The 57,671-nt window shown below is 34.8% G+C and carries 52 protein-coding genes, 1 pseudogene, 1 riboswitch and 3 other annotated features (1 of these 57 cut by a window edge); of the genes and pseudogenes, 41 read left to right on the top strand and 12 right to left on the bottom strand.

Annotated features, from left to right (window positions below; translation table 11 throughout):
* Positions 1-176, bottom strand: the beginning of a protein-coding gene (locus AC1DMU_RS14650; RefSeq protein WP_088062983.1) for a putative polysaccharide biosynthesis protein. 1,459 nt of this gene lie to the left of the window's left edge; 176 of the gene's 1,635 nt are visible here — the first part of the coding sequence; its start codon is at positions 174-176; the stop codon falls past the left edge of the window.
* A gap of 221 nt (positions 177-397) precedes the next feature.
* Positions 398-620, top strand: a binding site (T-box leader).
* A 303-nt stretch (positions 621-923) separates the two neighbouring features.
* On the opposite strand from AC1DMU_RS14650, the gene AC1DMU_RS14645 reads away from it, so the two are divergent.
* Positions 924-2,261: a sodium-dependent transporter gene (locus AC1DMU_RS14645; RefSeq protein WP_060489936.1), complete on the top strand. Its 1,338-nt coding sequence runs from the start codon at positions 924-926 to the stop codon at positions 2,259-2,261.
* A gap of 39 nt (positions 2,262-2,300) precedes the next feature.
* On the opposite strand, the gene AC1DMU_RS14640 is transcribed toward AC1DMU_RS14645, so the two are convergent.
* Positions 2,301-3,005 carry a polysaccharide deacetylase family protein gene (locus AC1DMU_RS14640; RefSeq protein ID WP_088062984.1) on the bottom strand — a complete coding sequence of 235 codons (705 nt, stop codon included), beginning with the start codon at positions 3,003-3,005 and terminating at the stop codon, positions 2,301-2,303.
* 326 nt (positions 3,006-3,331) lie between these two features.
* Here AC1DMU_RS14640 and AC1DMU_RS14635 point away from each other — a divergent pair, with 326 nt between their 5' ends.
* From AC1DMU_RS14635 to AC1DMU_RS14615, 5 genes are all read left to right on the top strand, one after another.
* Positions 3,332-3,595, top strand: coding sequence for a CD3324 family protein (locus AC1DMU_RS14635; RefSeq protein WP_088062985.1), 264 nt, complete (start codon positions 3,332-3,334; stop codon positions 3,593-3,595).
* Between the two features lie 165 nt (positions 3,596-3,760).
* Positions 3,761-4,447 carry a DUF421 domain-containing protein gene (locus AC1DMU_RS14630; RefSeq protein WP_088062986.1) on the top strand — a complete coding sequence of 229 codons (687 nt, stop codon included), beginning with the start codon at positions 3,761-3,763 and terminating at the stop codon, positions 4,445-4,447.
* A 110-nt stretch (positions 4,448-4,557) separates the two neighbouring features.
* Complete coding sequence (locus AC1DMU_RS14625; RefSeq protein ID WP_087980155.1) at positions 4,558-5,199, top strand: FusB/FusC family EF-G-binding protein; 642 nt, start codon at positions 4,558-4,560, stop codon at positions 5,197-5,199.
* Positions 5,200-5,363: 164 nt separating this feature from the next.
* A complete protein-coding gene (locus tag AC1DMU_RS14620; protein ID WP_215559026.1) occupies positions 5,364-6,260 on the top strand; it encodes an RCC1 domain-containing protein in 897 nt (298 codons plus the stop codon).
* A 203-nt stretch (positions 6,261-6,463) separates the two neighbouring features.
* Positions 6,464-6,664: a hypothetical protein gene (locus AC1DMU_RS14615; protein WP_088062987.1), complete on the top strand. Its 201-nt coding sequence runs from the start codon at positions 6,464-6,466 to the stop codon at positions 6,662-6,664.
* A 163-nt stretch (positions 6,665-6,827) separates the two neighbouring features.
* On the opposite strand, the gene msrA is transcribed toward AC1DMU_RS14615, so the two are convergent.
* Positions 6,828-7,364, bottom strand: coding sequence for a peptide-methionine (S)-S-oxide reductase MsrA (gene msrA, locus AC1DMU_RS14610; protein ID WP_001291868.1), 537 nt, complete (start codon positions 7,362-7,364; stop codon positions 6,828-6,830).
* 247 nt (positions 7,365-7,611) lie between these two features.
* Here msrA and AC1DMU_RS14605 point away from each other — a divergent pair, with 247 nt between their 5' ends.
* From AC1DMU_RS14605 to AC1DMU_RS14590, 4 genes are read left to right on the top strand one after another with little or no spacing between them, the layout of a single operon-like run.
* Positions 7,612-9,240 (top strand): multicopper oxidase family protein, encoded by a 1,629-nt coding sequence (locus AC1DMU_RS14605; protein ID WP_088062988.1) that lies wholly within the window; start codon positions 7,612-7,614, stop codon positions 9,238-9,240.
* Between the two features lie 16 nt (positions 9,241-9,256).
* Positions 9,257-10,501 (top strand): copper resistance CopC/CopD family protein, encoded by a 1,245-nt coding sequence (locus AC1DMU_RS14600; RefSeq protein ID WP_088062989.1) that lies wholly within the window; start codon positions 9,257-9,259, stop codon positions 10,499-10,501.
* Positions 10,502-10,528: 27 nt separating this feature from the next.
* Positions 10,529-12,019, top strand: a complete 1,491-nt coding sequence (locus AC1DMU_RS14595; protein ID WP_087983038.1) for a sensor histidine kinase — start codon at positions 10,529-10,531, stop codon at positions 12,017-12,019.
* Between the two features lie 15 nt (positions 12,020-12,034).
* Positions 12,035-12,724 (top strand): response regulator transcription factor, encoded by a 690-nt coding sequence (locus AC1DMU_RS14590; RefSeq protein WP_075310075.1) that lies wholly within the window; start codon positions 12,035-12,037, stop codon positions 12,722-12,724.
* A 49-nt stretch (positions 12,725-12,773) separates the two neighbouring features.
* On the opposite strand, the gene AC1DMU_RS14585 is transcribed toward AC1DMU_RS14590, so the two are convergent.
* The gene (locus tag AC1DMU_RS14585) at positions 12,774-13,532 is read right to left on the bottom strand and encodes an SDR family oxidoreductase (protein ID WP_088062990.1); all 759 of its coding nucleotides are present in this window, start codon (positions 13,530-13,532) and stop codon (positions 12,774-12,776) included.
* Between the two features lie 260 nt (positions 13,533-13,792).
* Positions 13,793-14,038, top strand: a binding site (T-box leader).
* 67 nt (positions 14,039-14,105) lie between these two features.
* Positions 14,106-14,345, top strand: a binding site (T-box leader).
* A gap of 151 nt (positions 14,346-14,496) precedes the next feature.
* Here AC1DMU_RS14585 and ilvE point away from each other — a divergent pair.
* From ilvE to ilvA, 6 genes are read left to right on the top strand one after another with little or no spacing between them, the layout of a single operon-like run.
* Positions 14,497-15,396 (top strand): branched-chain-amino-acid transaminase, encoded by a 900-nt coding sequence (ilvE, locus tag AC1DMU_RS14580; RefSeq protein WP_000528141.1) that lies wholly within the window; start codon positions 14,497-14,499, stop codon positions 15,394-15,396.
* Positions 15,397-15,419: 23 nt separating this feature from the next.
* The gene (ilvB, locus tag AC1DMU_RS14575; RefSeq protein WP_087983032.1) at positions 15,420-17,132 is read left to right on the top strand and encodes an acetolactate synthase large subunit; all 1,713 of its coding nucleotides are present in this window, start codon (positions 15,420-15,422) and stop codon (positions 17,130-17,132) included.
* A complete protein-coding gene (locus tag AC1DMU_RS14570; protein ID WP_000019914.1) occupies positions 17,129-17,359 on the top strand; it encodes an ACT domain-containing protein in 231 nt (76 codons plus the stop codon). Before ilvB ends, AC1DMU_RS14570 begins: the two co-directional genes overlap by 4 nt.
* A gap of 14 nt (positions 17,360-17,373) precedes the next feature.
* Positions 17,374-18,381 (top strand): ketol-acid reductoisomerase, encoded by a 1,008-nt coding sequence (gene ilvC / locus AC1DMU_RS14565; protein WP_088062991.1) that lies wholly within the window; start codon positions 17,374-17,376, stop codon positions 18,379-18,381.
* Positions 18,382-18,427: 46 nt separating this feature from the next.
* Positions 18,428-20,101 (top strand): dihydroxy-acid dehydratase, encoded by a 1,674-nt coding sequence (gene ilvD / locus AC1DMU_RS14560; protein WP_476941523.1) that lies wholly within the window; start codon positions 18,428-18,430, stop codon positions 20,099-20,101.
* Between the two features lie 31 nt (positions 20,102-20,132).
* On the top strand, positions 20,133-21,395 hold the full coding sequence (gene ilvA, locus AC1DMU_RS14555) for a threonine ammonia-lyase IlvA (RefSeq protein WP_046959078.1): 1,263 nt from the start codon (positions 20,133-20,135) through the stop codon (positions 21,393-21,395).
* A 79-nt stretch (positions 21,396-21,474) separates the two neighbouring features.
* Here the strand turns inward: ilvA and AC1DMU_RS14550 are convergent, their stop codons facing one another.
* Together AC1DMU_RS14550 and AC1DMU_RS14545 are read right to left on the bottom strand one after the other, a co-directional pair.
* Complete coding sequence (locus AC1DMU_RS14550; RefSeq protein ID WP_088062992.1) at positions 21,475-21,702, bottom strand: hypothetical protein; 228 nt, start codon at positions 21,700-21,702, stop codon at positions 21,475-21,477.
* 52 nt (positions 21,703-21,754) lie between these two features.
* The gene (locus AC1DMU_RS14545; protein ID WP_088062993.1) at positions 21,755-22,858 is read right to left on the bottom strand and encodes a CapA family protein; all 1,104 of its coding nucleotides are present in this window, start codon (positions 22,856-22,858) and stop codon (positions 21,755-21,757) included.
* A gap of 211 nt (positions 22,859-23,069) precedes the next feature.
* On the opposite strand from AC1DMU_RS14545, the gene AC1DMU_RS14540 reads away from it, so the two are divergent.
* The 3 genes from AC1DMU_RS14540 to AC1DMU_RS14530 all read left to right on the top strand — a co-directional run bounded on the left by AC1DMU_RS14540 (position 23,070) and on the right by AC1DMU_RS14530 (position 26,038).
* Positions 23,070-23,786 (top strand): DUF554 domain-containing protein, encoded by a 717-nt coding sequence (locus AC1DMU_RS14540; protein ID WP_046955070.1) that lies wholly within the window; start codon positions 23,070-23,072, stop codon positions 23,784-23,786.
* Between the two features lie 18 nt (positions 23,787-23,804).
* On the top strand, positions 23,805-24,656 hold the full coding sequence (locus tag AC1DMU_RS14535; protein ID WP_098133632.1) for a GNAT family N-acetyltransferase: 852 nt from the start codon (positions 23,805-23,807) through the stop codon (positions 24,654-24,656).
* Positions 24,657-24,823: 167 nt separating this feature from the next.
* On the top strand, positions 24,824-26,038 hold the full coding sequence (locus tag AC1DMU_RS14530; protein ID WP_060489966.1) for a multidrug efflux MFS transporter: 1,215 nt from the start codon (positions 24,824-24,826) through the stop codon (positions 26,036-26,038).
* A 53-nt stretch (positions 26,039-26,091) separates the two neighbouring features.
* On the opposite strand, the gene AC1DMU_RS14525 is transcribed toward AC1DMU_RS14530, so the two are convergent.
* Entirely contained in the window at positions 26,092-26,853 is a 762-nt protein-coding gene (locus tag AC1DMU_RS14525; protein WP_048543275.1) for a DODA-type extradiol aromatic ring-opening family dioxygenase, read from the bottom strand.
* Between the two features lie 204 nt (positions 26,854-27,057).
* Here AC1DMU_RS14525 and AC1DMU_RS14520 point away from each other — a divergent pair, with 204 nt between their 5' ends.
* The 12 genes and pseudogenes from AC1DMU_RS14520 to AC1DMU_RS14465 form a co-directional block, all read left to right on the top strand.
* On the top strand, positions 27,058-27,981 hold the full coding sequence (locus tag AC1DMU_RS14520; protein ID WP_088062995.1) for an alpha/beta hydrolase: 924 nt from the start codon (positions 27,058-27,060) through the stop codon (positions 27,979-27,981).
* A gap of 55 nt (positions 27,982-28,036) precedes the next feature.
* A complete protein-coding gene (locus AC1DMU_RS14515; protein WP_088062996.1) occupies positions 28,037-28,642 on the top strand; it encodes a pentapeptide repeat-containing protein in 606 nt (201 codons plus the stop codon).
* An 81-nt stretch (positions 28,643-28,723) separates the two neighbouring features.
* On the top strand, positions 28,724-29,368 hold the full coding sequence (locus tag AC1DMU_RS14510) for a LytTR family DNA-binding domain-containing protein (RefSeq protein ID WP_000389701.1): 645 nt from the start codon (positions 28,724-28,726) through the stop codon (positions 29,366-29,368).
* Positions 29,369-29,495: 127 nt separating this feature from the next.
* Positions 29,496-31,010 carry an acetyl-CoA hydrolase/transferase family protein gene (locus tag AC1DMU_RS14505; protein ID WP_088062997.1) on the top strand — a complete coding sequence of 505 codons (1,515 nt, stop codon included), beginning with the start codon at positions 29,496-29,498 and terminating at the stop codon, positions 31,008-31,010.
* Positions 31,011-31,221: 211 nt separating this feature from the next.
* On the top strand, positions 31,222-31,665 hold the full coding sequence (locus AC1DMU_RS14500) for a GNAT family N-acetyltransferase (protein ID WP_088062998.1): 444 nt from the start codon (positions 31,222-31,224) through the stop codon (positions 31,663-31,665).
* A 27-nt stretch (positions 31,666-31,692) separates the two neighbouring features.
* Complete coding sequence (locus AC1DMU_RS14495) at positions 31,693-32,052, top strand: YunG family protein (RefSeq protein WP_088062999.1); 360 nt, start codon at positions 31,693-31,695, stop codon at positions 32,050-32,052.
* A 53-nt stretch (positions 32,053-32,105) separates the two neighbouring features.
* Positions 32,106-33,431, top strand: a complete 1,326-nt coding sequence (locus tag AC1DMU_RS14490) for a bifunctional S-methyl-5'-thioadenosine deaminase/S-adenosylhomocysteine deaminase (protein ID WP_141542720.1) — start codon at positions 32,106-32,108, stop codon at positions 33,429-33,431.
* A 154-nt stretch (positions 33,432-33,585) separates the two neighbouring features.
* Positions 33,586-35,214, top strand: coding sequence for a peptide ABC transporter substrate-binding protein (locus AC1DMU_RS14485; RefSeq protein WP_088063001.1), 1,629 nt, complete (start codon positions 33,586-33,588; stop codon positions 35,212-35,214).
* Positions 35,215-35,642: 428 nt separating this feature from the next.
* Positions 35,643-35,852, top strand: a complete 210-nt coding sequence (locus AC1DMU_RS14480; protein WP_087983012.1) for a hypothetical protein — start codon at positions 35,643-35,645, stop codon at positions 35,850-35,852.
* A gap of 59 nt (positions 35,853-35,911) precedes the next feature.
* Complete coding sequence (locus AC1DMU_RS14475) at positions 35,912-36,292, top strand: BA_1872 family lipoprotein (protein WP_088063002.1); 381 nt, start codon at positions 35,912-35,914, stop codon at positions 36,290-36,292.
* A 308-nt stretch (positions 36,293-36,600) separates the two neighbouring features.
* Positions 36,601-38,646 (top strand): class I SAM-dependent methyltransferase, encoded by a 2,046-nt coding sequence (locus tag AC1DMU_RS14470; protein WP_088063003.1) that lies wholly within the window; start codon positions 36,601-36,603, stop codon positions 38,644-38,646.
* Positions 38,647-38,725: 79 nt separating this feature from the next.
* Positions 38,726-39,130: pseudogene (locus tag AC1DMU_RS14465) on the top strand (SPASM domain-containing protein); the annotation flags it as partial.
* A gap of 160 nt (positions 39,131-39,290) precedes the next feature.
* On the opposite strand, the gene AC1DMU_RS14460 reads toward AC1DMU_RS14465, so the two are convergent.
* Entirely contained in the window at positions 39,291-39,821 is a 531-nt protein-coding gene (locus AC1DMU_RS14460) for a GNAT family N-acetyltransferase (protein ID WP_087983009.1), read from the bottom strand.
* Between the two features lie 142 nt (positions 39,822-39,963).
* Between AC1DMU_RS14460 and AC1DMU_RS14455 the strand changes: the two genes are divergently transcribed.
* The 3 genes from AC1DMU_RS14455 to AC1DMU_RS14445 all read left to right on the top strand — a co-directional run bounded on the left by AC1DMU_RS14455 (position 39,964) and on the right by AC1DMU_RS14445 (position 42,743).
* Positions 39,964-40,662 (top strand): response regulator transcription factor, encoded by a 699-nt coding sequence (locus tag AC1DMU_RS14455; protein ID WP_088063004.1) that lies wholly within the window; start codon positions 39,964-39,966, stop codon positions 40,660-40,662.
* The gene (locus tag AC1DMU_RS14450; RefSeq protein WP_141542721.1) at positions 40,652-41,719 is read left to right on the top strand and encodes a sensor histidine kinase; all 1,068 of its coding nucleotides are present in this window, start codon (positions 40,652-40,654) and stop codon (positions 41,717-41,719) included. Before AC1DMU_RS14455 ends, AC1DMU_RS14450 begins: the two co-directional genes overlap by 11 nt.
* An 82-nt stretch (positions 41,720-41,801) precedes the next feature.
* Positions 41,802-42,743, top strand: a complete 942-nt coding sequence (locus AC1DMU_RS14445; protein ID WP_088063006.1) for a M23 family metallopeptidase — start codon at positions 41,802-41,804, stop codon at positions 42,741-42,743.
* Here AC1DMU_RS14445 and AC1DMU_RS14440 read toward each other — a convergent pair.
* Entirely contained in the window at positions 42,700-43,995 is a 1,296-nt protein-coding gene (locus AC1DMU_RS14440) for an Nramp family divalent metal transporter (protein ID WP_001030662.1), read from the bottom strand. The two genes, AC1DMU_RS14445 and AC1DMU_RS14440, sit on opposite strands and share 44 nt — an antisense overlap.
* 491 nt (positions 43,996-44,486) lie before the next feature.
* On the opposite strand from AC1DMU_RS14440, the gene trhO reads away from it, so the two are divergent.
* Entirely contained in the window at positions 44,487-45,446 is a 960-nt protein-coding gene (gene trhO / locus AC1DMU_RS14435; protein WP_000246241.1) for an oxygen-dependent tRNA uridine(34) hydroxylase TrhO, read from the top strand.
* Positions 45,447-45,654: 208 nt separating this feature from the next.
* Here trhO and AC1DMU_RS14430 read toward each other — a convergent pair whose 3' ends face one another.
* Entirely contained in the window at positions 45,655-47,130 is a 1,476-nt protein-coding gene (locus AC1DMU_RS14430) for a hypothetical protein (RefSeq protein WP_088063008.1), read from the bottom strand.
* Between the two features lie 175 nt (positions 47,131-47,305).
* Here AC1DMU_RS14430 and panE point away from each other — a divergent pair, with 175 nt between their 5' ends.
* Positions 47,306-48,250 (top strand): 2-dehydropantoate 2-reductase, encoded by a 945-nt coding sequence (gene panE / locus AC1DMU_RS14425; protein WP_088063009.1) that lies wholly within the window; start codon positions 47,306-47,308, stop codon positions 48,248-48,250.
* Positions 48,251-48,304: 54 nt separating this feature from the next.
* Here the strand turns inward: panE and AC1DMU_RS14420 are convergent, their stop codons facing one another.
* The gene (locus tag AC1DMU_RS14420; RefSeq protein WP_000031869.1) at positions 48,305-48,433 is read right to left on the bottom strand and encodes a hypothetical protein; all 129 of its coding nucleotides are present in this window, start codon (positions 48,431-48,433) and stop codon (positions 48,305-48,307) included.
* 139 nt (positions 48,434-48,572) lie between these two features.
* A riboswitch (cyclic di-AMP (ydaO/yuaA leader) is annotated at positions 48,573-48,719 on the top strand.
* Positions 48,720-48,863: 144 nt separating this feature from the next.
* Between AC1DMU_RS14420 and AC1DMU_RS14415 the strand changes: the two genes are divergently transcribed.
* From AC1DMU_RS14415 to nheC, 4 genes are all read left to right on the top strand, one after another.
* Positions 48,864-50,690 carry an APC family permease gene (locus tag AC1DMU_RS14415; RefSeq protein ID WP_088082839.1) on the top strand — a complete coding sequence of 609 codons (1,827 nt, stop codon included), beginning with the start codon at positions 48,864-48,866 and terminating at the stop codon, positions 50,688-50,690.
* Positions 50,691-51,283: 593 nt separating this feature from the next.
* Positions 51,284-52,444: a non-hemolytic enterotoxin NHE subunit A gene (nheA, locus tag AC1DMU_RS14410; protein WP_046959101.1), complete on the top strand. Its 1,161-nt coding sequence runs from the start codon at positions 51,284-51,286 to the stop codon at positions 52,442-52,444.
* A 31-nt stretch (positions 52,445-52,475) separates the two neighbouring features.
* Positions 52,476-53,684, top strand: coding sequence for a non-hemolytic enterotoxin NHE subunit B (nheB, locus tag AC1DMU_RS14405; protein WP_087982994.1), 1,209 nt, complete (start codon positions 52,476-52,478; stop codon positions 53,682-53,684).
* A gap of 107 nt (positions 53,685-53,791) precedes the next feature.
* Positions 53,792-54,871, top strand: a complete 1,080-nt coding sequence (gene nheC, locus AC1DMU_RS14400) for a non-hemolytic enterotoxin NHE subunit C (RefSeq protein WP_061673168.1) — start codon at positions 53,792-53,794, stop codon at positions 54,869-54,871.
* A gap of 501 nt (positions 54,872-55,372) precedes the next feature.
* On the opposite strand, the gene AC1DMU_RS14395 is transcribed toward nheC, so the two are convergent.
* On the bottom strand, positions 55,373-55,900 hold the full coding sequence (locus AC1DMU_RS14395; RefSeq protein WP_088063012.1) for a hypothetical protein: 528 nt from the start codon (positions 55,898-55,900) through the stop codon (positions 55,373-55,375).
* Positions 55,901-57,149: 1,249 nt separating this feature from the next.
* Between AC1DMU_RS14395 and AC1DMU_RS14390 the strand changes: the two genes are divergently transcribed.
* On the top strand, positions 57,150-57,284 hold the full coding sequence (locus AC1DMU_RS14390; protein ID WP_255288423.1) for a hypothetical protein: 135 nt from the start codon (positions 57,150-57,152) through the stop codon (positions 57,282-57,284).
* Positions 57,285-57,671: the final 387 nt, after the last annotated feature.

Here is a 57,671-nt window from a genome sequence, read left to right as displayed (position 1 = left end):
GCTGTTGAGAAGCTTAATAAAATACCGTACCAAGAGTATGCATATCCATATAAAGCGACCCCTTGTGTTCCGACTAATAGTTGAAAAGGGAAGAAGTATATAAAACCTAATATACGTGAAATCATTGTTGCACCACTTAATAAAGCAGTACCTTTTAAAACTTTTGAAGTAGACAAAATTCTTTCCTCCTACTCGTGCTGTCTTGCATTTATCGTATACTACTATAAACCTGTTAGAGAAGTTAATATAGTATGGAACATAAATATTCTAATATTATTCATTTAAAAGTCATATTTTACATTTTTTAAATAGAACGTAATACATAAAAATTCAAAATATAAGTTGACACTATTTTTAATGTGTGATAAAAATGATAGTAATCAATTCGGAAAATAATATTTGGGCAATGAAAGGGTATAGTAGTGAATATCTCCCTATTTCAGAGAGCTGATGGTTGGTGTGAATCAGTATATAGATTATTCATGAAGTTCGTCCTGGAGCATCTTTCATAAATCTCACATTGTGAGGAAATGAAAGACGGTAGTTTATACCGTTATCAAATAAAGTGGTGAAGATTGTTTCACAACTAGGGTGGTACCGCGATATTTATCGTCCCTACGTATTTACGTAGGGACGTTTTTTATTTAGGTCCTAACTTTGTTGTGGCTTCATAACTAGGGTGGTACCGCGATAATTTATCGTCCCTACGTATTTGCGTAGGGACGTTTTTTATTTAGGTCCTAACTTTGTTGTATCTTCATAACTAGGGTGGTACCGCGATATTTTTGTCGTCCCTACGTATTTACGTAGGGGCGTTTTTTTTATTATTAGGGAGGAAGTGAACGTATTAGAAAAGAGTATTGATAGAACAATATAAATACTGAACTGAAACAAAGAAAAAGAGACAGAGAGGAGATTAACAAATGAATTCACAGCAATGGACATCGAAATTAGGTTTCGTATTAGCTGCAGCAGGTTCAGCAATTGGTCTTGGGGCGATTTGGAAATTCCCATATATGGCCGGCATCGGAGGAGGCGGGGCGTTCTTCCTTATTTTCATCGGTTTCACATTATTAATTGGTTTACCGCTATTATTAGCTGAATTCGTTATCGGAAGAAGTACACAAAAAGAGGCTGTTGATGCATATAGAGAAATTGCACCCAAAACATTATGGCCATGGTTAGGGAAATTAGGGATTATAACTTGTTTCATATTACTTTCTTTCTACAGTGTTGTAGGGGGATGGATTTTATTATACTTATGGAATGCAATTACAGGTAGACTATGGGAAGGAAATGGCGCATACGAAGCTACGTTTGGTGAAATCATTTCCAATCCTTATTTAGCAGTAGGAGCACAGTTATTATTCATTCTTATTACTATTTTTATCGTAAGTAAAGGCGTACAAAACGGTGTTGAAAAAGTAAATAAATATTTCATGCCAGCGCTATTCGTTTTATTCTTTGTATTAATTGTTCGTGCCCTTACATTAGACGGCGCGGGAGAAGGAGTTCGTTTCTTCTTACAACCTGATTTCTCACATGTAACATCAGAAGTTATTTTATATGCGATGGGTCAATCGTTCTTCTCATTATCGGTCGGTGTAGCAGTAATGGTAACATATAGTTCATACTTACCGAAGGAAGAAAGTTTACCGCGTTCAGCATTTTCTATCGTAGCTTTAACATTAGTAATTACATTACTTGCAGGACTTGCAATTTTCCCAGTTGTATTTGCATTTGGATTAGAACCATCTCAAGGACCAGGATTATTATTTATCGTATTACCTGCTATTTTCAGTAAAATGGCGTTCGGAAAAGTATTCTTCGTTATTTTCTTATTGCTGTTCTTCTTCGCAACGATTACATCTGCTATTTCTATGCTAGAAATTAGTGTTGCGTCGTTAACATCAAAAGGTAAAGGCAAACGTGAAAAAACGGCCTTAATCGTAGGTTTATTAATCTTCGTTGTTGGAGTACCATCAGCATTATCATTTGGTATATTAAGTGATCTGAAAATTTTCGGAAAGACAATCTTTGATTTAGCGGACTATGCAGTGAGTAACGTACTAATGCCACTTGGTGTTTTATTAGTTTCCATCTTTGTTCCTTTAAAAATGAAGAAAGATGTATTAATGAAAGAGCTTGGTGTAAGTAAAAATAAAGGCTATAAACTGTTCGTATTATGGTTATTCTTACTTCGCTTTATCGCACCAATTGCGATTATTATCGTATTCTTAAATGTACTTGGCATTATTTAAAAAGAAAGGTAGCGTATCGCTCTATGATACGCTACCTTTTTACTTTGCTCTTTTTTGCAGTTCGTTTACTGTTACGAACTGATAGCCCTTCTTAGATAATGAGTCTAAAATACCTTCAATGGTCTGTAAATTTTCATTAGACTCATCGTACATAGAGTGTAATAAAATGATAGAACCTGGTTGTACATTTTTATTAACATATTCAATTTTATCAGCAGCAGATTTATAAAAAGTATCAGGTTCAAGGTCCCATGTGATTGTTTCGATATTATTTTTATTTAAATAATAGGGCAGACCAATTAGCTTTTTTCCGTTAGGTGGTCTAAAATCAATTTCGCCTGTATATCCTGTTTGGCGGATTAATGAATTCGTTTTTTCTATTTCTTCTTTAATAAAAGAAGGTGTTTTAAAAACCATTCTGTTATGAGAATATGTATGGTTTCCAACTTGGTGTCCAGATTGTACGATAGATTCTCCTAACGATAGGTTTTTTTCTAATTCATTTCCGATTAAAAAGAAAGTAGCTTTTGCATTGTATGTATCTAGTAGCGGTAATATTTGTTTTACATTGTTCGTAGGACCATCATCAAAAGTTAAAGCAATCACTTTTTCATTTGTTTCTACTCGGTTTGTTAAATTTCCAAACAATTGAAAACTTCTTGCGTTCATCAATTTGTATGTTCCAAATAATGCTACAGTAATAATGAATAATGTAACGATTGTAATAATTATTTTCTTTTTCATAAAGCAACCTCACTATATTTTTGAATTGGACTAAAAAGTATTATATCAAACTAAGTAATTTCATGCTTTAAAAAGGATGTAGATGCAAGGGGGAGGAATTTATCATATAATAAAATGCAAAAGGTATATTAGGAGGTGTTTATATGGCGATTACAATTCAATTGCCGGACACTGCAGCGTCTCATGCAAAGCCAAGTATGGAAATGGCGATACTTTGCGTGAGGTAGACAAGTAATATACAATCGCCTAAATGAGCTCGTATCATTTTTTATATTTGGCTTTGCACCTTATTGAAATGAACCATAAAAAATAAGGGGCGAGCAGAAATGAAATACGTTAAAGCTGCGACAGTTTTACCAAAAAGTTTAATTACTGAAATTCAAAAGTATATACAAGGTGAAACAATTTACATTCCAAAACAAGAAACGAAACATTATAAATGGGGTACACGATCTGGAGGAAGAAAACAATTAGATGAAAGAAATAAAGCTATTAAAGAAGCGTTTAAAAGCGGAATTTCCATTCATCAACTTGCGGAGGAGCATTTTCTTTCCGGAGAAACGATTAAAAAGATCGTGTATTCTAAATAAAAATAAAAGAGTCTAGTTCAATTATTAAATTGAACTAGACTCTTTTTTTGTTTTGTATCTATTGGATATATTGCGTATGAATGGACAAAATAATAGAAAAATGTGTCGTTTTTTTACTAAATAGAATATAGAACATTTGAGTGAAAAGCAGAAAGGTGAGCATTTATGAATCATATTGGACAAATAACGATAGAGCTTTTAATTGGTTTCTTTGTTCTATTAATTGCTACAAAAATACTAGGGAAAACACAAATATCTCAGCTAACCCCCTTTGATTTTATTTCAGCTATCGTCCTTGGTGAGCTCGTTGGAAATTCAATATATGATCCTAAAATTAAAGTGTGGTCTATTTTATATTCAGTATTTGTTTGGGTAATTTTAATTTATTCAATAGAAGTGATAACACAAAAAATAAGAGGAACAAGAAGGTTTTTTGAAGGGTATCCTTCAATTATTATCCGTAATGGAAAAATTGACCGAGAACAATTAAGTTCAAATCATTTAGATATTAATCAATTACAACAAATGCTTAGGCAGCAAAAAGATATTTTTTCAATTCGAGAAGTTGAATATATGATTTTGGAACCTAACGGAAACATAAGCGTTCTGAAAAAGAGCAAATATGAATCTCCTACTATAAATGATTTAAGTTTAAAACATAAGCCTGTATACTTACCAATTTCATTAATTAGTGATGGAAAAGTAGTGAAAGATAATTTGAGGGAAGCTGGTTTTGATGAAGGATGGCTGTATAAGCAAATAAAGCAAAGAGGGATTACTAAATTTGAGGATGTATTATATGCTGAATGGAAAACAGACGATGGTTTCTTTTGTCAGGAAATGGAGCGGTAAAATATAATCGATGTATGTAATATTCGTTTCTAAGTTATCTTTTACATATCAAAAAGCTGAATCATTGTATACAATAAGACTAGATCAACAATTTGTATGGAGTGATAAAGATGGAAGCTTTTATTAGAAGTGATCAATATAATTTTATAAAATCACAAGCTTATATTTTAGCAAATGGGCACGCAACTGCAAATGATAGAGGTGTAATTCAAGCGTTAAAATCACTAGCGATTGAAAAGATAATACATGTATTTGAGAATTTAACGGATGAACAGAAAGAGTTAATTGATACCGTATTAACAGTTCAAAATAGAGAAGATGCAGAATCGTTTTTACTGAAAATAAATCCGTATGTCATTCCGTTTCAGGAAGTTACAGCGCAAACATTAAAAAAATTATTTCCTAAAGCGAAAAAATTAAAACTTCCTGATATGGAAGAACTGAACATGAAAGAATTATCTTATTTAAGCTGGATTGATAAAGGGTCAAGCAGGAAATTTATAATAGCGAAAAATGATAAAAATAAGTTTGTTGGTCTGCAAGGAACGTTCCAGAGCTTAAATAAAAAGAGCATTTGTTCATTATGTCATGGACATGAAGAAGTTGGGATGTTTTTAGTTGAAATTAAAGGTGATGTACAAGGAACCTTTGTGAAAAAGGGAAACTATATTTGCAAAGATGGTGTAGCTTGTAATCAGAATATGAAATCACTTGATAAATTGAACGATTTTATTGAACGATTGAAGAAATAAAGAAGGGACCTCTAGTATTTAAACTGGAGGTTTTTATTTTTTGAAGAAGTAATAATAGGCTTCTTTTGTAGCTGTAAATTTATAAAAAAAGTCGGGTCATTTATAATGAAATTAGATAAAAATATCTATTTGGATACAGTTGCTTATATGCAAGGAGGTAAAACATGAATTACATTTTACCGAAAGAAGAAATGTTAAAAGTGAAACGGTGGCCTAAAGATACGATAGCGGCAGGTCGTGGTCATACAGTTGCTCTTAAATCGGATGGCACAGTTGTGGCAGTGGGGCGAAATAAAGAAGGAGAATGCAATGTAAGCGGTTGGTGTGATATTGAAGCAGTCGCAGCGGGCAATGTTCATATGGCGACGAACACGGGTAATGCTCATACAATCGCTCTTAAAAGTGATAATACTGTGGAAGCGGTGGGGTGGAATAAGCATGATCAATGTGATGTAAACGACTGGCATAATATTGTATCGGTTGCGGCGGGGTGGCGTTGTACCATTGGCCTTAAACCGGATGGCACAGTAGTAGCAGTGGGGCGAAATAAAGAAGGAGAATGTAATATAAGTAGCTGGAGAGATATTGTGGTGGTCACGGCGGGTGACTGGCATACAGTTGGTCTTAAAATGGACGGAACAGTGACGACTGTGGGGAATAATCGATATGGCCAATGCAATGTAAGTGGATGGCGTGGTATGGTGGAGTTGGCGGCAGGTTATCTTCATACTGTTGGTTTGAAATCGGATGGCAAAGTGATGGCAGTGGGTAATAATAAACTTGGTCAATGCGATGTAGGCAGCTGGAAAGATATTATGGCAATAGCGGCTGGTACGAATCATACAATCGGACTTAAATCAGACGGTACCGTGGTGGCAGTCGGCTGGAATGAGTATGGTCAATGTAATGTAAGCGATTGGCGTGATATTGTAGCGATAGCGGCGGGTTGTGCGCATACGGTCGGTCTGAAATTAGATGGCACGGTGGTAGCAGTAGGTGATAATACATACGGTCAATGCGATGTAGGTAGCTGGCGTAACATCCGATTGCCTAGCAAATAGTTAATTCACAACAAATCACTAGTAATATTATTCTATTTTAGGAGTAATTATGGAATAGGATATGTAGATAAGAACCCCTTTTTAAAAGAGGTTCTTATTCTTTTCCATAAAATGAGTGTCTAAATGGAATTTTTGAACAAACTTTATTTCAAAGCTACAGTAGAAAGTATAAATTACAAATAAAGCATAGGAGAGCTGAAGAAATGCTTAAAAAGTTTTTGCTTTCTTTACCGGATGTTTTACTTGTATGCATTGTTATCTACATAACATACACAACTACTTTTAGTTTTGTACAGATGTTAGTAATTTCAATTGCAATCGGAATCGTCGGTGGTCTTGTTATAAAAATTTGTAAGGATGTATTCACGTATATAAGGTGGACAATTAAACAGAGGAAATCTTGAATATGTTGTATTGCTATTAGGAGGAGAGGAAATGAATAAGAAAAAGAGTAGAGTGAAAAATGAAATCGCACTTTGGACATTAACAGCGGTTGTTCTCATTATTGCATGGTACTTTTTTCAAAGATAAAAATGCATCGTACTTAAAAGGTACGATGCATTTTTATTATTTTTTTTGCCAATTTTCTTTTATAAAGTCTTCACGGCCAGATTCTTTTTGCTCAGTAGCATATTTCTCCGGATTTTTTTTATAAAAATGTTGATGGTATTCTTCAGCCTCATAAAAAGGTGCAGCCGGGCGAATTTCAGTTACGATTGGCTCTTTAAACATACCGCTTTCTGCAAGAGCTTGTTTTGATTTTTCAGCAAGCTCTTTTTGCGTTTCATTATGATAAAAAATAGCAGTGCGATAAGAGGGACCACGGTCAAAGAATTGTCCGCCATCATCAGTTGGATCGATTTGTGGCCAATATAAATCTAGTAATTTTTCATATGGAAAAATAGAAGGATCGAATGTAATTTGTACAACTTCTAAATGACCAGATGTACCAGCTTTTACTTGTTCATATGTTGGGTTTTCTACATGACCACCTGCATAGCCAGAAAGTACTTTATGAATACCAGGAAGTTCATCAAATGGCTTTACCATGCACCAAAAGCAACCGCCTGCGAAGGTTGCGAGTTCGTATGTTTTTTCGGACATTGTTGTAATCCTCCTAAATATATATGTTTTATATAGTATTATACAATCTTTTTTATTACGCAATAAAAAAGATTTAGAAGTAAAGGGAAATTGAAATATATTTCTTTATAAAGTCTTTAAAATTCCTTCAAAGTTTCTTTTTTTCTGAGTGTTATGATGTGAATCGAAGTGAAGATGTGAGGTGATAGACAATGAATCCACGTATGAAAATTAATAGTTTACAACAAAAAATGAAAGAGAGACTAATATGAAAAAGGAATTTATACAAAGCGATTTAAGAAATATATTGATTGCGGCATGCTTATTATTAGGGTTAGTTATTTTTGGATATTTTTTAATAAATAATTACCCAGGTACAAATGAAAAAAAGAAGTTAACAGATGCAACATCTACTTCAGAATCAATTACATCTATTGCTAATTCAGATGCCAAAAAAAGGGTTACAAAAACTTTTAATATTACGGCGAAAGTAGCAAGTTTAGATTTGGGAGATGGGAAAAAGGTAGATGCATGGACCTTTGATGGAACATCACCGGGTACTCAAATTCGAGTTAAACAAGGTGAACGTATTGTTGTAAATTTGAAAAATGAATTGCCAGAACCAGTTACAATCCATTGGCACGGATTAGATGTTCCTGCGGCGGTAGACGGTGTTCCAGGTGTTACGCAAAATGCTATAAAACCAGGTGATACATATACATACGCATTTAATGCTGATCAGGTGGGGACATATTGGTATCATTCACATCAAAAAAGTGCAATACAAACGGAGCGGGGACTATTTGGAACCATCGTTATTGAACCGAATAAACCAGCTGTAAAATATGAAAAGGATTATACAGTGGCGATCCATGAATGGAAAACAGGAGCCATAAAAACCCGTAAGCATAATGGCGAACAAGATAAAGATTGGGATAGCTACCCTAGCAATCATATTCGAAATGAAAAGGCGCAAACTTTAGAAGGCCCGTTAATGATGCCAAGTAATGATCAACTCAAAGATTTATCTGATGGAGATGATTACGATGTATTTACATTAAATGATACAAGTGAGGGACTACGATTGGATGCAAAACCAGGTGAAACAGTACGCCTTCGCTTAATTAATGCTGGGAATAATACGCATTTAATGACATTAGTTGGGGCGCCATTTCAAATTATCGCATTAGATGGTCGTGATATAAAAGGTGGGGACGAGCTAGATAAAGCAATTCTTCCGATGGGAGCTGCACAACGTTATGACCTTGTTTTTAAAATGCCGGAAACAACGAGTGTAAAACTTATTAATGTGGATCCATCTAAGAAAATGAATCGAATGTTAACGGCGACTATTGGGAACGGTTCTTTGCCGAAAAAACCTATTGATATAAAGAGTTATCCATGGTTTGATTTTACGAAATATGGAGAAAAAGAAGTTGGCAAGTTTACGATAGATTCAAAGTTTACAAAGGTCTATGATATGGATTTGGCAGAAGGTGTGAAAGATGTAAATGGACAAGAAAAATGGGTGTATACGATTAATGGAAAGACATCACCTGACATTCCACCCATTAAAGTAGAGAAAGGAGATAAAGTTAAGATTCGCTTTAAAAATAAGGGAGAAGAAATTCATCCAATGCATTTGCATGGACATACATTCCAAGTTATTTCTAAAAATGGTAAACCAATGGAGGGAAGTCCGATTTACTTAGATACAGTTAATGTTTTTCCGGGAGAAGAATATGAAATTGCTTTAGAGGCAAATAATAGTGGACTATGGATGGTTCATTGTCATCATCTCGTTCATGCGGAAAAAGGAATGCATACGATGATGAATTATGAGGGGGTAACTACTCCATTTTCTACCGGAGATCACTCAGGTAATCATCCAGAATAATAATACGGAGGTTTTCATGCTTTATAGAATGATAGTATTTATTTTAACAAGTGTAAGTATATTTTTATTTTCTCATAGTAGTGTATTTGCTCATACAAGTGTTGTAGGAGCCACCCCTAAAGAGGGGGAGGTTCTTACAGTACAACCGGAACAGATTATTCTTGAATTTAGTGAACCAGTTACAGGAAATGTAGTCAATATTGAACTGCTAGATCCAAGTGCAAAGAGAGTGCAAGTATCAAAGGTTGAAATATTAGATAACCCAACAAAAATAAAAGTGAAATTACCAAACTTAAATAATGGTACTTACACAGTAAGGTGGTCTATGATTTCTGCAGACGGACATCCGAGTGGGGGCAGCTATCCCTTTTCAATTGGAGAAGAAGTACAAACTAATGTAGTGGTAGAGGGAAATGCGAGTGGGAGTGGCTCAGTATTTTCAGATGTTATGATAGTAACACTACGCTATATTGTAGAGGGAATGATTTTAATTGGAGCAGGAGTAAAGTGGCTCGATATGTTTGTTAAACGTTATAGATTACCGTCCATATTGCAAAGAATGAAGAATATGAAAAAGATTTTCTTCTCTATACTTGTAGTAGGATTAATAGCTGAATTAATAGTATATAAGTCAGTTATTCCGAAGGGAAGTTTACTTATTCATTCGCCATTTTCAGTTATTATTATGATTCAACTGCTATTATTAGTTCTTATGTCTTTGCAACATATGGGGAACGAATGGTATGCGCTAGTTTGGGGATTTCTTGTTGCGAGTTTTTCTTTCACAGGTCATGTATGGATTACTAATCCAAATTGGGCAGCAGTTATAATTAGAATGGTCCATGTTATGAGTATTGCAGTGTGGCTAGGAGCACTTATTTATTTAGTTCTTGTTATAGCGTGGACAACATTATACAAAATTACATTTGATCAAAAGCGTTTCCGTAAACATTTTAGTAGTATTGCTGGTATTTCATTTATTCTAGCATTTCTTTCTGGGGAATTAATTGTGTTTCTACAGACAAGGAATTGGGTACTTTTTAATTTTAATTCAATATGGACGAACCTTTTAAATATAAAGATTCTTACTGTATGTATAATTACAATTGTAGCATGGAGACAAACGAAAACATGGGGTATCGATATTGGAACAGTTAATCGCCGTTTATTGCTCTTAGAAATGGTTCTAGCTATACTCGTATTATTAGCTGGTATTTGGATGAGTCAAGTTTCGTTTCCGGTGAATTCTGTAACAAGCTAAAATTATAATGTTCATAGGAGTTCTGTAATGTCAATCCGTATTAGATTGCTGTTGTCGTATGTTGCGATGGTAATTATTCCAATCGTTTTTTGCGGTATAGCAGTTATGTTAATTAGTGTTACTTTATTTGGTGATATTCGTATTGCAAAAGCAATCATTGGTCTTAATCAAAATAGTCATTCTCTCATTGATAAAGAGCAGGAGGGAGCTATTCGTACAAAAGAAGATGAAGATGATATTTTCAGTAGGTTGAAAATTCTTTCATCGTATGCTCCAGATAAATTGGAGGATATACATTTTTTAAAGGAAACTGATAAAGAATTAAACGATAATCAAGCAGGATTACTAATTCGAAAAAATGATGAGCTTACATATTCATCCCCATATTTTAAAATCTCTTCTTTTGATAAATACCTACCCGCATTTGAAACGGAAGGACAAAGAAAGGGAATGGATGTGAAAATAGAGGGTAATTCTTTTTACTATAAGCAATTTGATTACTACGATGAAGAGAAGGATAAGGTCAGTATTTTTGTATTTGAGTATGTAAATCCTTTAGAAGAAATGATTAGAGAATTTTTCCCGTATTTCGTATTCTCTTTAATACTTGGGTTAATTATTACGAATGGAATATTAACATATTTTATATCACGGAGTATTATTAAACCATTGCATTCATTAAAGCAGGCAACGGAAAGAATTCAAAAGGGTGATTTAGATTTTCAAGTAAAGCCACTTGCGAAAGATGAAATAGGTGAATTAAGTTTATCGTTTGAAGAGATGCGTGGCAGATTGAAGGAATCGGTCGAGTTGCAAATGCAATATGAAAAGAATCGTAAAGAATTGCTTTCAAATATTTCTCATGATTTACGGACGCCAATAACGGCTATTAAAGGTTATGTACAAGGAATTAAAGAAGGTATCGCTCGAACTCCAGAACAATTAGATAAATATTTAACGATTATTTATCATAAAGTGTTTGATATGGATCAATTAATTGACGAGCTTTTTCTCTTTTCAAAACTTGATTTGAAAGAGGAACCATTTCAATTTGAAGAGGTTGAAATTAACCAATACTTATCTGATTGCATAGAAGAACTACAGCTTGAATTGCAAGATAAGGGAATTACAGTGAGATGGGATGCTCAAAAGGATACTTCTATTTTGGTAAAAGGTGATCGTGAAAAATTACGTCGTGTTATTACAAATATCATTTGGAATAGTGTGAAGTATATGGATAAAGAAGAAGGATATATAGGAATTCGCATGACCGAATCTATTGATTATGTAACGATTTACATAAAAGATAATGGGGTAGGAATAGAAGAGAAGGCGTTGCCTCATATATTTGAAAGGTTTTATCGTGCAGATCATTCTAGAAATTCTAAAACAGGTGGAAGCGGACTTGGTTTGTCAATTGCACATCAGATTATCACACAACATGGTGGTGATATTTGGGTAGAAAGCAAAAAAGGTAAAGGAACGACGCTGGCATTTACATTACAAAAAATCAATTAGAAAAAGGAGAGCATCTTGAAAAGAATTTTAATTATTGAAGATGAAGCTATTATAGCAGAGTTAGAAAAGGATTATTTAGAGGTTGCTGGGTATACAGTAGATATTGATTACTCTGGCGAAAAAGGGTTACAAAGAGTTCTGCTGGAGGATTATGACTTGTTAATTTTAGACATAATGTTACCGGGAATAGATGGATATGAAATTTGTAAACAAGTTCGATTGGAAAAGGACATACCAATACTTATGGTGTCCGCAAAACAAGAGGAAATCGATAAAATTAAAGGGTTAGGTTTTGGAGCAGATGATTATATTATAAAACCGTTTAGCCCGAGTGAAATGGTGGCACGTGTAAATGCTCATCTAGCTCGTTATGATCGTTTAACAGGAAAACGAGAACAAATAAAAGATGAAATTCGTATTCGAGGATTACTTATTGATAAATCGGCCCGACGTGTATTTGTAAATGGAACTGAAATCATGTTAACAGGAAAAGAATTTGATTTATTAACTTGTATGGCAGAACATCCAAATCAAGTATTTAGTAAAGATCGTCTCTTTGAAACTGTATGGGGGATGGATGTAATTGGTGATGCAGCAACGGTTGCTGTCCATGTGAAAAATATTCGTCACAAAATTGAACTCGATCCATTTGATAAATCATATATCGAAACAATTTGGGGAGTAGGGTATCGTTTTACACAGTGAAAAAGGCCAGCAAAAATGCTGGCTTTTTTTGCGTAAGTAGATTAAGAAATTACAAACAAGATCCTCCGCTCACATCAATTAATTGTCCAGTAACCCAGCGGCTGTCTGGAGAAGCGAGAAATGCCGCGGTATCGGCAATATCTTCTACTTCACCTAAGCGATTAAAAGCGGAAATGGTAGTGGCATACTGTTTCATCATTGGATCGCTCAAGAGTTCTGCATTCATATCGGTTTTAATAAATCCAGGAAGTATTGCATTCACTGTTATTCCTTGTGCTCCGAGCTGTTTTGCTAGCGTGAAAGTCATCGTATTAATAGCGCCTTTCGTCATACTATATGCAACGAAATCAGGTAAAGAAATACGAGTGGCAGCGGATGAAATATTAATAATTCGGCTATTGTCACGTAAACGAGATAGAGCTTGTTGGATGATAAAGAATGGTGCTTTTGCATTAACAGAAACCATTCTATCAAAAAATTGTTCAGTCGTTTCTTCAATAAAAGCACCAGGACCAATTCCAGCGTTGTTTATTAAAATATCAAATTTAGTACTACCAGTTCTTTTTTGTAATTCGCTATCTAAAGAACTATAAAGGGTTTCTACACCATGTAAAGATTCAAGGTTTGCACCGATAGAAAAAGCTGATCCGCCATTTGATTGAATTTCATAAACAGTTTCTTCAGCATCTTCTATTCGATTTCCGTAATGAATAGCAACTAATGCACCGTCGTTCGCTAAACGTTTTGCAATAGCACGTCCAATTCCTCGGCTTGCTCCTGTAACTAATGCCACTTTTCCTTTTAACATAGTTTTCTCATCTCCTCAAAAAAATTTTTATGTTATTAAGTTGTTTTTCTTTATGTAGTAATGCGAACATACTTAAGTAATATATGAGTATGTGTAAGAAGTTCATTCCGATTTTGTTTTGAGAAAAAATAAATAGACTTCTCTTGAATTGATTGAATTTTATTTTTTTTCGGAAAAACATGTTGACAATGAAAAGAACAACGTCCTATAATACGTTTAACAAATAAAAGTTAATTAAGAATCTTTAAACTTTATATGTTACATATGCAAAGAAGAGGAAAGTAGATGGTTATGATCGTTTCAGAGAGCTGCTCCTAGGCTGTGAGAGTAGTAACAATCGAATCATTGAATATCACCTCGGAGCATCGCTTGCGAAAGGGAAACTGAGTAGAGGGCGACGGCATCGTCTCCGGTAAAAGGACGGGGGTCTAATTGGACCTACAAAGCTTATATTTCGCGAGAAGTATAAGGAAGCTGAGTGGTACCGCGAAACTCTCGCCTCAGCAATCAAAGCTACTAAATTGTAGTAGTTGATTGCTGAGGCGAGAGTTTTTATTTTAAAAAATAGAATACGAAAATGCGTAGAAGAGGAGAGTAAATGAAGAAAATTGTTTCAGAGAGCTGCCCAGAAGCTGTGAGGGTGGTAACAATTTCATCATTGAAAATCACCTCGGAGTACTACTTTTGAAAACTAGTAAAAAGTAGCGGAGTTGTTTCCGATAGAAAAACAAAAGTCTAATTGGACTTGCAGAGCTTATATTTCGTGAGAAGTGTAAGGAAGCTGAGTGGTACCACGATTCCCTCGTCTCAGCAATGGATTGCTACAAGTATGTATGTAATCGATTGTTGAGACGAGTATATTTTTAAGGTTTATATACTGAATATTCTGTTAAAATAACTCATCTCAGCAATCGATATAGAAATAGATTGCAAAAATAGAGAGAAAAAAGAGGAGCGATGTGAGATGGGAAACCAGTATATTTATATGAATGGGGAATTTGTAGAAAAAGAAAAGGCAGTTGTTTCAGTATATGATCACGGTTTTTTATACGGAGATGGTGTATTTGAAGGGATTCGTAGTTACGGTGGAAATGTATTTTGTTTAAAAGAACATGTAAAACGATTATACGAATCGGCAAAATCTATTCTACTTACAATCCCACTGACAGTTAACGAAATGGAAGAAGCAGTTTTACAAACATTGCAAAAAAATGAATATGCTGATGCCTACATTCGATTAATTGTTTCAAGAGGAAAAGGTGACTTAGGGCTCGATCCTAGAAGTTGTGTGAAACCGAGCGTTATTATCATTGCAGAACAATTAAAGTTATTCCCACAGGAATTTTACGATAATGGACTAAGCGTTGTATCTGTTGCATCGAGACGTAATACGCCAGATGCATTAGATCCACGTATTAAGTCAATGAACTATTTAAATAACGTACTTGTGAAAATTGAAGCGGCACAAGCAGGAGTGTTAGAGGCCCTTATGTTAAATCAACAAGGATATGTTTGTGAAGGATCCGGAGACAATGTTTTCGTTGTGAAAGATGGAAAAGTGTTAACACCTCCTTCTTACTTAGGGGCGCTAGAAGGTATTACGAGAAATAGTGTTATCGAGCTATGTGAACGACTTAATATTCCATGTGAGGAAAGGCCATTTACTCGCCATGACGTATATGTAGCAGATGAAGTGTTTTTAACAGGAACGGCAGCAGAATTAATTCCAGTTGTAAAAGTTGATTCAAGAGAGATTGGAGATGGAAAACCAGGAAGTGTAACGAAACAATTGACAGAGGAATTTAAAAAGTTAACGAGAGAAAGAGGAGTACGTGTTCCAGGACTGGCGGAGAGCTTACTGTAGGTAGGGGAGAGGAGTTAATTAAAATGGAACAACATACAACACGTGAGAAATTACAGTGTGAAGATGTGACAGGTGCCGGACATGTTATTCAATGCTTGAAAAAAATAGGTGTAACGACTGTTTTCGGTTATCCAGGCGGAGCGATTTTGCCAGTGTACGACGCGTTATATGGAAGTGGTTTGAAGCACGTTTTAACTCGTCATGAACAAGCTGCCATTCATGCGGCAGAAGGATATGCGAGAGCTTCTGGAAAGGTCGGGGTAGTCTTTGCTACCTCTGGCCCAGGGGCGACAAATTTAGTTACGGGTTTAGCAGATGCTTATATGGATTCGATTCCTTTAGTTGTCATTACAGGGCAAGTTGCAAAACCTCTCATCGGAAAAGATGGATTTCAAGAAGCAGATGTTGTCGGGATTACAGTACCTGTTACGAAGCATAATTACCAAGTTCGTGATGTGAATCATTTATCACGCATTGTACAAGAAGCTTTTTACATCGCCGAAAGCGGGCGACCAGGACCAGTATTAATTGATATTCCAAAAGATGTTCAAAATGAAAATGTAACAAGTTTTTATAATGAAGTAATTGAGATTCCAGGGTACAAATTAGAGCCTATGCCAGACGGTAGGAAGCTTAGAGAGGTAGCTAAAGCAATTTCCGAAGCAAAACGTCCCCTTCTTTATATTGGAGGAGGGATCATTCATTCGGGTGGTTCTGATGAACTTATTCAGTTTGCGAGGGAAAATCGTATTCCTGTCGTTTCCACTTTAATGGGACTTGGTGCATATCCGCCGGGAGATTCGTTATTTTTAGGAATGCTCGGCATGCATGGAACGTACGCTGCAAATATGGCAGTAACAGAATGTGATTTATTACTTGCGTTAGGTGTTCGCTTTGATGATCGTGTAACAGGAAAATTAGAACTCTTTTCTCCGCATTCAAAAAAGGTACATATTGATATAGATCCTTCGGAGTTCCATAAAAATGTAACTGTGGAATATCCGATTGTTGGAGATGTGAAAAAAGCGTTACATATGTTGTTACATATGCCAATTCGTACACAAACAAATGAATGGCTTACGAAAATAGAGGAATGGAAAGCGGAATATCCTCTTTCCTACAATCAAAAAGAATGTGAGTTAAAACCACAGCATGTTATTAGTCTAGTAAGTGAATTAACGAATGGTGAAGCGATTGTTACGACAGAAGTAGGACAGCATCAAATGTGGGCTGCTCATTTTTATAAAGCGAAAAACCCACGGACGTTTCTAACATCTGGCGGACTAGGAACGATGGGATTTGGTTTCCCAGCGGCAGTTGGTGCTCAGCTTGCGAAAGAAGAAGAACTCGTCATTTGTATTGCGGGCGATGCTTCTTTTCAAATGAACATTCAAGAATTACAAACAATTGCTGAAAATAATATTCCTGTAAAAGTATTTATTATAAATAATAAATTTTTAGGGATGGTAAGGCAATGGCAAGAGATGTTTTATGAAAATCGTTTATCAGAGTCAAAAATCGGATCACCAGATTTTGTGAAAGTGGCAGAAGCTTATGGAGTGAAGGGATTAAGGGCGACAAATTCAACAGAGGCGAAACAAGTGATGTTAGAAGCATTTGCTCATGATGGTCCTGTCGTAGTTGATTTTTGTGTAGAAGAAGGTGAAAACGTATTTCCGATGGTTCCGCCAAACAAAGGGAATAACGAAATGATTATGAAGAGGTGGGAAGAATGAGTCATACTTTTTCACTCGTTATTCATAACGAGCCAAGCGTCTTATTACGTATAAGTGGGATTTTTGCTCGGCGTGGTTATTATATTTCTTCTTTACATTTAAACGAAAGAGATACTAGTGGCGTTTCTGAAATGAAACTCACAGCAGTTTGTACTGAAAATGAAGCGACATTACTTGTCGGTCAGTTGAAAAAATTAATTGATGTACTGCAAGTAAATAAATTATAAGGAGTGTATGGAATATGAAAACGTATTATGAGAAAGATGCAAAATTAGAGTTATTACAAGGGAAAACAGTTGTGGTAATTGGTTATGGATCTCAAGGTCATGCGCAGGCGCAAAATTTACGTGATTCTGGTGTGGAAGTTGTAGTCGGTGTTCGACCTGGTAAGTCTTTTGAAGTAGCAAAAGCAGATGGGTTTGAAGTAATGTCTGTTTCAGAAGCGGTTCGAACCGCGCAAGTTGTACAAATGCTATTACCGGATGAACAGCAAGCACATGTGTATAGAGCAGAAGTAGAAGAGAATCTCCGTGAAGGACAAATGTTACTTTTCTCACATGGATTTAATATTCACTTCGGACAAATTAATCCGCCAAGTTACGTAGATGTAGCAATGGTCGCGCCAAAAAGTCCAGGTCATCTCGTTCGCCGTGTATTTCAAGAAGGAAATGGTGTTCCGGCATTAGTCGCTGTACATCAAGATGCAACAGGCACGGCATTAAGTGTAGCGCTTGCGTATGCAAAAGGTGTAGGTTGTACACGTGCAGGTGTAATTGAAACGACATTCCAAGAAGAAACAGAAACAGATTTGTTTGGTGAGCAAGCGGTACTTTGCGGCGGGGTAACTGCACTTGTGAAAGCTGGTTTTGAAACGTTAACAGAAGGCGGATATCGTCCTGAAATTGCATACTTTGAATGTTTGCATGAATTAAAGTTAATTGTTGATTTAATGTACGAAGGTGGTTTAACGAACATGCGCCATTCTATTTCAGATACGGCTGAGTTTGGAGATTATGTAACAGGATCGAGAATTGTTACAGATGAAACGAAGAAAGAAATGAAACGTGTTCTTACAGAAATTCAGCAAGGTGAATTCGCGAAGAAATGGATTTTAGAAAATCAAGCTGGGCGTCCAACGTATAATGCCATGAAAAAAGCAGAGAAAAATCATCAGTTAGAAAAAGTGGGGGCAGAGCTTCGTGAAATGATGAGCTGGATTCATGCACCGAAAGAATTAGTAAAGAAATAGAGAAAGAGATTGTAAGTGAAAAATACGTAAGAGGGGATTTGACAAGATGAGAAGTGACATGATTAAAAAAGGTTTTGATAAAGCACCGCACCGTAGTTTATTAAAAGCAACTGGTTTGAAAGATGAAGATTTTGATAAACCGTTTATAGCTATCTGTAATTCTTTTATTGAAATTATTCCAGGTCATAAGCACTTAAATGAGTTTGGAAAACTTGTTAAAGAAGTAGTGCGTGCAGCAGGTATGGTTCCATTTGAATTTAATACAATTGGAGTAGATGACGGTATTGCGATGGGGCATATCGGTATGCGTTATTCGCTTCCGAGTCGTGAAATCATTGCAGATTCAGTAGAAACGGTTGTAAATGCACATTGGTTTGATGGCATGATTTGTATTCCAAACTGTGACAAAATTACCCCCGGTATGATGATGGCTGCACTTCGTATTAACATTCCAACTGTTTTTGTTTCAGGTGGACCGATGGCAGCTGGGAAGACTTCTAAAGGGGAGGTTGTCGATTTAAGTTCTGTTTTCGAAGGAGTAGGAGCTTATCAATCTGGGAAAATTTCAGAAGAAGAATTAAAGGATATTGAAGATCATGGCTGTCCATCTTGTGGTTCTTGTTCTGGTATGTTTACAGCGAACTCTATGAACTGTTTATGTGAAGTATTAGGTTTAGCTCTTCCTGGTAACGGAAGTATTTTAGCTATTGATCCAAGACGTGAAGAATTAATTAAACAAGCAGCAGAGAAATTAAAGATTTTAATTGAAAGAGATATTAAACCGAGAGACATTGTAACGGAAGAAGCAATTGATGATGCGTTCGCGCTTGATATGGCGATGGGCGGTTCAACAAATACAGTGTTGCACACATTGGCGCTCGCACAAGAAGCGGGTTTAGATTACGATATGAACCGCATTGATGCCGTTTCAAGACGTGTACCACATTTATGTAAAGTAAGTCCTGCCTCCAATTGGCATATGGAGGATATTGATCGAGCAGGCGGAATTAGTGCAATTTTGAAAGAGATGAGCCGAAAAGAAGGGGTGCTTCATTTAGACCGTATTACTGCTACTGGGCAAACATTAAGAGAAAACATTGCTCATGCAGAGATTAAAGATAGGGAAGTTATTCATTCTCTCGAAAACCCTCATAGTGAAGAAGGGGGATTACGTATATTAAAAGGAAACCTTGCGAAAGATGGGGCAGTTATTAAAAGTGGGGCAACAGAAGTAAAACGATTTGAAGGACCTTGCGTTATTTTTAATTCACAAGATGAGGCACTTGCGGGCATTATGCTTGGAAAGGTTAAGAAAGGCGATGTAGTTGTTATTCGCTATGAAGGACCAAGAGGCGGTCCTGGTATGCCGGAAATGTTAGCACCAACGTCAGCGATTGCTGGTATGGGATTAGGTGCAGATGTTGCGCTATTAACGGATGGACGTTTTTCTGGAGCTTCACGTGGTATTTCGGTAGGGCATATTTCGCCAGAAGCAGCTGCGGGGGGAACGATTGCACTTCTCAAGCAAGGGGATATCGTTTGTATCGATGTTGAGGAAAGATTGTTAGAAGTAAGAGTTAGTGATGAAGAATTAGATAAGCGTAAAAAAGAATGGAAACGACCAGAACCGAAAGTGAAAACTGGCTGGCTTGGACGTTATGCGCAGATGGTAACATCGGCAAATACAGGTGCAGTTCTAAAAATCCCGGATTTTGATTGAGCCAATTTAAAAGAGATAAGGATGATATATAATGGTGCAGAAGGTAAAGGAGAGAGTGAAAATTGAAGATATCTTAATGGCACATAATTGCATGAAAGATATCGTTATTAAAACACCGTTACAACGTGATACAGTTCTATCTGAGAAATATGATTGTGACGTTTATGTAAAACGAGAAGACTTACAATTGATTCGCTCTTTCAAAATTCGTGGTGCGTACAATTTAATTCAAAGTTTATCAAAAGAACAATTACAAAACGGTGTTGTTTGTGCAAGTGCTGGTAATCATGCGCAAGGAGTTGCTTATACGTGTAATTTATTGAAGATTCCGTCGAAAATCTTCATGCCAACAACGACACCTAAACAAAAAGTATCGCAAGTACAATTTTTCGGTAGTGATTTTGCAGAAATTGTATTAGTTGGTGATACATTTGATAGCTCTTTCCAAGAAGCACAGCGCTATTGTGAAGAAAATAGAATGACGTTTGTTCATCCGTTTGATGATCCGCATGTAGTTGCTGGTCAAGGAACAGTGGCAGTTGAAATTATGCATGATATGGAGAAACCAGTGGATTATATCTTTACAGCAATTGGAGGCGGTGGGTTAGCATCAGGTGTTGGTACATATGTAAAAGGTGTTAGTCCTGCTACAAAGGTCATTGGCGTAGAGCCAATGGGAGCTGCATCTATGAAAGAGGCTTTTCTTCAAAACGAAAATGTCGCGTTAGAGAAAATAGATAGTTTTGTTGATGGGGCAGCTGTCAAAAAGGTAGGAAAGTTAACATTTGAAACTTGTAAAGATGTAATTGATGATATTGTTTTAGTACCAGAAGGAAAGGTTTGTACGACGATTTTAGAACTGTATAAGAAAAATGCAATTGTAGCTGAACCGGCTGGTGCACTATCTATTGCAGCGCTTGATTTATATAGAGATGAAATAAAAGGTAAAACAGTTGTATGTACGCTAAGTGGTGGAAATAATGATATTGATAGAATGCAAGAAATGAAAGAACGTTCGCTCATTTACGAAGGGTTAAAGCATTATTTTATCATTGAATTCCCGCAGCGTTCAGGTGCGCTAAGAGAGTTTCTTGATAAGGGATTAGGGCCAGAAGATGATATTACTCGTTTTGAATACATTAAGAAACATAATAAAGAAAATGGCCCAGCACTAGTCGGAGTAGAGTTGAAACATAAAGAAGATTATGAGCAATTAATTACTCGTTTTAAAGAAAATAATATTCAATTTATGGAGCTTAATAAAAATCCTATTTTGTTTGATTTGCTTATTTAATAGAAGGAAAGAGTTAGCATCCAAATAAAAAAGATAGATGCAAACAGCGGAAATGCTGCTTGTATCTATCTTTTTATAATTACACTATATACTTTCCATATTCAAGTAGGATAAAGCTAGTTAACCAAAAGAGTATCGCAATGCGAATGATTACATACATAATAAATTCAAAGGTAGTAAGTTTTCGTTCACGTTTTATTTTTTTTAGAAGTTTAACAGAAAAAAATGAACATAAAAGTAGAACGGCTATAGATATTTTATAAATATTCTCTAACAAACTTACATTTTCTAATAAGTCTTTCAGCATGTTCATCACCTATTCTGTAAAGTATGTTACAGAGAAATAAATCTTGCGCTGTCTAGTTTCGTTTGTTTTTTATGTTCCCTGTATCATCAATTTCTACATCAGTTGAAATCGTTTGTAAATACTGTAGAGCTTTTTTCTTTTCTTCCTCATTTACAGGGGAAACTTGGTTGTTGCGAATGATGTAAGGATTGAATGACATTTGGACATCCTTTCCTTTAAAAGTTAAAGTTAATACGCCAGTTTCGGCGCTTTTCCCGCTTACATAACTTGGGAATAAAAAGTTACCTAATGAATAAGCGATAGGAACGTTATTATAATACTCAAATCCTTGTAACCAATGCGGGTGACTCCCGACAATCGCGTCAGCTCCTGCTTCAACCATTTTAGGTACATATTGTTTTTGGTATTCTACCGGACGATTTGATTTTTCAACGCCCCAATGCATATAGATGATTAAATAGTCTGCATCTTTCTTTTGCTCTTTAATTGTTTTTGTTACAAGATTTAAATCATATCCGTTCGCAACGCCAGGTTTATTGTCACCAGCTACCCAATTCGTATCAGGCATAAATCGAACGAAGGAAAGAAATTTGAACTTTTTCCCTTTTACAGTCATTTCTCGTGCAGTATATGCATCCTTTGCATTCTTTCCGGCTCCAATGTAAGGGAACTTTAATTTTTCAACGTGAGAAATCGTGTCTAATAATCCATCTTGCCCATAATCAAGTGTATGGTTATTCCCAATATTTACGATGTCATATCCCGTGTTTTTAATAGCTTTTAGTGTAGATGGATCACTTTTAATCCAAAACAGTTGTCCAGGAGCTTTCTTTTCTCTCGTTGTAAATGCTGACTCTAAATTAACGAAAGAAATATCAGCTTTTGTTATTTCTTCTTTTACATGTTGGAATGGATAATCAGCCCCGTTTTTTTCGATTACAGGACGTAATTGCCAATCTAACATTGTATCACCAGAGAAGGTGAGTGTGATTTCCTTGTCTTCTATTTTCTTTTCACTTGTTGAAGCTGTTTTACTAGATTTGTTTTGCAAATCGGGTTTGTCTTTCGCTTTTGAAATAAAAGAGTAGTTAACTAATAAAACAATTGGTGTAATGCAAAAGGCTATTAACAGAAATCGTTTTAGTAAAGTTTTCATAAATACCTTCCCTTTTGAGTTTATACCGCAATTTGTGGGCAATAAAACTCGCGCTAGTTAAAGTTTCACTTTATGTATAACTACAAATGCAGTTTATGTAGTGAAAACATTTGTTAATATTCTCAATATTAAGTTAACATATAGATAACCTGTAAATCAATGTATAAACCAAAATATAGAAATAAAGAATTCGAAGGGTGAAGAACGAGAGATGGTTATATTAGGAGCAGTTGTAAATGGGATTTGTATTATATTTGGTACTTTACTAGGAAAATTATTTAGTAGAATTCCAGAAAGTATGAAGGGAACAATTATGCATGCAATCGGTTTAGCAGTTACTGTGCTTGGACTTCAAATGGCATTGAAAAGTGAAAATTTTCTTGTTGTCATTTTAAGTTTAGTTATTGGTACCGTCATCGGGGAATGGCTACAACTAGAGGAAAAGTTAAAGCTGTTAGGAGATTGGCTAGAAAATAAAGTTGGATCGAAAGGGAAAGGGAGCATATCAGAAGGGTTTGTAACAGCTACTTTAATTTTTGCAATTGGTGCGATGGGCATACTTGGTGCACTCGACAGTGGGATTCGCGGAAATCATGATATTTTATTTACAAAGGCGATTATCGATGGGTTTATTTCTATTATATTAACGACAACTTTAGGAATTGGCGTAGTATTTTCGGCGATTCCAGTTATTTTATATGAAGGAGGGATTGCGGTTTTTGCAACACAAATTAATAGTTTGGTCCCGAAAGAATTAATGAATCAATTTATAGTGGAAATGACAGCTACAGGTGGTATTATGATAGCCGCTATTGGATTGAACTTACTTGGTATTATTAAAATTAAAGTGGCAAATTTACTGCCAGGTATATTGGTAGTTGGAATAATTGTTTCACTTATTTACGGTTACGGTTTAATAGTAAAGTAGTAGGGGATGGATATATATATGGAGGAATTTCAATATACAAAACGTGTGCATAACATATTGAAGATTGCAGCAGAAGAGGCGGAAAATAATATTATTCAATCAATTCATCTGTTTATCGGAATGAGTAAAGAAGGCACTGGAGTTTGTAGCGAGTTGTATATGTATTTGTTTCGTAACTTGGGTACGGATTTTTTAGAAAAATTTTCAATACGAAAACAATACGATTCACCGTATCAAGAGTATAAAAAAATAGGACAATATAAGGTATCTTATAAGGTGCTAGAAATTTTACAAATAGCGAAGAAACGTATGGAACGTTTCCAGCAAGTAATAATAAATGAAGGGCATGTTATATATGCGCTATTCCGCACGGATACGTTTATTGGAAATGCACAAATACAAAAAGATATATTACGTATTATAGCTGAGCCAAGAGATTTAGCGGTCGATCTAAAATATTTTGTTCCTACTTATAATCATTTAATTTGTACTGTTAGAAAGGCTAGCCCTTCTGATTTTGAAAAATTAGCAAGTTTTGTTAATGAGGAATTTGGTGAACGTTGGTTACATTCAATAGAGTATGGATTTCGTACATATAAAGAAAATTTACCTATTTATATAGCAGAACAAGAAGAAGTGATAGTGGGTTTCGCTTGTTATGATGTAGTGAGAGGAAAGAAGGGATTGTTTGGTCCAATGGGCACAGCGAAACAAAATCGCGTGAAAGGTGTAGGTAAGGAATTGTTACATCGTTGTTTACATAGTATGAAGCAAGAAGGATATGAATACGCAATTATTGGACAAGCAGGTCCGATTGAGTTTTATGAGCGAAATTGTGATGCGTGTTTAATACCGTTAGAGAATAAGTAACCAACTCCATATATGGGAGTTGGTTTTTTTATGAAAATAATGTAGAGATGTAGTGATTTTTACTAGAAAATAGCGGGTTTTGTAGTAAATCTTACAAATAAAGCAAATTACTAAACTTTTTACAAGAAAGGGTGTAGAATGGGTATCTAAAGAAAGAAGGTGTGAAAATGGCCAACTGGAAACGAAATTTAATGATTTGTTGGCTAGGTTGTTTTACCACTGCAGCCGGTATGAGTTTAGTAATTCCTTTTTTATCTTTTTATATTGAGGAATTAGGGGTGACTGGCACTTCTAGCATTGCACAGTGGTCAGGACTTGCATTTGGTATAACATTTTTAATGGGTGCGATCGTATCACCAATATGGGGAAAGCTTGGTGATATACATGGACGGAAATTGATGTTGATTCGTGCGAGCCTTGGTATGGCGATTATTATGACGCTTATGGGGTTTGTAACGGATGTGTATCAACTAGTCGCACTAAGGTTTTTGATGGGAGCAGTATCTGGTTTCCTTTCAACGGCGATGACATTTATTGCAGCAGAAACTCCGAAAGAGCATTCAGGTTGGGCAATTTCCACAATTTCAACTGGGGGCGTGAGCGGTTCTTTACTTGGCCCGTTACTTGGAGGATACTTGTCTGAGTTAATTGGAATGCGCCATGTTTTTCTTGTTACAGGAGCTTTTTTATTCCTTTCTTTTCTCATCGTTTTTTTCTTCCTACATGAAGAGAATCACTCCGCTCAAGCAAAAAAAGCACAACCGAAAAAAGTATGGACGATGGTTCCAGCAAAGCATTTAATTATTAGTTTATTTGTAACAACATTTATTATTCAACTTGCGAACATGTCAATTCAACCTATTATTACATTGTATGTAAAGAATTTAGAAGGCCCAGGAACGGCTCATATTGAAATGATTGCAGGCGCAGTCATGTCTGCGACAGGTTTAGCTATTATTATGGCAGCTCCTAAGTTAGGGAGATTATCAGATCGTATTGGACCTCAAAAAACGTTAGTTGTGGCGTTGTTTGCGGCAGGAATTATTTTTATTCCGCAAGCATTTGTAACCTCGGCTTGGCAACTATTAATTCTTCGCTTTTTATTAGGTATTGCACAAGCAGGACTATTACCTTCCGTACAAACTCTACTAAAACAACATACACCAACCCATGTAACGGGAAGAATATTTGGGTATAATCAATCGTTTCAGTTTTTAGGAAATATGATTGGACCAGTACTTGGTGGACAAATTGCAGCACATGCGGGCTTCCAATATGTTTTCTTTTCTACTTCATCACTATTATTTATTGCGTGCATTTGGGTTTATTTTCACAATAAGAACGAAGAGGTATCAGAGAAACGACATTTGGAAGTTAGTTAACTAAGTGAATGAAAAAGAAAAAGGATGAAGCGACGATTGCTTCATCCTTTTCTTTAAAATTGAAGACAAAGATAACTTAATGTACCAAGCTCGTAACTGCGGTGAATGACTTCACCGTTATTTTCACCGCTTCCCATAGCGATAAATAAAGGAACAAAATGCTCTGCTCTTGGTACTGCTAATTGTGCATGAGGGGCATTGTTCTCCCAATTAAATAATGCATCTTTATCAGTAGTCTGCATATGTTTAATAATCCAATCATCAAATTCAATTGCCCATTGTTCGGGTGTAGTTTGATTCCATTTTAAAGCTCGTAAGTTATGAACGGTAACACCGCTCCCGATTACTAAAATATCTTCTTGTCCAAGTCCTTTTAGTGCTTCGCCAATCTTAAATTGCTCTTTTGCAGCAAGGAATGGATTGACTGATATTTGGACAACAGGAATATTTGCTTCTGGATACATGCGATGCAGAAGAGTCCATGAGCCATGATCTAAACCTCTCGTCATATTATGATGGACTGGAATACCTTTGTTTTTAAATTTTGTTTCTAACATAGATGCAATGTTAGAAGAGCCTTTCGCACGATATTTGATTTCGTATAACTCAGGAGGAAAACCTCCAAAATCATAAATTGTTTCATATTCGTTATCTGATGAAGAAATCGTTAATACTTCGCTTTCCCAGTGAGCGGTGAAAATAACAATTGCTTTCGGTTTGTATGTTTCGCCAAGAGTTTTTAAAAACCTTGTATAGTCTGTATCTTGAATAGCAAGCATCGGTGATCCGTGTGCTAAAAATAATGATGGCATCATAATAGAAACCTCCCCAAAATATAATAATTACTTTATGTAAGTAACTATATAATTTTATTTTCTGTTCGTCAATATATTAGTTTAAGAGCTAATTGGAAAAGTGGGTCATTTGTCATAATGAAGGCAATTGCATATAATACATAATAAGAATAATGAATGGATATTCATTTTTTGATATACATAATAGAGTTGGGGGCTGACGAAATGAACGTACAAGAAAGTTTCGTTACGGCATTGGATGGATCGGAAATTTATTTACGTAAGTGGCTACCAGAAAGAGATCCGCGAGGGATTATTCAAATTGCACATGGTATGACAGAACATGCAGGTGTTTATACAGACTTTATTGCTGCGTTATTAAAAGCAGGGTATGGTGTTTATGCACATGATCATAAAGGTCATGGGAAAACAGTGAAAAGAGAAGAAGATTATGGTCATTTTAAACCAAATGTAGGTTGGAATGAGGCTGTGTCTGATGTTATTTTTGTATCAGAAACGATAAGAAAAGAGCAGACATGCCCGTTATTTTTACTTGGCCATAGCATGGGTTCTTTTTTATCAAGACGTGCTGTACAACTGAAAGGTGAATTATATGATGGATTCCTTATTTCAGGAACTGGTGGAAATCCAGGGTTATTAGGAAGTATCGGTCATAAAGTAGCGACAATTGAGATGAAATTACGCGGAGAAAAAACGAAAAGTCCTATGTTAAACTTTTTATCATTCGGAAATTTCAATTCGCACTTTAAACCAAATCGTACGAAATTTGATTGGTTATCTTCAGATAATAATCAAGTTGATAAATATATTGCGGATCCGTTATGTGGATTCATTTGTACGACGAGTTTTTATCGTGAATTGTTTTCTGGTGTATTAGAAGTAAATAAGCTAGAAGAGTTCAAAAAAACACCGAAAAACCTTCCAATACATATTTTTTCAGGAGATCGTGATCCTGTTGGGGATATGGGGAAAGGTGTAAAAGAAGTATATGAAAACTATAAAAAATGTGATGTGAAAGATGTAACACTGCGTTTATATGAAAATGGAAGACATGAAATGTTCCATGAAGTAAATCGAGATGAAGTATTTCAAGATTTGATTTCTTGGTTAGATAAGCATATTGTATGAGAAGGAACCTCACTTTTTTGAAGTGAGGTTTCTTTAAGGAGATGGAGGAGTAGTTATGTGTGAATTTGTAAATAAAGAATATGTAGAAATAGATTTTCAAGATGTTTTGATTAAAGAAGAGAAATTGAAAAATTGTACGTTCATAAAATGCCGTTTTAGAGGGATAGATGCATCGGAAGTTTCTACTGAAAATTGTAATTTCATAGAATGTGATTTTACCGGTGCTCTTTTTAACGCTTCTATCCATAAAGGAACTACATTTGCGAATTGTAAGTTTGTTGGTGCGAATTTATTCGTATCGAAGTTTGAAGAATGTAAAATGACCGGCTCTGATTTTGAAGAAGCGAATTTAGACGGAATAACTATCATATCGGGTGATTGGTCATATACGAATTTAAGGTTCGCGAACTTAAGTAAACAAATGTTAAAGGGAATACGTTTAATTGAAGCGGACCTATATGAATGTAATTTAGAAAAAGCAGATTTACGTGACGCGGATTTAACCGGTGCACAATTAGGTAAGGCGAAACTTAGTGGTGCAAATTTAAAAGGGGCGATAGTTGATAGAATTGATTTTACAAGTTTTGATTTGAAAAATGTAAAATTAGATATAACACAGGCAGTTGCAGTAGCAAGATGTTATGGGGCTAAGGTGAACTAAATAGTTTGTAAAACCGTTCAAAATGCTGAACGGTTTTTTAAATCATAATAGTAGTATAATAGTAAATGAGGTGTTCATACTATGGAAGATAAAACGTTAGGTATACTACTAGATGTAGTTGGGGAATTATTTTCAGATGAAATATCAATTGCCGTTTCGAATACGAAAGAATATATTTACTATCGGCCAAGTAAACGAATTGATTTAAAGATTAGCGCCGGGGATCCTATTAAGGAAGGGACGATTGCTCATAAAGCAATGGTAACGAAGCAAAAAGCCTCTGAGTTTATTAACCGAGATGTTTTCGGTATTCCTTATCATGGAATGGCCGTACCATTTTCAAATAATGGAAAGATTGAAGGTTGCGTGACGGCGATTTATCCCGCTTTAACGGATGGAAAGTCAGTCGTTACTTTAAAAACAACAGACGGATGGGTTCCAGTTCCTTTTTCAAAGGTCATGTATTTAGAAGCTAAAGATAAAAAGACGTATGTGAATTCAGAAGAGTTAACAGGAACACATAAGTACTCGCTACAAGAATTCGAATACTTGTTGCCGAAAGATTCCTTTATTAGATGCCACCGTTCCTTTATTGTAAATGTTAATCATATTAAAGCGATTTACCCTGATACGCATTCTACTTTTGTACTTTCTATGGATAACGGGGAGAGGGTACCAGTGAGTCAGTCATACGCTAGCTATTTTCGTAAGCTTCTAGGATTCTAAATTTTTCTGCTTTAGAACCTAGATTCGCTGTTTTGTCTGAATTTTCGGCATTGTGTAAGAAAATCCCTATTTTGATGGTGTTAATGTGTAAAATAATTATGAATATTCATTGGGAGAGGGATTACATATGGAGAATAATTTAGATAGAATTAGGGATCAACGATTAAAAGATCGAGTAGTTACACCTGAAGAAGCAGCTTCATGGATTGAAAGTGGAATGACTTTAGGATTAAGTGGATTTACACGTGCTGGTGATGTAAAAGCAGTCCCATTTGCACTTGTAAACCGAGTTAAGAATGATAAATCTTTTAAAGTAAATGTTTATACAGGGGCTTCCTTAGGTTCGGATGTAGATAAATTATTTGCTGAGGCAGGAATTTTAGGGAAAAGATTGCCTTTCCAAGCAGATGCAACTATGCGAAAAGGAATTAATAACGGAGACTTTTTATTTGTGGATCAGCACTTATCTCATACAGCAGAGTTACTTCGTGCTGACGTTATGGATATAGATTTCGCTATCTTGGAAGCGGTTGCGATTACTGAAGATGGAATGATTATTCCAACCACTTCAATTGGAAATTCCTTAGCATTCTCCTTAAATGCTAAGTCTATTATTATTGAAATGAATATGGCTCAATCTACGCAATTAGAGGGGCTACATGATTTATATGAACCAGGTAAACAAGGGGAAAGACTCCCTATTCCGCTCGTAAAAACGGATGATCGAATTGGAACAATCGGTATCCCAATTGATGCTGAAAAAGTGAAGGGAATTGTGTTTACGAATCAACTGGATTCGCCATCGACAATTGTTCCTCCAGATGAAGAAACTGTTATTATGGCACAGCATTTAATAGAGTTCCTTCGAGAAGAGGTTAAAGTAGGCCGATTAACAAATCGTTTAGCACCGTTACAATCTGGAATTGGTTCAGTTGCTAATGCAGTATTGCACGGCATGCTAGATTCGGAGTTTGAAGATTTAGAAGTATATTCTGAAGTTTTACAAGATGCGGTCTTTGATCTAATGGATGCTGGGAAAGTCAATTTTGCTTCCTGCTGCTCCATCACGCTTTCTGAAGAGAAAATGCAACAAGTATTTTCTAACTTTGAAAAATATCGTGACAAATTAATGATGCGCCCGCAAGAGATTTCTAATCATCCTGAAATCATTCGTCGCCTTGGATTAATCTCGATTAATACTGCTTTAGAATTAGATATATACGGAAATGTTAATTCTACTCATGTTTTAGGTACAAAAATGATGAATGGTATTGGTGGTTCGGGTGATTTTGCGAGAAATGCACGCCTAGCTATTTTTGTTACTAAATCGATTGCAAAAGGTGGCAACATATCAAGCATCGTTCCTTTCGTTTCTCATGTAGACCATACTGAACATGATGTAGATGTTATCGTCACTGAACAGGGGTATGCTGACTTAAGAGGGCTTGCGCCAAGAGAAAGAGTGGAACTAATTATTGAGAATTGCGTACATCCAATGTATCGTGAACAGCTACGAGCTTATTACGAGGAAGCAAGAACAAGAGGTGGACAAACTCCTCATATTTTAGAAAAAGCTTTTTCTTGGCATACAAACTATGCTAAAAATGGAACAATGCTTGAAGCGGTAGTAGAAACTGTTTAGAAGTGCAAAAATGATTCTTAATATAATATGCCATAAAGGTTAAAAGAAAAAGAACGCCAATTTTCAGGAATGGCGTTTTTTTCTTTTAAAAAATTGTTACCTATTATGAGGAATTATAAAAGTAATCTCTTATTTACGGAAATAAGAGGTTTTTTTAATTACTTTTCGAATCATTTTAATAGTTATATATCAAAGGTGAGGAGAAAGAATCATGAAGATAAGAAATGCGTTATTAAGTGAAGCAAATGAATTAAGTGAACTTGCACTACATTCAAAAGCAACGTGGAACTATAGCGAAGCATTCATACTTGCTTGTAAGGAAGAGTTAACAATTACTGATGAGTACATAAAAAATAATTTTGTATATGTTTTAGAAAACGATAATACGAAGATTGGTTTTTTCTCATTTTTACGTAATGATAACGCTCTTGATTTCTTGTACATTCATCCTCGTTACAAAGGAAAAGGGTACGGGAAAATACTTTGGGAGTATGTATTAGAAAAAGCAAATGAGCTAGGAATAAAAAGTTTTACAATTGATAGTGATCCGAATGCAAAAGGGTTTTACTTGAAGATGGGAGCAAAGTTAATAGGAGAGACACCATCAACGGTTTTTGAGGATCGTTTACTGCCTCTTTTGCAACATGATGTGTAAAACAATTAATAGTAGGAGAAGATTAGAATGGATGATGTAAAGATAAAGAGGATATATGAAGCACTAGTAAAATCATGGTCGATTGAAACAAGTTTAAAGTGGACTATTGAGAATCCGGCAAAGGGACAGTGTGGTATAACGGCTTTAGTCGTTCAAGATATATACGGAGGAAAAATCAAAAAGACAAAAGTAGGGGAGGTGTGGCATTTTTATAACTGTATAGTTGGACAAAGGTTTGATTTTACAGGGACTCAGTTCAATGGAAGATTGAATTATTTGGATGTGGAATCAAATCGAGAAGAAGCATTTGCAGATACAAATGAAAAACAATATAGCATTTTGAAGGAAAAGATAATGAAAGAATTCAAATTATCTTTTGACTCTTAATCTTTAATAAGTTACTATAATGGTGGTAACTTATTAAAGGGAACTTCATAGAGTTGAAAGGGGAAATACTTTTGAAAACAACTTATGTAAACGCTACAATCGTAACGATGAATGAACAAAATGAAGTGATAGAAAATGGATATATCATTGTAGAAAATGATCAAATTATAGATGTAAAGAGCGGAGAATTCGCTAATGATTTTGAAGTAGATGAAGTAATTGATATGAAAGGAAAGTGGGTTTTACCAGGGCTTGTAAATACACATACACATGTTGTAATGAGTCTCTTAAGAGGTATTGGCGATGATATGTTATTACAGCCATGGCTTGAGACGAGAATTTGGCCACTTGAAAGTCAGTTTACGCCAGAGCTTGCGGTCGCTAGCACGGAATTAGGATTACTTGAAATGGTGAAAAGTGGTACAACATCATTCTCTGATATGTTTAATCCAATTGGAGTAGATCAAGATGCAATTATGGAAACGGTATCAAAGAGTGGAATTCGAGCTGCAGTTTCAAGAACTTTATTTAGCTTCGGAACGAAAGAGGATGAAAAGAAAGCAATTGAAGAAGCTGAAAAATATGTGAAGCGTTACTATAATGAAAGTGGTATGTTAACCACGATGGTTGCACCGCATAGTCCATATACATGTTCCACAGAACTGTTAGAAGAATGCGCACGAATTGCAGTAGAAAATCAAACGATGGTTCATATTCATCTTTCGGAAACAGAGCGTGAAGTACGTGATATTGAAGCACAGTACGGAAAACGTCCAGTAGAATATGCAGCAAGTTGCGGGTTGTTTAAACGCCCAACAGTTATTGCACACGGTGTAGTATTAAATGAAAATGAACGTGCATTTTTAGCAGAACATGATGTTCGAGTAGCTCATAACCCGAATAGTAATTTAAAACTAGGATCTGGTATAGCGAATGTAAAAGCAATGTTAGAAGCAGGAATGAAAGTAGGAATTGCAACAGATAGTGTGGCATCTAACAACAATTTAGATATGTTTGAAGAAATGCGTATAGCAACATTATTACAAAAAGGCATTCATCAAGATGCAACAGCACTACCAGTTGAAACAGCTCTTACACTTGCGACTAAAGGAGCTGCTGAAGTAATCGGCATGAAACAAACAGGATCACTTGAGGTCGGAAAGTGTGCCGATTTTATCACAATTGATCCATCTAATAAGCCGCATTTACAACCAGCAGATGAAGTGTTATCGCACCTTGTATATGCTGCTAGTGGAAAAGATGTAAGTGATGTAATTATTAACGGAAAACGTGTCGTTTGGAATGGCGAATGTAAAACGTTAGATGAAGAGCGTATTATATTTGAAGCGAGTCGTTATAAACGAGGTTTGCAAAGATAGGTAATTATATGTAGTTGAAAAAGCTATCCTTTTTTAAAAGGATAGCTTTTTTCTTGGACGAATAAATATTCAAAAGAATGTCGCATCTTTCTGTTAGTATTTCTGCTATAATATATTACGCTTTATAATATATTATACTTAAGGAGAACAACTCATGAAGCTAAAAAAGAGCCATTTAATGGTAATGGCACTTGTTACATCTTTATTATTAACAGCTTGTAATAATAAAGCGAATAAAAGTGACACAGAGGCAAAAAAACAAGTATTACATGTAACGGTATCGGAAGAAATCCCTTCTCTTGATACTGCGAAAACGATGGATGGTACATCAGCACATGTTATGCAAAACATATTTGAAGGGTTGTATGTATTAGATGATCAAGATCAGCCTATTCCAGCAGTAGCAAAATCGTTTAAAAGAAGTGAAGATGGTAAAAAATATACATTTGATTTGCGTAAAGATGCAAAATGGTCAAATGGAGACAGTGTGACAGCAAATGATTTTATGTTTGCGTGGAAACGTGCAATTAAACCTGAAACAGCGTCTCAATATGCGTACATGCTCTTTCATGTGAAAAATGCGAAAGAGATAAATAAGGGAACAATGCCTCTTGATGAACTTGGGGTTAAAGTTATAAATGATTATAAGTTAGAAGTGGAACTCGAACAGCCAATTCCGTATTTTTTACAGTTGTTAGCACTGCCGATTTACTTGCCACAGCATGAGTCATTTTTGAAAGAACAAGGAAAGAATTATGCATTGGAACCTAGTAATCTCATATATAACGGCCCATTTGTATTAGAGAAATGGAAGCATGAACAAGAGTTTCAATTAAAGAAGAATGCTACATATTGGGATGAAAAGAAAGTGAAATTAGACGAGATAAACTTTCAAATTGTAAAGGATACAATGACCGCTGTTAATTTATACGAAGCTGGTAATTTGGATCGAGTGCCTATTAATTCTCAATTTGTAGACAAGTATAAAGGAAGTAAGGAATTACATATGTCGAGCGAACCTGCAATTGCTATGCTACGTTTTAATGAAAAAAATAGTGCGTTAGCAAATAAGAAAGTGCGTCAAGCTATTTCATTCGCGTTAAATAAAGAGGATTTCGTTGCTCATTTTATTAATAACGGAGCAAAACCTGCAAGTGTACTTGTACCAGTTGGTCATGTAAATGAAGAGACTGGTAAAGATTTTAGAAAAGAAAATGGAGATCTTTCTCCATATGATTTGCAAAATGCGAAAAAGATTTGGGAAGAAGCGAAAAAAGAGCTTGGAGTAGAACAAGTAAATCTCGAGTTTTTAACATTTGAACAAGATAATGCAAAACGTATGGCAGAATATATAAAAGGTGACTTAGAAAAGCATTTGCAGGGACTCGCAATCCAAATTAAACAACAGCCATTTAAGCAAAAATTACAGTTAGAACAAACAGGAGATTACGATATATCTATGGCAAATTGGGGACCGGATTATAAAGACCCAATTAGTTATTTAGAACTCTTTACGACGGATAATCAGAATAACAAAATGAACTATTCTAATCGACACTACGATGAATTAATAAAGAAAGCGAAAAGCGATCTAGTACTAGATCAGAAGAAAAGATGGGAAGTTCTGCAAGAGGCTGAGCGTATTCTGCTAGAGGATGCTGCAGTTGCACCGCTTTATCAAATGGGATCAGCTTACGTACAAAAGGATTATGTAAAAGGAATTGAGAAGCATCAATTTGGTGGTGTTTATACTTATAAGACTGCTTATATTGCTAATGAATAAATAAAAAAACCTTACTTTTAAAAAGTAAGGTTTTTTTAAGAGTACATGGAATAAGGGAATACAGTACAAAGAAGCATACAAACAATCTCTTGTTGTAATTATGTTTGTTTTTAATTATATAAAAAATAATAGATTATATATTTTGTCATTGATATACTTAAAAGGTAATTAAGGTATTAAGATGAATTGATAGAGATATTTGTGTAGAATTATTTGAGTATTGTAAAAAAAGAGGGTCTTAAGTGTGTGATTTGAGCGGGGCTTTTTCTAAATGAATGAATTGGTATGTATAATACTTGGGCGATATTAATTTGGGAATCTCGGGGGATTCTTTGAAGCTAGAAAAAGTAGAGTCAAATTCCATGTACTATTAGGTCCTGGTGTAGGTTTATGGGGATTTGGTTTAAGGAATAAAGGGGATAATTAGTATGAATAAGAAAGTAAAAAGATTTAAATATTTTATGGTTGTATTAGCCTGTATTGCAATTTTTGGCACAATCTTACCTAATGCATTAGATCCAAATGAAACATTAGCAGGTAAAATTTCAATTGTAGTTTTTGGTACAATGGGAGCTTGTTTACTATTCTCTATTATGTATTTTATTGTAAAAAAAGCTATTTTAAGAGGTGGGAAATAAGATGGGACAAAATTTAGAGTTAGAATTTTAATTCATGTACATAAAAAAGGAGAATTTTTATGAAATTACTACGTTTATTTATGGTTCTCACTCTTGTTGTATTGTTAAGTGCATGCAATACAGCAACACAAGTCACAAAGGTTCAAAAAAATGGCGAAACGACTTTAAAAATTGGTTCGTTGCAAGGGTATTACGATGTGCAAACGGTTAAAGCTGAAAAAGGAAAAGTGGAAATTCCTTATGAAGCAGCCGTTGAGGAAGGTACAATTTTATTGCAAGTTACAAAAGATGATAAGGTTATTTATGAAGAAGAAGTTACTTCTCAAAAAGAAGGTCTGCTTTCTTTTGAAGCGCCAAAATCCGGATCATATGATTTAATTGTACGAGTGAAGGGTGAAAAAGAGAAAGCAAAAGAAATTCAAATACATACTAAGCTATGAAAAAACGGCAAGTGGAGTGCACCCGCTTGCCGTTTCCATTTTCGGTTGATTCTATCGCAACATATGTTTATCAATGTAAGAAGTGATCCGCTGAGTCCTACTGTTTATTCCGCCGAAATTCCTGATGAAGTTACAATAAGAGATGAATAAAAGAATGTGTTACAAACCTGATAACTCTTTTTTACAAGAGCAAAAGACTGGGTTTGAAGCGTTTGTATTTGAAAGAGTTCTAGATGGTAAAGGGGGACATAGGGTGATGATCTTTTTAAAGAAGGTGTCTCAGACTTTACTACAGATATTGATTATATATGGGGGTAAATAAGTTGAAAAACATTGAGATTCTAAATAAATACATTGAAGGGTTTTCCGATACTCTCCCTACGTGGTTAAAGTATTTAATTGAGGCAGAGGAGATACATCAAAACTATGAGAATGTACAAGTACTTGAAACATTAAAAACAGATGCGGTGTTGTACTATGTACACCGTACGCTGCAAGTGTTAGATGAATTGCCTATAGATGAAGAAGCGTATCGTATTATTGAAAAGGTACTAACGTATAGTGAGCTTGCAAAGGTAGGCTCTTTAAAACAGCGGGAGCAATGGAAGAAAAACGGGATTAATCTATTCGTACATAACGAGGGTTCTGCTGATATCTTTAGTGATATTCAGTTTATTGAACGTGTGGAGACAAACTTAAACTCTACTGAGTATTTGTTTATTCGAGATTTAATTAGAACACATGGATTAATCGGGCAGTATATCCGCGGGGAGGCTCGTTTGGACTCTCATGTTGATTTAATTAACACATATAAAGAAGAATACGGAGACGTTAGGTTAAAGGAGATTCTATACTATCTTAACCAATGCATTATTGAAGGCGTATCAAAAGCTTTGTGGAGTGAAGTGAAGAACGATGTGAAGATTACAATTGATGGCCTGTTTGATGGTTATATGGAGCCATTTACTTCTCGCATACATAGACTCACGCCAAAACATAAGGAGTCAGTATTTGAAAAAGATATAATTATGGGAAGCGAGAAGAGAGACGTTCAAATATTTTTATCTAATAAGGATTTGTGGTATGTAGAACCGTCTATGCATGCTCTTAGTTTTGAGGATATTTGGACAGTTTTTATTATGTTAAAGAACGAGATAGGATCTAGAAAAGTTCAGCATATACATTTCGAGAAATTGATGCAGCAGTTGCACTATGATTTCAAAGGCGAGAAAAAGGACAACGTGTATCGTAAGCGGGTTATTGAGAAATATCTACGGGAGTACCGTGAGAACGAGAAGCCGAATACAACGCATGTTTCTTTTAAGGCTAAAGTCGATGAAGATATGAAGACTGCGTATGTGTCGTTTCAGTTTTCCGCTGTAGGTGAGGCGTTAATTACCTTCTGTGTAGAGGCAGAAAAGATAGATATGATGCATGCTCGGGCAAATGTGCTGCTGTTTGATTTCTTCGGGTTACGTAAGGATGCATATGATAGATTCCATAACGAAGAAGTGTATCTGGAGCATATGAATAGTTCGGCTGATGATAAACGAATTATTCTTGATTATATAAGGGGAGATACGATTGTAGATGTCGGAGCCGGTGGTGGTGTCATGTTAGACATGATCGAAGAAGAGACCGAGGACAAACGAATCTATGGTATCGATATTTCTGAAAATGTGATTGATACGTTGAAAAAGAAGAAGCAGAACGAGGGGCGTTCTTGGGATGTCATTAAAGGGGATGCAATCAACTTAAGCAGCTCGTTTGAAAAAGAATCGGTTGATACGATTGTATATTCTTCTATTCTTCATGAGCTGTTCTCTTATATCGAGTATGAAGGTAAGAAATTCAATCATGAAGTAATTAAAAAGGGGCTAAAGAGTGCTTACGAAGTGTTAAAGCCAGGAGGTCGTATTATCATTCGTGATGGCATCATGACCGAAGATAAAACGTTAATGCGTGTGATTCGTTTTAAAGATGCAGGCGGAATGAAGTTCTTAGAGCAGTATGTCCGTGAATTTAAGGGACGTATAATCCAGTATGAGGTACTTGCAGACGATACAGTCAAAATGCCTGTTAACGATGCAATGGAGTTCTTATATACGTATACATGGGGCGAGGATTCCTTCGTTCATGAGGTGCAAGAGCAGTTTGGAATATTTACGCCAAACGAATATAAGGATTTCGTAAAGGGTATCTTTGGAGATAAAATAAACATCGTTCAAGCTATGAACTATTTACAGGATGGATATACACAACATCTTAGCGAGAAAATCGAGTTTAAAGATGAGTCTGGGAGTGCTGTTGCGCTACCGGATAGTACGTTTTTTATAGTTTTAGAAAAGAGGTAATGATGTTGAAAAACTTTAAGAATCTTTAGCTAAAGGGCGTGTTCTCTTAATTTTATACTGAGAAACAAGTCAGTTATTAAAAAATCAGGTAATTCAATATCAGGGTGTATTGATAAATGGAAATATAGGGCGAAATGATGAGCTTGGGCGTGCTCCAAAAGGGGTGAATGATGGAAACGGTTTTGTATTTATTTCTCATATTGGAGATGTATATCCAAGTGGGTTATTGCCGATTAAAACCGGGAATATTAGAACAAAATCGCTAGCTGAAATCTATCGAAACTCCCCTGTTTTTCAAAACCTTCGTAATCCTGACAATTATAAAGGAAAATGTGGTGTTTGTGAGTTTCGATATGTTTGTGGGGGATCTCGTTCTAGAACATATGCAATAACGGGAGATTATATGGAAAGCGAACCTTTCTGTGTATACATTCCAAAAGCATTGCGAAAACAGAAAAAGAACGTAAAAAAGGGATATGAGTAAGAATATGCTCATGCCCCTTTTTAAAATTATATAATTTATTGTACTTCGCATCAGTCGTATGATGATCTAAGAAATGAATAACACTCGGTTTCCCATCTTTCGTTAAAGATCCACTATCCTGATTTATTATGCTGAAACGAGTTTTTACGCATAATTTCTATTAAACCGATTTTAATAAAGAATAAAAATTCGTGTCATAGGGGATATCATCTTGATACATATAATTTTTTAGAACGCCTTCTTTTTCAAATCCTAATTTTAATAGCACTTTATTTGAAGCTTCATTTTCAAGAAATACAATTGCCCCAATACGCTTTAAGTGAATGGTATGGAAACCGTATGATATAACCTCAGAAACAGCTTCAGTCGCATATCCTTTTCCCCAGTATTCAGGGAAAAAGGCATAACTTAAATTGGCCCGTTTATGCTCAGAAGACCAATCGTGAAAACCGATGGTACCAATGAGTTCTTTCTTGTTTTTTAATTCAATTCCCCACTTTATACCGCTTCTTGCATTGTAACTCAGTTTAAAGTTATGAATGACTTGTTTCACTTGATCAACATCTTGTAATGGTTTTTGGCCATAATAGCGCAGTACGTCAGTATTAGAGAAGCATTGTAGTATACTCGGTGCATCTTCTTCGGTAAGTTCTCTTAAAATGAGTCGGTCGGTTTTCAATATAGGAAACATGCTTTCACTCCATTTCTTTTGAAACTAGAATGTATTGTTATTATATAATCTAGTCTGAAAATAAAGATTATTCAAGGGTAAAGTATGTTTTTGATTTGTGATAAAATTGATTGTGGAATATATTTCAAAAAGAGGTTTGTATATGGAGAAAAACTCAATTTTAATTGTAGATGATGATCAAGATATTGTTCGATTTGTTAACGCGAATTTAATGCAAGAAGGTTTTAAAGTTTTAAGTGCTCATAACGGAGAAGAGGCTTTAGAAATCATAAATAATAACAGTATTCAACTTGCTATTTTGGATATTATGATGCCAAAAATGGATGGGATAGAATTGTGCAGAAGGATTAGAGAGAAACATAGTTTACCAATTATGTTCTTAAGCGCAAAATCATCGGATGTAGATAAAGTAATTGGATTTAGTACTGGCGCAGATGATTATATTGTGAAACCGTTTAGTACAATTGAATTTATAGCGAGAGTGAAGGCTCAATTAAGAAGGTATACATATTTCAATCAAAATACTGTCCAAGTAATAGAAAAGAAAATAAACATTAGGGGTTTAGAAATAGATGAAGTGTCTAGAACAGTAATGTTATATGGAGAAACAATCAATCTTACGAAAACTGAATATGATATTTTGTACTTAATGGCAGCTGCAAAGAATCGTGTGTTCACTATTGAAGAAATATATGAAAGCGTTTGGAAAGAAAGAGCCTATGAAAGTAATAATACAGTAATGGTTCATATCGCAAGATTAAGAAATAAAATTGAAGAGAATCCAAAAGAACCGAAGTTTATACAGAATGTTTGGGGAGTCGGATATAAAATTGAAGATTAAATCATTACAAGGTATTAGAGCTAAGTTTTTTATCACATTCATATGTAGCATCTTATTAGCAACTGTAAGTATAATAGCGTTTCAAATTGTAATTGGAAATATATATAGTCATGTTACTGCGTTAGAAGAAAAATATTCACTTTTATATGTAATAGCTTTTTTAATTATTACTACAATATACTTTGCATTCATGACAAGAACAATGATGAAAAGGTTATCTGAAATAAATAAGAACGTGAAAGAAATAAGTAATGGTAATTTGGAGATACATATACCTATTTCAAAAAATGACGAGATTGGTGAATTAGCAGCGAATGTTAATAGAATGGCTAAAAGTTTAAAAGAGTCTATCGAAAATGAAAAAAAATCACAGGAAATGAAAACTGAAATGATTAGTAATATTTCTCATGACTTACGAACACCTGTAACATCTCTAATCGGTTACGCGGACCTGTTAGGAAGTCAGCTTCATACAAATAGAGAAGAATGTGAACAGTATGTAAGTATATTAAAGCGAAAAAGTTATGAATTAAAAAATCAAGTAGATGATTTATTAGATTATTGTCAAATAAATTATAGGGAGATTGAATTACATAAAAGTGTAGTAAATATGAAAGCGTTCAGTGAACAAATCATGATTGATTTTGTGCCACAACTAGATGATGCCGATATGAGCTTTCGTATTAAAGGTGATAACGAGTTACATGTGGAAATGGATGTGGCGCTTATGGTGAGGCTGTTCGAAAATGTAATTAGTAATAGTATTATGTACGGGAAAGACGGAAAGGAGCTTTTAATTCAAGTTTCTAAAAGCGACATGAATGTTGAAATAGAAATTAAAAATTTTGGACAATGCATTCCGAATGAGAATCTTCCTTACGTTTTTGAGAAGTTTTATCGTGGTGAAAAATCACGTAGCTCTCATACGGGTGGCAAAGGAATGGGACTTGCAATTGCGAGAAGTATAGCAGAGCTTCATAAAGGGGATATCACTGTGCGCAGTAACGAGAAAGAAACTGTTTTCACTATCGTTTTACCGCATTATAAAGAATTGTAAGAAAGTCGTAAGTATTTCTTTTATATGTCGTAATTTTCACTTCGTATCATGTAGAACAAAGATATGAGAGTGAGGATACATTATGTGGAAGAAGTATGTATTAGTAATTTTAGTTGCGTTTTTAATTATAAGTTGGAGTGTAGTTTATTTAGCTAAAGGTGTTATATCAGTCATTTTTTGGTGGAGTATACAAGTCTTTAGCATAGTATCACTCTTTATTTTGATAGGGGTAACGTTACTATTTGTGTGGAAAGGCATTTTCAGACAGCGAATAGATAGAGAGCTACTCTTCATCGTTCTTTTCTCTATAATTGGAGCTTGGCCCTTAGGGTGGTTTGCTAACATAGGGGGACTTGCTTACCCAGCAGATGTACATTCTATGAGTCCTAAGGTAGTCGTTCGTTTTCCTTTGAATGAACGAGCATTAATAGGTTGGGGCGGTGATCGGTTAGAAACAAACTATCACGTTATAAAACCAAATGAAAGGTGGGCATATGATATTCTCATTCCGCCTGCTGAAGTGAAAAGTCGTAAGTTAGGAGATTATGGAATATATGGAGCGAAAGTAATGGCACCAGCTTCTGGAACAGTTGTATCCATCAATAATGATGAAAAAGATGTAGTTCCGGGAGAGGATAATTTTGAGTCAATGGCGGGGAATCATATTTATTTGCAACTAGATGAATCAGGGACATTTTTGATTCTTGCCCATTTAAAAAAAGGATCAATTAAAGTGAGGGAAGGCCAACATGTAAATGAAGGAGATGTACTTGCTCAAGTTGGTAACTCAGGAAGTTCAAGTGAGCCGCATTTACATATTCATCATCAAAGGCAGGATCCATCCAAGGTGAGCATATTTCTTTCGGAAGGATTACCACTTTACTTTCGAACTGAAAAAGGTACGATAATGCCAGAAAGAGGTACATACATAAGTGGTAATGAAAAAAGGTATTCCAGTTTTATTGGAATACCTTTTCTCATTACCCTACAAATGTTTGATAAAGTAAGAAAATATTTAAAATGATAACAAGTGCAGCGATGATCCAAGCGATAAAGGTTGTTATGCGGTGATTAACGAGCGCACCCATAATTTTTTTATTGCTTGTAAACATAATAAGTGGCACTAATGCAAAAGCAATACCGAATGATAAGACGACTTGGCTCATGACTAGTGCGTAAGTTGGATTTACACCTAAAGCGATAATAACTAATGGTGGAATCATTGTAATGAAACGTCGTAAATATAACGGAATATGCATTCGAATGAAACCTTGCATAATAATATCACCTGACATTGTACCGACAGACGAGCTAGATAGTCCTGCTGATAAGAGCCCAATTCCAAATAAAGCAGCTGATACAGGGCCGACTAAAGTACTGAACTGGTTAAAAGCAACATCGAGATCTTCGACATGTAAGCCGTTTTTAAAGAATAGTGCAGCCGCAACAATTAACATACTTGCATTAATTGCTCCAGCGATAACCATTGCGATAATGATATCAATAAACTCGAAACGGAAAATTTTTTTCTTTTGTTCATCAGTTGTTCCGACCACGCGGCGTTGTGTCAATGCAGAATGTAAATAGATTGCATGTGGCATAACTGTCGCACCTAATATCCCTGCTGCAAGTAATATACTGTCTACACCTTGGAATTTTGGAATAAATAGTCCTGAAAGAAGGGGACTTAATTCTGGTTTTGCATAAAAAACTTGAATCCCAAATGCTATTACTACGATAAAAATCATCCCTGTAATAATAGCTTCTAGTGGGCGAAATCCTCTGCGTTGAAACTCAAGAATAATAAATGATCCGACTGCTGTAATTAAAGCAGCTGGTAACATCGGAATTCCAAATAATAAATACAATCCGAGTGCTGCCCCGATAAATTCCGCTAAATCTGTAGCCATAATAACGAGTTCACCTTGAATCCATAAGCCAATAGACACAGGTTTTGGAAAGTGTTCGCGAGCAATTTCAGGTAAATTATTTCCCGTAGCAATTCCTAATTTAGCTGATAAAGTTTGAATTAATACTGCCATTAAGTTAGACGCGAATATAACCCATAATAGTAAATATCCATATTGTGAACCAGCTGCGATATTTGTAGCAAAGTTACCAGGGTCAATATAAGCTACGGATGCGATAAAAGCGGGTCCTAAAAACGGTAACAGTCTTTTCCACCCTTTCGTTTCTCCACTTAAAGCTAAGTGTGCTGATTGAACAGTTGTACTTTGAGAAGGGACTTGTTCATCTTTTGATATATCTTTATTCATAGTAGTTTTCCCCTTTGAAATGTTAACTTGATGAAATTATTGTAAGTATTCTTATTGTTTATTTCAATACATTTAAATGTATCAGATGATATTTTTATTTGAACACAAATGTTTCCTTAGTGCAAATTATATGCCTTGCTGCAATGGATGGTGTTGTGTTATAAAAAAATGGGAGTTTATGGTGTGATTACATGGGGAAACATAATGAATTAAAGGGCTAATTTTGAAATTTATGTGAACATAGAGCCTATATTACAGCATATTAATTGATGGAAATGAAATTGTATGATATATAATATATTGGGATTACAACATAACCATAGTGTTTTGTGATGTAATCTTGTTTTTATTTTCGTTAACTTATAGAAAAAATTGTAAATAGAAGAAAATAGGCTAAGTACAATTTAGTATGTATTTTCTTATTATATATGTTTTGATATGAACGTTAACTTATACATGATTTTAAAATTTAGATAGGTGGTAGAAATAAATTGGCAACTACAAAACCATATAGAGTATTACTATATTACATGTACACAACAATTGAAAATCCAGAAGAATTTGCTGAACAGCATTTAGAATTTTGTAAATCACTTGAGTTAAAAGGAAGAATTCTTGTAGCGACAGAAGGAATTAACGGAACTTGTTCTGGAACTGTTGAGCAAACAGAGAAATACATGGAAGCAATGAACAATGATCCACGTTTTGCTGGAATCGTTTTTAAAATTGATGAGGCAGATGAACATGCATTTAAGAAAATGCACGTACGCCCTCGTCCAGAGTTAGTTACACTTCGTCTAGAAGACGACATTAATCCGAAAGAAATAACTGGTAAATATTTAGAGCCAACAGAATTCTATGAGGCAATGAAACAAGAAGATACAGTTATCATTGATGCACGAAATGATTATGAGTTTGATCTAGGTCACTTTAAAGGTGCGATTAAACCGGATATTGAATCATTCCGTGAGTTGCCAGATTGGATTAGAGAAAACAAAGAAACACTTGAAGGTAAAAAGATTTTAACATACTGTACAGGCGGAATTCGTTGTGAGAAGTTTTCTGGTTGGTTAGTTCGTGAAGGTTACGAAGATGTAGGTCAGCTTCACGGCGGTATTGTAACGTACGGAAAAGACCCAGAAGTACAAGGTGAGCTTTGGGATGGACAATGTTACGTGTTCGATGAGCGTATCTCTGTACCAGTAAACCAAAAAGAGCATGTTATCGTTGGTAAAGACCACTTTACAGGTGAACCTTGTGAGCGCTATGTAAACTGTGCAAATCCAGAATGTAATAAGAAAATTTTATGTTCTGAAGAAAACGAAGCGAAACATTTACGTGCATGTTCTCATGAATGTCGTGTACACCCACGTAATCGTTATATCGTTCAACACGAATTAACTGAAGAGCAAGTAGCTGCTGCATTAGAGAAAATCGAAGCAGGGAAGTAAGCTAAATTATTGTAATAAAAAAGTACTCCAAATTTTATTTTGGAGTACTTTTTTTACTATGTGTTTTTTATCAGTTTTTGTCGGTAAGTCGATATATCTTAAAAATCGCTGATATAATTTGAGTTGCGCCGATATATTCGAAAAATCGCTGATAAAAATTTCATTTACTGAAGCGTACCACATATTTGTAATTTGAAAATAACTTTCTTTACTTCCTATCATCTTTCTCTTTAACAGCAGAAAGTACAGTTTGTTTTACCCATGATTTTCTTCGTTTATGTTGTAGACTCCATTGGTATAAACTTTGCGCACCTAAAATAAGTGAAATGACTATGCCGCTAATTGCTATTAAAAGCGCGAAAAATTCAAGTGGAGACGAGATTTTGTTTGAATCGGTGTTTCTTAAAAGATCAATCATAGTAAACCCTAACATTTGGCCTACTACAGAGTAGAGCGTTAAAATTAATAGTAAAAGGCTATCTTTTTTAGAAGCGACATTTTCTTGATATTTAAACAAACTATCAAGATTTTGTTTTGCATTCGAGTATAGTACTTCAATGTTAAATAGATTTCTTAAGCGGAAGAAAATATCTTCACTCTGTGATTGGGATACTAACTCTAAAGAGAAGTAATTTGCTGTAAATGAATTGATTGAATAAATTAATTTCTCTATTTCATTTGTATCTTGTTCAATGTTAAGTTCAGCATAAGCGTTTGCCATTTTTAATAAAACAACTTTATGAAATAGATTTAATAACAAAGCGTAATAAAACTCCCCGTACATTTGACTAGCAAGTTTAGCGATTGCTTGCTCACCTTCATTTGTTATACATGTAAAAATATGTTCTTCCATAACAAAGTAGCGATTAGGAGCCCATCTTTGATAAGAATGTTTTGTTAAATAATCTTGAATATAAGGGATGTTATTTGCGCTAATATACGGATTGCCATCGTCTGTTAATCCGGAAAGACTGGAAGTTCGGTATACATCGATTATATGAAGGTCTGACTCTTTATTCACGGATAATAAAGTTTGTACATACATTCTTTGGTCTTCAAAGAAAGGAAAGGTTTGAAAGTAAGAGCTCCGCAATCTCTTTTTCTCAAAGAAGTCTGTTACACCATGAAATAAATCACCGAATATAAGTTTTTCCACTTGTGAGTATTGTTTTCCGTTACATTCAATACAAATAGTCTCGTTTGTATCATTTTTAGTCTCAAGTACACGGAAGCGGGCGGCGAATTCGATTGCTTCTGATAATGTCATGTTTGGAGCGGTTTCTACTTCTGTCCGAATTGTTAAGAAGCCAAGCTCATAAGGGCAAAGTGTTACATCAATAGAATGAATCTTGAATGGAACAGAAATCAAATTTGTTGTTAAATGTCCAGTTAAGTTAAGGTCTTTAGAATAGCGTTGTAATCCTTTTTGATGCTCTGAGTGAGGAAATAGAATTTTATTTGTAAATGAAAGATAGTATGCTTCCATATTTTGATGTGAAACTTGAAACTTTCCGTAGTATGTATTTTCATTTTCAAGATGATCGAGTCGAAAAGGACGGAAATCATTTTTCTGTAAGAAAGGGAACATATTTTGTTCATATCCAGTTTTAAAAGAAAACGGGAATATAAATTGAAATATAGCTGTTGTCACATCTTTTTCCTCGATTGTTTGTATTGCCTCCATTTACATTGTTTCCTTTCCATATATGCTATAAAAACAACATACCCAAATTTATTTGAAAATAACCACTGTTTTATACTCGATTAAGAATGAAAATTCAGCTTATTTAGTAGGGGACATGTATAATGTTATGTATATTAAATGTTATAAAATTGTATTTTGAAAAGGGGGATGTTGTATGCGTATTTTAGTATTAGGAGCTGGTGGCGTCGGAGGCTTTTTTGGAGGTCGATTAGTCGAAAAAGGAGAAGATGTTACGTTTCTTGTCCGCAGTAAAAGAAAACAGCAATTAGAGGAAAGGGGACTTGTTATTCGTAGTGTTAACGGGGATTTTTCCTTCCAACCGAAATTAATAACGAAAGAAGATCGAACTTCTCCGTTTGACGTTATTTTATTTTCAACAAAAGCGTATCACTTAAACGAGGCGATTCAAGATTTGAAGCCGTTTGTAGGTGAAAATACTGTCATCATTCCATTGTTAAATGGTATTGCTCATTTATCACTATTACAAAAGGAATTCGGCGTGGAAAAAGTAATTGGCGGTTTATGCTTTATCGAGACGACGTTAAACGATCAAGGAGAGATTGTACAAACGAGTGTTGCCAACAGACTTGTATTTGGAGAAATGAAGTCTCAAGATTCAGAGAGAATAAAGCATATTTCTAAAGCATTTGCAGGTACGAAATCTAGTTTTGTTTTAAGTGAAAATATTATGCAAGATATGTGGCATAAATATTTATTTATTACTGTAATGTCGGGTGTGACGACATTAATGCGTGCAGCGATAGGACCGATTCGCGAAAGTGAAGGTGGACGCGATTTTATCCAAAACTTATTTGAAGAATGTGTGCAAATCATGAGATCTATGAAAGCTCCAGTTAAGGATGGAATTGCCCAAGAACATATGAAAAAAATTGATAAAATTTCGTATGATATGAAGTCATCGATGCAGCGTGATATGGAAAAAGGTTCGTTCGTTGAAGGCGAGCACATACAAGGATACTTACTAGATGTAGCGGAACAATTTTCTATAGAAGCACCATTATTAGGGGCAGTATATCAAAATTTGAAAGTGTATGAAGAAATGACCTTTAACAGATCAGCAATACAATTGGATGTATGAAAAAATAAAAAAGAAAGCAATATATAAGTGTATTGCTTTCTTTTTTATGACAAATTATTTATTTCTTTTCGTTCTATCTGTCAAATTTATTTCCTGTTCACGTTTACCGTATAATTGATTAATTTCATTTGCTAATGCATCTAAATAGGAATCGGAAAAAATAGGCTTCTTTTCTTTAGACATATGAGTCTCCTTTATCGATTTTTTAGTATTCATTATGTATATTTACCAGCGGATTATGCGCAATCATTTAAATTTTTTCTTTTTAAAAATTTTTGTTTACATTTTGAAAATAAAGGAGTATTATAATCCACAGTTTCAATTTTCTAAATCGCTGAAACCGCATGGTGCGGGGGACCCGTTCTTATGGATTAGTACTTAATCCAATGGGGTGAATCCTTGAAAAAGGTAGGGCTACTCATAGGCCCGAATCCGACAGCTAACCTCGTAAGCGTTATATTGAGAAGGAAGGTGGAGCTTGTGCGACAAAAAAAATAATGTCTACAAGTCTATTTCGTTATGGCTTGTAGACATTTTTTGTTTTCTGAAGAAATCGTTTACCCGCTGTAACTAGCAGAAAAGTTCGTACAAAATTATTGGAGAGTGGACAGCAGTGGTTTCATCAATCAAAAGGTTTTTAATTGGAAGGCCGTTAAAATCAACTGAGTTAGGAGAGCAAAAGCTTAATAAAACGAAGGCGTTAGCTATTTTATCTTCTGACGCATTGTCATCGGTCGCATACGGACCAGAGCAAATATTAATCGCACTAGCAGGCCTAGGAGCAGTAGCTTATTGGTATTCTATTCCTATCGCTGTTGGGGTATTAGTATTATTGACAGCCCTTATTTTATCTTATCGACAAATTATTTTTGCTTATCCGCACGGCGGGGGCGCATACGTAGTATCAAAAGAAAATTTAGGGATGAATCCAGGGCTAATAGCTGGAGGATCTTTATTAGTCGATTATATTTTAACTGTTGCAGTAAGTGTATCAGCAGGTACAGATGCGCTTACATCAGCTTTCCCTAGTTTACATGCACATAATGTAATCATTGCGATTATATTTGTTATATTGATTACTATTTTAAATTTAAGAGGGGTAACGGAATCAGCTTCCGTTTTAGCATATCCTGTTTATTTATTCGTTTTAGCACTATTTATATTAATTGGTGTAGGTATTTATAATATTATAACTGGTCAAGTTTCACCGACATTACATTCACCGATTGGAACACCAGTTGCAGGAATTAGTTTGTTTTTACTGTTACGAGCATTTGCTTCAGGAAGCTCTGCTTTAACGGGTGTTGAGGCAATATCTAACGCAATTCCAAACTTTAAGGATCCTGCACCTAACAATGCAGCGAAAACATTGCTCGCAATGGGTGCATTACTTGCAGTTTTATTTTCAGGAATTGTTTTCTTAGCTTATTATTACGGAATTAATCCAAGTAAGGAAGTAACAGTTGTTTCACAAATTGCTGAACAAACTTTTGGACGTAATTTCATGTACTATTTTATACAGGGTACAACTGCTTTAATATTAATTCTTGCTGCTAACACAGGGTATTCTGCATTCCCGCTATTAGCAGTTAACCTTGCAAAAGACAAATTCATACCGAGAATGTTTACGATTAGAGGAGACCGCCTAGGTTACTCAAACGGTATTATTATACTTGGAATTGCTTCGATTATTTTAATTGTAGCTTTCCAAGGGCAAACAGAACATTTAATTCCGTTATATGCAGTAGGCGTATTTATTCCGTTTACACTCTCTCAAACGGGGATGGTATTAAAATGGCTTCGTGAAAAACCTGAAGGATGGGCTTTGAGATTAACGGTCAATTTAATTGGTGCAGTCATTAGTTTTATTGTAATGAGTATGTTCTTTTTAACTAAGTTCGCACAAGTTTGGTCAATCCTTATTTTCTTACCTGCCATCATCTTCTTGTTCCATAGAATTAAGAAGCATTACGATGCAGTGGGTGATCAATTAAGTTTAAAAACTTGTGAGCCACTTGTTCCAATTGAGGGAAATGTAATTGTTGTTCCTGTAGCTGGTATGACGCATGTAGTAGAAAATTCATTGAACTATGCGAAGGCTCTTTCAGCAGATCAAGTTATTGCTGTATATGTTGCTTTTGACAGAGAAGAGGAAAAGAAATTTGAAGAGAAATGGAAGAAGTGGCAACCTGAAGTAAGGCTTGTTACCTTACATTCTCATTATAGAAGTATTATTCAGCCACTAACAAAGTTTATTGATACAGTACAATATAAAGCGAGTGAGTCAAATTACCGAGTTACTGTAGTTATACCACAGTTCATTCCGAAAAAAGGTTGGCATAACATTCTTCATAATCAGTCTAGTTTACTCATTCGTGCGTATTTACTCTATAAACGAAATGTTGTTATTACGACAGTTCCATATCATTTGAAAAAGTAAGAAGATTTTTTAAGGATAGCTTTACGAAAGTGAAGCTATCCTTTTTGTGTATACACTATGCATAATTGCATACGGGTCTGGAAGATATATCAATATAATTTTTGTATCTATGAATAAGTAGAGGTTTTTGTTGTGATATATGGATATTTCAATTGAAAAAGTGAAGTGGATTATATTTTGAAATAAGGACAGGAAAGCTTGAAAATAAAGGGAATGAAAATACTTCTTTACGTTATATAAATAGCTGTGTTTAAATGACCTTACAGTACAAAACTTACATGAAAACAAAACGGAATTTCATATTTACGTACGTTATTTAGTTTAAAATGAATAATATTTTTATGTAATATATTCACTGTGTGAATGTGAGAATGGCTATAAAATAGAAATTTTATACAATATTATTCATACTAATCACATATGAAATGTTTTATAACAATAAGTAAGTACTGTAGCAATAAAAGTTGGGAGAGGTGGTTCGTACATGGATCGCGGTGAGAACGTTCTCTATTTTAACCATCTCAAACTATATGCAAGAAAATAGAATAATAAAATGCGATAGTAATAGTTGCTAATACATAGGAGGAGTTAAAGTGAAAAAGACTTTAATTACAGGGTTATTGGTTACAGCAGTATCTACGAGTTGTTTTATTCCTGTAAGCGCTTACGCTAAGGAAGGGCAAACAGAAGTGAAAACAGTATATGCACAAAATGTAATTGCTCCAAATACATTATCCAATTCAATTAGAATGTTAGGATCACAGTCACCGCTTATACAAGCATATGGACTAGTGATTTTACAGCAGCCAGACATTAAGGTGAATGCGATGAGTAGTTTGACGAATCATCAAAAGTTTGCAAAGGCAAATGTAAGAGAGTGGATTGATGAATATAATCCGAAGCTAATCGATTTAAATCAAGAGATGATGAGATATAGTACTAGATTTAATAGTTATTATAGTAAGCTCTATGAACTAGCAGGAAACGTCAATGAAGATGAACAGGCAAAAGCAGATTTTACAAATGCATATGGAAAATTACAATTGCAAGTACAAAGCATCCAAGAGAGTATGGAGCAAGATTTATTAGAGTTAAATCGATTTAAAACGGTATTAGACAAAGATAGTAGCAACTTATCACTTAAAGCTGATGAAGCAATAAAAACACTGCAAGGATCAAGTGGAGATATTGTGAAATTAAGAGAAGATATTAAAAGAATTCAAGGAGAAATCCAAGCGGAATTAACGACTATTTTGAATAGACCTCAAGAAATTATTAAAGGTTCTATTAATATCGGTAAACAAGTATTTACAATTACAAATCAAACTGCGCAAACGAAAACAATTGATTTCGTTTCTATCGGTACTTTAAGTAATGAAATTGTAAATGCTGCAGATAGTCAAACGAGAGAAGCAGCTCTTCGCATTCAGCAAAAGCAAAAAGAGCTACTACCACTTATTCAAAAGTTATCACAAACTGAAGCAGAGGCGACACAAATTACATTCGTTGAAGATCAAGTAAGTAGCTTTACAGAACTAATCGATCGTCAAATTACAACTTTAGAAACGTTATTAACGGATTGGAAAGTTTTAAACAATAATATGATCCAAATTCAAAAGAATGTTGAAGAAGGCACATATACAGATAGTAGTTTACTTCAAAAACATTTCAATCAAATTAAAAAAGTAAGTGATGAAATGAATAAACAAACGAATCAATTTGAAGATTACGTTACAAACGTTGAAGTACATTAAAAATAAGTAACGATATAGGGAGAGAAGAAAAATGACAAAAAAACCTTATAAAGTAATGGCTCTATCAGCACTTATGGCAGTATTTGCAGCAGGAAATATCATGCCAGCTCATACGTATGCAGCTGAAAGTACAGTGAAACAAGCTCCAATTCATGCGGTAGCAAAAGCTTATAATGACTATGAAGAATACTCATTAGGACCAGAAGGCCTAAAAGATGCAATGGAAAGAACAGGTTCAAACGCTTTAGTAATGGATCTGTACGCTTTAACAATTATTAAACAAGGGAATGTTAACTTTGGTAATGTATCCTCTGTTGATACGGCTTTAAAAGGGAAAGTAATTCAGCACCAGGATACAGCTAGAGGAAATGCGAAACAATGGTTAGATGTATTAAAGCCGCAGCTTATTTCAACGAATCAAAATATCATTAACTACAATACGAAATTCCAAAACTATTATGATACGTTAGTTGCTGCGGTGGATTCGAAGGATAAAGCGACTCTTACGAAAGGGTTAACTAGATTATCAAGTAGTATTAATGAAAATAAAGCGCAAGTAGATCAGTTAGTAGAAGACTTAAAAAAATTCCGAAACAAAATGACGTCCGATACGCAAAACTTTAAAGGTGATGCAAATCAAATTACATCTATATTAGCTAGTCAAGATGCTGGAATTCCGCTTCTGCAAAATCAAATTACAACGTACAATGAAGCAATTAGTAAATATAATGCAATTATTATCGGTTCATCTGTTGCAACAGCACTAGGACCAATTGCAATTATCGGTGGTGCAGTAGTTATTGCTACAGGTGCAGGAACGCCGCTAGGAGTCGCATTAATTGCAGGTGGTGCCGCAGCTGTAGGCGGTGGTACAGCTGGAATCGTATTAGCGAAGAAAGAACTTGATAATGCACAAGCTGAAATTCAAAAAATAACAGGACAAGTTACAACTGCTCAATTAGAAGTAGCTGGGTTAACGAACATTAAAACACAAACGGAGTATTTAACAAATACAATTGATACTGCAATTACAGCGTTGCAAAACATTTCAAACCAATGGTACACAATGGGATCAAAATACAATTCTTTACTTCAAAATGTAGATTCAATTAGTCCAAACGACCTTGTTTTCATTAAAGAAGATTTAAACATTGCGAAAGATAGCTGGAAAAACATTAAAGACTATGCAGAAAAGATTTATGCTGAAGATATTAAAGTAGTAGATACGAAAAAAGCATAATCGGATACGAATCGTTAGAGCGTTAAGTATTGATGAGTGATTTGAAGCTCCTGTTCAGTTGTGAGCAGGAGCTTTTTATACCCTTATAAAGAAAATAGGTGAAAAGTATGCAGAAACGATTTTATAAAAAATGTCTTTTAACGTTAATGATTGCTGGAGTGGCAACGAGTAACGCATTTCCTTTACATCCTTTTGCAGCAGAACAAAACGTAAAAACATTGCAAGAAAGTGCGGAAAATTATTCGCTAGGGCCAGCTGGATTCCAAGATGTTATGGCGCAAACGACATCGAGCATATTTGCAATGGATTCATATGCAAAATTAATTCAAAATCAGCAAGAGACTGATTTGAGTAAAATAAGTTCCATTAATAGTGAGTTTAAAGGAAATATGATTCAGCACCAAAGAGATGCAAAAATTAACGCAGCGTATTGGTTAAATTATATGAAGCCTCAAATTATGAAAACAGATCAAAATATTATTAATTACAATAATACTTTTCAAGCGTATTATAATAGCATGCTAGTAGCGATTGAACAAAAGGATAGTGGAAAATTAAAAGCGGATTTAGAAAAGTTGTATGCGGATATTGTAAAGAATCAAAATGAGGTAGATGTATTATTAGGGGATTTGAAAGCTTTTCGCGATAGAATGGCGAAAGACACAAATAGTTTTAAAGAGGATACAAATCAATTAACAGCAATTTTAGCAAGTACGAATGCTGGCATTCCAGCTCTAGAGCAACAAATAAATACATATAACGATTCAATCAAAAAGAGTAATGATATGGTCATTGCTGGTGGCGTACTTTGCGTAGCACTAATAACATGTCTTGCTGGCGGACCGATGATTGCGATTGCGAAAAAAGATATCGCAAATGCAGAAAGAGAAATCTCCAATTTAAAAGATAGAATTTCTGGCGCACAAGCTGAAGTGGCAATATTGACAGATGTAAAAAATAAAACAACAAATATGACTGAAACAATTGATGCAGCAATTACAGCATTGCAAAATATATCAAATCAATGGTATACAGTAGGGGCAAAGTATAATAATTTACTGCAAAACGTAAAAGGAATCAGCCCTGAAGAATTTACCTTCATAAAAGAAGATTTACATACAGCGAAAGATAGCTGGAAAGATGTAAAAGATTATACAGAAAAATTACATGAAGGCGTGGCGAAGTAAACAGTGGACTAGTTCCGCTGTTTATTTTTTTATCCTGTTTTTTGTGAGAGTTGGACTTGTAATTTGATATATAAATTTTCTGTGTTTTTTATCTATGTTATTAATAACATTTAGACAAATTGATACTAATAACATAGATGAATTTCTGATGGGGTACCATCAGAAAAATGGGGATTTACAACGCTAAGTCCATTTTTAAGCCGATCCCCTCATTTTTAACCATGTTAAGAAAGTTTCAATGGTCTTAAAGAATGTAACGAGATCATTTTTTGAATTAAAATGGTATTCTCCAAGTAAATTAAAGAGTAATTATTAAACAAAGTAAAGGTAGAAGTTGAAATAAGTAAATTGTTTTCAATCTTATAAAATATATTATTTTTGTATAAAAATAATATATTTTATAGCTCTTTTTTATTATTAGTGTAATACCCTAATCATTTGCAGCAGAATAGGGAAAAAAGATACCCTAAGGTGCCTTCCTCCGAATTGATATTAACCATGTTAAATGCTTGCCGGTGCATCGATTGAAACATTGATAGTAGTAGGACTTCCGAAAATAGAGATTTTTACAGCATCAACTACTATCTCATTGCTATCTTTATTTGATTCATTTCCTTCAACCATTCTATCTAGTTTGTCTGACCATGTTAACCCTGTAGCTTTTATCATGGCTTTAACAGTGTCTAGGTCTGGAGCGCCATTATATAAAATACTGTTAATTGTTTTATCATCTCTTCTCAGGCTCACACTAACCCATTTAGCTTCTGATGTACTATCTTCAGCTTTTGTGTAATAAAAACGATGAGTTTCAGTGCTTTCTTCATATTCAAGATTAAAAGGTAGTATTTGAATACCTTGATTAACTGAATCGTCTTTAATATTGTTGTAGTTTTGCAGATATTGATCTGTAGTCATATCCTGAAATGCTAATTTCCCTTTTGGTTTTGTTTCATCCTTTTTGTATGTAGGTTCAGATGACTTTGATTCAGTTGTAGTTTTCTCATCTGGGTTACAAGCAACCATCCCCATAAGTAATGCGCTAAAAGTTAATGCTGTAAGTAATTTTTTTTCATTATTATGCTCCTTCGTTTACAGATGACTTTCAACCAGCTTTTTAGCTTCCTTGTGAAAAATACGGCGTTTTCTTCTCTTGTTACTTCTAATTTAGTTCTTTTTGTACCCGATTTACTAATCAATTCGAAGTGAATATAACCGTTAGTTAGTGACTTAGGTTTCTTAAATTTGATTTTCTTAATATCCTGGTATTATATCTCTACAATCCTCTTGCTAATGTCCAACACTTCTGAAGATTTGAAAGCGATTTGTTCATTATCGACGATTAAAACCCAGTTATAAGTCCTGAATTATTTCATCTTTATATCTCTCAAATAAAATATTTAAAGTAAGTATAACAAATTAAGGTCATCCATTTTGTTATACATTTTTCCTTTGTAAAGCGTAAAAAAGTAATGAATAGAACGATTGGATTATAAGAAGGCAATATCCAAAGTAATGTGAGATGCGTATGTTAATAATTTTTAATTTGAAAGTCTAGTTGCATCTTACGTTAAGGACGTTCTTTTGCAGTTATAACTATCTTGTTAGAAAATAGGGTCTAAGCTTCAGATGACAAGAATGGAAGTCATTCAAATAGAAACGAATCCTGTAATAAAACATTTAGTCAAAAAAGTGAATTCCAGTATGAGTTCTGATGTCTGTACTAAAAGTAAAAATCATAAAATCCGTTTAAGAAATTATGTGTAAAAGGAATAAACGGTGGTTATCCGACATGTCCTATCTGCTACAGCACAGAATAAGAAAAACCTATCATTGAATCAGAAAATGAACGATTGAAGAAAAAATGATAACAGTTTGCTCAATATGCTACGTTAATCCGACTGTTAGAAGGATTGAAATGAAAATATTGTCCGATTTAATAAAAGTGGTTGGCAAGCATTATGGATATCGAAAAAATATAGGGGAAGTACATTAGAAAATAGCAGATGGGGAATTCGGTATAGAAATCGATGTACTTGAAAAAATAGAAGTGCATTTAGTAAGACAGCCAACAGGTTAAAAGATTGGACTTTCTGATAAATGATTGTTATATACCTTTAACAAACTACATTTAAGCATTGCTCGCCATAACAACTTAGCTTTTTCAGTAGCTTAGATATTAGAACGTAATTTCGAGGTTGTAATAAGAAAGGGTGACGATTACGCGTGTAACGGAACAGGGGTAACTCAAAACGGTATTGGAGTGGATAGTAGGTATCCATTGGGATCATGTGCTTGCGAAGCAGGTGGTCGCCAGTCCCATAGAAGACGAGTACATGAAGAAATCGCTGCATTAACCATGGGGCAGGCAGATAAGAAGAAAATTATATCTCGTTCAATGGGGTTAGGGACATGAAACAACTAACACTGAAAGGTAATTAAACAAAAGCTTTATTTGAATTAGTTTTATTAATAAAAAAGAGCCGTATTACGGATCTTCTTAAAAAATTTATTAATCATTTGTTTTCTAACTAAAACAAAAACCCCAATTATATACTTTTCAGGAAAGTTAACGGAAGGTGACATTAATTGAATTAAAATTTGTATTTATCATTTGAATTAACCTTTACTGTTTCTATAAGTTCATGTTGTATACTGAAATTCGGTAGTAACAATAGAAATAGGAAATCAGACAAAAACAGTAATCTATGTAGAACCAGAGGTTACTTATGAATTTTTTACTATTCTTAAATATGAGAAGTTTATTATAGGTAATGTAGATTAATTAGTGGAATAGGTATTG

The sequence above is a fragment of the Bacillus sp. 01N45 genome, assembly GCF_056399205.1.
The sequence above is the reverse complement of the archived record's forward strand: the minus strand, read 5'-3'. Positions and strand labels throughout refer to the sequence as shown.

Bases quoted from the DNA above. Each gene is read 5' to 3' on its own strand.
- AC1DMU_RS14645 (WP_060489936.1), top strand. From the start codon at position 924: ATGAATTCACAGCAATGGACATCGAAATTAGGTTTCGTATTAGCTGCA.
- AC1DMU_RS14640 (WP_088062984.1), bottom strand. From the start codon at position 3,005: ATGAAAAAGAAAATAATTATTACAATCGTTACATTATTCATTATTACT.
- AC1DMU_RS14635 (WP_088062985.1), top strand. From the start codon at position 3,332: ATGAAATACGTTAAAGCTGCGACAGTTTTACCAAAAAGTTTAATTACT.
- AC1DMU_RS14630 (WP_088062986.1), top strand. From the start codon at position 3,761: ATGAATCATATTGGACAAATAACGATAGAGCTTTTAATTGGTTTCTTT.
- AC1DMU_RS14625 (WP_087980155.1), top strand. From the start codon at position 4,558: ATGGAAGCTTTTATTAGAAGTGATCAATATAATTTTATAAAATCACAA.
- AC1DMU_RS14620 (WP_215559026.1), top strand. From the start codon at position 5,364: ATGAATTACATTTTACCGAAAGAAGAAATGTTAAAAGTGAAACGGTGG.
- AC1DMU_RS14615 (WP_088062987.1), top strand. From the start codon at position 6,464: ATGCTTAAAAAGTTTTTGCTTTCTTTACCGGATGTTTTACTTGTATGC.
- msrA (WP_001291868.1), bottom strand. From the start codon at position 7,364: ATGTCCGAAAAAACATACGAACTCGCAACCTTCGCAGGCGGTTGCTTT.
- AC1DMU_RS14605 (WP_088062988.1), top strand. From the start codon at position 7,612: ATGAAAAAGGAATTTATACAAAGCGATTTAAGAAATATATTGATTGCG.
- AC1DMU_RS14600 (WP_088062989.1), top strand. From the start codon at position 9,257: ATGCTTTATAGAATGATAGTATTTATTTTAACAAGTGTAAGTATATTT.
- AC1DMU_RS14595 (WP_087983038.1), top strand. From the start codon at position 10,529: ATGTCAATCCGTATTAGATTGCTGTTGTCGTATGTTGCGATGGTAATT.
- AC1DMU_RS14585 (WP_088062990.1), bottom strand. From the start codon at position 13,532: ATGTTAAAAGGAAAAGTGGCATTAGTTACAGGAGCAAGCCGAGGAATT.
- ilvE (WP_000528141.1), top strand. From the start codon at position 14,497: ATGGGAAACCAGTATATTTATATGAATGGGGAATTTGTAGAAAAAGAA.
- ilvB (WP_087983032.1), top strand. From the start codon at position 15,420: ATGGAACAACATACAACACGTGAGAAATTACAGTGTGAAGATGTGACA.
- AC1DMU_RS14570 (WP_000019914.1), top strand. From the start codon at position 17,129: ATGAGTCATACTTTTTCACTCGTTATTCATAACGAGCCAAGCGTCTTA.
- ilvC (WP_088062991.1), top strand. From the start codon at position 17,374: ATGAAAACGTATTATGAGAAAGATGCAAAATTAGAGTTATTACAAGGG.
- ilvD (WP_476941523.1), top strand. From the start codon at position 18,428: ATGAGAAGTGACATGATTAAAAAAGGTTTTGATAAAGCACCGCACCGT.
- ilvA (WP_046959078.1), top strand. From the start codon at position 20,133: ATGGTGCAGAAGGTAAAGGAGAGAGTGAAAATTGAAGATATCTTAATG.
- AC1DMU_RS14550 (WP_088062992.1), bottom strand. From the start codon at position 21,702: ATGCTGAAAGACTTATTAGAAAATGTAAGTTTGTTAGAGAATATTTAT.
- AC1DMU_RS14545 (WP_088062993.1), bottom strand. From the start codon at position 22,858: ATGAAAACTTTACTAAAACGATTTCTGTTAATAGCCTTTTGCATTACA.
- AC1DMU_RS14540 (WP_046955070.1), top strand. From the start codon at position 23,070: ATGGTTATATTAGGAGCAGTTGTAAATGGGATTTGTATTATATTTGGT.
- AC1DMU_RS14535 (WP_098133632.1), top strand. From the start codon at position 23,805: ATGGAGGAATTTCAATATACAAAACGTGTGCATAACATATTGAAGATT.
- AC1DMU_RS14530 (WP_060489966.1), top strand. From the start codon at position 24,824: ATGGCCAACTGGAAACGAAATTTAATGATTTGTTGGCTAGGTTGTTTT.
- AC1DMU_RS14525 (WP_048543275.1), bottom strand. From the start codon at position 26,853: ATGATGCCATCATTATTTTTAGCACACGGATCACCGATGCTTGCTATT.
- AC1DMU_RS14520 (WP_088062995.1), top strand. From the start codon at position 27,058: ATGAACGTACAAGAAAGTTTCGTTACGGCATTGGATGGATCGGAAATT.
- AC1DMU_RS14515 (WP_088062996.1), top strand. From the start codon at position 28,037: ATGTGTGAATTTGTAAATAAAGAATATGTAGAAATAGATTTTCAAGAT.
- AC1DMU_RS14510 (WP_000389701.1), top strand. From the start codon at position 28,724: ATGGAAGATAAAACGTTAGGTATACTACTAGATGTAGTTGGGGAATTA.
- AC1DMU_RS14505 (WP_088062997.1), top strand. From the start codon at position 29,496: ATGGAGAATAATTTAGATAGAATTAGGGATCAACGATTAAAAGATCGA.
- AC1DMU_RS14500 (WP_088062998.1), top strand. From the start codon at position 31,222: ATGAAGATAAGAAATGCGTTATTAAGTGAAGCAAATGAATTAAGTGAA.
- AC1DMU_RS14495 (WP_088062999.1), top strand. From the start codon at position 31,693: ATGGATGATGTAAAGATAAAGAGGATATATGAAGCACTAGTAAAATCA.
- AC1DMU_RS14485 (WP_088063001.1), top strand. From the start codon at position 33,586: ATGAAGCTAAAAAAGAGCCATTTAATGGTAATGGCACTTGTTACATCT.
- AC1DMU_RS14480 (WP_087983012.1), top strand. From the start codon at position 35,643: ATGAATAAGAAAGTAAAAAGATTTAAATATTTTATGGTTGTATTAGCC.
- AC1DMU_RS14475 (WP_088063002.1), top strand. From the start codon at position 35,912: ATGAAATTACTACGTTTATTTATGGTTCTCACTCTTGTTGTATTGTTA.
- AC1DMU_RS14470 (WP_088063003.1), top strand. From the start codon at position 36,601: ATGGGGGTAAATAAGTTGAAAAACATTGAGATTCTAAATAAATACATT.
- AC1DMU_RS14460 (WP_087983009.1), bottom strand. From the start codon at position 39,821: ATGTTTCCTATATTGAAAACCGACCGACTCATTTTAAGAGAACTTACC.
- AC1DMU_RS14455 (WP_088063004.1), top strand. From the start codon at position 39,964: ATGGAGAAAAACTCAATTTTAATTGTAGATGATGATCAAGATATTGTT.
- AC1DMU_RS14445 (WP_088063006.1), top strand. From the start codon at position 41,802: ATGTGGAAGAAGTATGTATTAGTAATTTTAGTTGCGTTTTTAATTATA.
- AC1DMU_RS14440 (WP_001030662.1), bottom strand. From the start codon at position 43,995: ATGAATAAAGATATATCAAAAGATGAACAAGTCCCTTCTCAAAGTACA.
- AC1DMU_RS14430 (WP_088063008.1), bottom strand. From the start codon at position 47,130: ATGGAGGCAATACAAACAATCGAGGAAAAAGATGTGACAACAGCTATA.
- panE (WP_088063009.1), top strand. From the start codon at position 47,306: ATGCGTATTTTAGTATTAGGAGCTGGTGGCGTCGGAGGCTTTTTTGGA.
- AC1DMU_RS14420 (WP_000031869.1), bottom strand. From the start codon at position 48,433: ATGTCTAAAGAAAAGAAGCCTATTTTTTCCGATTCCTATTTAGATGCA.
- nheB (WP_087982994.1), top strand. From the start codon at position 52,476: ATGACAAAAAAACCTTATAAAGTAATGGCTCTATCAGCACTTATGGCA.
- nheC (WP_061673168.1), top strand. From the start codon at position 53,792: ATGCAGAAACGATTTTATAAAAAATGTCTTTTAACGTTAATGATTGCT.
- AC1DMU_RS14395 (WP_088063012.1), bottom strand. From the start codon at position 55,900: ATGGGGATGGTTGCTTGTAACCCAGATGAGAAAACTACAACTGAATCA.